The organism is Lentibacillus salinarum (assembly GCF_042679865.1).
GTDB lineage: Bacteria > Bacillota > Bacilli > Bacillales > Amphibacillaceae > Lentibacillus > Lentibacillus salinarum.
Window position 1 is genome coordinate 1 of record NZ_JBHTNH010000025.1, and the last position, 57671, is coordinate 57671.

At 41.4% G+C, this 57671-nt stretch carries 59 protein-coding genes and 1 pseudogene (1 of these 60 running past the window's edge); 22 read left to right on the forward strand and 38 right to left on the reverse strand.

Annotation, left to right across the window (positions count from 1 at the left end; genetic code table 11):
• Positions 1-527: 527 nt before the first annotated feature.
• The gene (locus ACFQ4A_RS11540; protein ID WP_382400735.1) at positions 528-1019 is read left to right on the forward strand and encodes a competence protein ComK; all 492 of its coding nucleotides are present in this window, start codon (positions 528-530) and stop codon (positions 1017-1019) included.
• 50 nt (positions 1020-1069) lie between these two features.
• On the opposite strand, the gene ACFQ4A_RS11545 is transcribed toward ACFQ4A_RS11540, so the two are convergent.
• Both ACFQ4A_RS11545 and ACFQ4A_RS11550 read right to left on the reverse strand, forming a co-directional pair.
• A complete protein-coding gene (locus ACFQ4A_RS11545) occupies positions 1070-1822 on the reverse strand; it encodes an HIRAN domain-containing protein (RefSeq protein WP_382400737.1) in 753 nt (250 codons plus the stop codon).
• Positions 1823-1834: 12 nt separating this feature from the next.
• Positions 1835-2560, reverse strand: a complete 726-nt coding sequence (locus tag ACFQ4A_RS11550) for a HipA domain-containing protein (protein WP_382400739.1) — start codon at positions 2558-2560, stop codon at positions 1835-1837.
• A gap of 339 nt (positions 2561-2899) precedes the next feature.
• Between ACFQ4A_RS11550 and ACFQ4A_RS11555 the strand changes: the two are divergent.
• A pseudogene (locus ACFQ4A_RS11555) lies at positions 2900-3202 on the forward strand (competence protein ComK); the annotation flags it as partial.
• 376 nt (positions 3203-3578) lie between these two features.
• On the opposite strand, the gene ACFQ4A_RS11560 reads toward ACFQ4A_RS11555, so the two are convergent.
• Complete coding sequence (locus ACFQ4A_RS11560; RefSeq protein ID WP_382400741.1) at positions 3579-4151, reverse strand: sigma-70 family RNA polymerase sigma factor; 573 nt, start codon at positions 4149-4151, stop codon at positions 3579-3581.
• 618 nt (positions 4152-4769) lie between these two features.
• Here ACFQ4A_RS11560 and ACFQ4A_RS11565 point away from each other — a divergent pair.
• Positions 4770-5420 carry a restriction endonuclease gene (locus ACFQ4A_RS11565; protein ID WP_382400743.1) on the forward strand — a complete coding sequence of 217 codons (651 nt, stop codon included), beginning with the start codon at positions 4770-4772 and terminating at the stop codon, positions 5418-5420.
• 80 nt (positions 5421-5500) lie between these two features.
• Here the strand turns inward: ACFQ4A_RS11565 and ACFQ4A_RS11570 are convergent, their stop codons facing one another.
• Positions 5501-5716 (reverse strand): hypothetical protein, encoded by a 216-nt coding sequence (locus ACFQ4A_RS11570; RefSeq protein ID WP_382400745.1) that lies wholly within the window; start codon positions 5714-5716, stop codon positions 5501-5503.
• A 333-nt stretch (positions 5717-6049) separates the two neighbouring features.
• Between ACFQ4A_RS11570 and ACFQ4A_RS11575 the strand changes: the two genes are divergently transcribed.
• Together ACFQ4A_RS11575 and ACFQ4A_RS11580 are read left to right on the forward strand one after the other, a co-directional pair.
• Positions 6050-6367, forward strand: coding sequence for a helix-turn-helix domain-containing protein (locus ACFQ4A_RS11575; RefSeq protein ID WP_382400747.1), 318 nt, complete (start codon positions 6050-6052; stop codon positions 6365-6367).
• A gap of 17 nt (positions 6368-6384) precedes the next feature.
• Positions 6385-6555: a helix-turn-helix domain-containing protein gene (locus ACFQ4A_RS11580; RefSeq protein ID WP_382400887.1), complete on the forward strand. Its 171-nt coding sequence runs from the start codon at positions 6385-6387 to the stop codon at positions 6553-6555.
• A 496-nt stretch (positions 6556-7051) separates the two neighbouring features.
• Here ACFQ4A_RS11580 and ACFQ4A_RS11585 read toward each other — a convergent pair whose 3' ends face one another.
• From ACFQ4A_RS11585 to ACFQ4A_RS11680, 20 genes are all read right to left on the reverse strand, one after another.
• On the reverse strand, positions 7052-8110 hold the full coding sequence (locus ACFQ4A_RS11585) for a RelA/SpoT domain-containing protein (protein WP_382400749.1): 1059 nt from the start codon (positions 8108-8110) through the stop codon (positions 7052-7054).
• Between the two features lie 52 nt (positions 8111-8162).
• The gene (locus ACFQ4A_RS11590; protein WP_382400751.1) at positions 8163-10367 is read right to left on the reverse strand and encodes an AAA family ATPase; all 2205 of its coding nucleotides are present in this window, start codon (positions 10365-10367) and stop codon (positions 8163-8165) included.
• A gap of 143 nt (positions 10368-10510) precedes the next feature.
• Positions 10511-10849, reverse strand: a complete 339-nt coding sequence (locus ACFQ4A_RS11595; RefSeq protein ID WP_382400753.1) for a DUF2321 domain-containing protein — start codon at positions 10847-10849, stop codon at positions 10511-10513.
• Positions 10850-11112: 263 nt separating this feature from the next.
• Positions 11113-12144: an SDR family NAD(P)-dependent oxidoreductase gene (locus tag ACFQ4A_RS11600; protein ID WP_382400755.1), complete on the reverse strand. Its 1032-nt coding sequence runs from the start codon at positions 12142-12144 to the stop codon at positions 11113-11115.
• A 27-nt stretch (positions 12145-12171) separates the two neighbouring features.
• Complete coding sequence (locus tag ACFQ4A_RS11605) at positions 12172-13218, reverse strand: sugar-transfer associated ATP-grasp domain-containing protein (protein ID WP_382400757.1); 1047 nt, start codon at positions 13216-13218, stop codon at positions 12172-12174.
• Between the two features lie 40 nt (positions 13219-13258).
• Entirely contained in the window at positions 13259-14173 is a 915-nt protein-coding gene (locus tag ACFQ4A_RS11610; RefSeq protein ID WP_382400759.1) for an ATP-grasp fold amidoligase family protein, read from the reverse strand.
• A 99-nt stretch (positions 14174-14272) separates the two neighbouring features.
• Complete coding sequence (locus tag ACFQ4A_RS11615) at positions 14273-15577, reverse strand: lipopolysaccharide biosynthesis protein (protein WP_382400761.1); 1305 nt, start codon at positions 15575-15577, stop codon at positions 14273-14275.
• A 109-nt stretch (positions 15578-15686) separates the two neighbouring features.
• Entirely contained in the window at positions 15687-16880 is a 1194-nt protein-coding gene (locus ACFQ4A_RS11620; protein WP_382400763.1) for an O-antigen ligase family protein, read from the reverse strand.
• A 182-nt stretch (positions 16881-17062) separates the two neighbouring features.
• The gene (locus ACFQ4A_RS11625; RefSeq protein WP_382400765.1) at positions 17063-18127 is read right to left on the reverse strand and encodes a glycosyltransferase; all 1065 of its coding nucleotides are present in this window, start codon (positions 18125-18127) and stop codon (positions 17063-17065) included.
• 31 nt (positions 18128-18158) lie between these two features.
• Positions 18159-19343, reverse strand: coding sequence for a glycosyltransferase family 4 protein (locus tag ACFQ4A_RS11630; protein ID WP_382400768.1), 1185 nt, complete (start codon positions 19341-19343; stop codon positions 18159-18161).
• Positions 19336-20628, reverse strand: a complete 1293-nt coding sequence (locus tag ACFQ4A_RS11635; protein WP_382400770.1) for a hypothetical protein — start codon at positions 20626-20628, stop codon at positions 19336-19338. The genes ACFQ4A_RS11630 and ACFQ4A_RS11635 overlap by 8 nt, the downstream gene beginning before the upstream one ends.
• A 7-nt stretch (positions 20629-20635) precedes the next feature.
• Positions 20636-21481 (reverse strand): glycosyltransferase, encoded by an 846-nt coding sequence (locus ACFQ4A_RS11640; protein WP_382400772.1) that lies wholly within the window; start codon positions 21479-21481, stop codon positions 20636-20638.
• A gap of 28 nt (positions 21482-21509) precedes the next feature.
• Complete coding sequence (gene galU, locus ACFQ4A_RS11645; protein ID WP_382400774.1) at positions 21510-22391, reverse strand: UTP--glucose-1-phosphate uridylyltransferase GalU; 882 nt, start codon at positions 22389-22391, stop codon at positions 21510-21512.
• Positions 22392-22445: 54 nt separating this feature from the next.
• The gene (gene galE / locus ACFQ4A_RS11650; RefSeq protein ID WP_382400776.1) at positions 22446-23456 is read right to left on the reverse strand and encodes a UDP-glucose 4-epimerase GalE; all 1011 of its coding nucleotides are present in this window, start codon (positions 23454-23456) and stop codon (positions 22446-22448) included.
• Between the two features lie 59 nt (positions 23457-23515).
• A complete protein-coding gene (locus ACFQ4A_RS11655) occupies positions 23516-24178 on the reverse strand; it encodes a sugar transferase (protein ID WP_382400778.1) in 663 nt (220 codons plus the stop codon).
• Positions 24179-24415: 237 nt separating this feature from the next.
• A complete protein-coding gene (locus tag ACFQ4A_RS11660) occupies positions 24416-25072 on the reverse strand; it encodes a response regulator transcription factor (RefSeq protein WP_382400889.1) in 657 nt (218 codons plus the stop codon).
• Positions 25073-25327: 255 nt separating this feature from the next.
• Complete coding sequence (locus ACFQ4A_RS11665; protein ID WP_382400780.1) at positions 25328-26092, reverse strand: tyrosine-protein phosphatase; 765 nt, start codon at positions 26090-26092, stop codon at positions 25328-25330.
• Positions 26093-26166: 74 nt separating this feature from the next.
• On the reverse strand, positions 26167-26916 hold the full coding sequence (locus tag ACFQ4A_RS11670; protein ID WP_382400782.1) for a tyrosine-protein phosphatase: 750 nt from the start codon (positions 26914-26916) through the stop codon (positions 26167-26169).
• Positions 26917-27040: 124 nt separating this feature from the next.
• Entirely contained in the window at positions 27041-27742 is a 702-nt protein-coding gene (locus tag ACFQ4A_RS11675) for a CpsD/CapB family tyrosine-protein kinase (RefSeq protein ID WP_382400784.1), read from the reverse strand.
• Complete coding sequence (locus ACFQ4A_RS11680; RefSeq protein ID WP_382400786.1) at positions 27711-28481, reverse strand: YveK family protein; 771 nt, start codon at positions 28479-28481, stop codon at positions 27711-27713. Before ACFQ4A_RS11680 ends, ACFQ4A_RS11675 begins: the two co-directional genes overlap by 32 nt.
• Before the next feature lie 101 nt (positions 28482-28582).
• Here ACFQ4A_RS11680 and ACFQ4A_RS11685 point away from each other — a divergent pair, with 101 nt between their 5' ends.
• From ACFQ4A_RS11685 to ACFQ4A_RS11700, 4 genes are all read left to right on the forward strand, one after another.
• Positions 28583-28936 carry a hypothetical protein gene (locus ACFQ4A_RS11685; protein ID WP_382400788.1) on the forward strand — a complete coding sequence of 118 codons (354 nt, stop codon included), beginning with the start codon at positions 28583-28585 and terminating at the stop codon, positions 28934-28936.
• Positions 28937-29261: 325 nt separating this feature from the next.
• On the forward strand, positions 29262-30386 hold the full coding sequence (locus ACFQ4A_RS11690) for a C40 family peptidase (protein ID WP_382400790.1): 1125 nt from the start codon (positions 29262-29264) through the stop codon (positions 30384-30386).
• Between the two features lie 144 nt (positions 30387-30530).
• Complete coding sequence (locus ACFQ4A_RS11695; protein WP_382400792.1) at positions 30531-30704, forward strand: hypothetical protein; 174 nt, start codon at positions 30531-30533, stop codon at positions 30702-30704.
• The gene (locus ACFQ4A_RS11700; RefSeq protein ID WP_382400794.1) at positions 30622-30894 is read left to right on the forward strand and encodes a hypothetical protein; all 273 of its coding nucleotides are present in this window, start codon (positions 30622-30624) and stop codon (positions 30892-30894) included. Before ACFQ4A_RS11695 ends, ACFQ4A_RS11700 begins: the two co-directional genes overlap by 83 nt.
• Before the next feature lie 41 nt (positions 30895-30935).
• On the opposite strand, the gene ACFQ4A_RS11705 is transcribed toward ACFQ4A_RS11700, so the two are convergent.
• Positions 30936-31886: a nuclease-related domain-containing protein gene (locus ACFQ4A_RS11705; RefSeq protein ID WP_382400796.1), complete on the reverse strand. Its 951-nt coding sequence runs from the start codon at positions 31884-31886 to the stop codon at positions 30936-30938.
• Between the two features lie 107 nt (positions 31887-31993).
• On the opposite strand from ACFQ4A_RS11705, the gene ACFQ4A_RS11710 reads away from it, so the two are divergent.
• Positions 31994-32395, forward strand: a complete 402-nt coding sequence (locus ACFQ4A_RS11710) for a hypothetical protein (protein ID WP_382400798.1) — start codon at positions 31994-31996, stop codon at positions 32393-32395.
• On the opposite strand, the gene ACFQ4A_RS11715 is transcribed toward ACFQ4A_RS11710, so the two are convergent.
• The 3 genes from ACFQ4A_RS11715 to ACFQ4A_RS11725 all read right to left on the reverse strand — a co-directional run bounded on the left by ACFQ4A_RS11715 (position 32343) and on the right by ACFQ4A_RS11725 (position 35080).
• A complete protein-coding gene (locus ACFQ4A_RS11715; protein WP_382400800.1) occupies positions 32343-32864 on the reverse strand; it encodes a TetR/AcrR family transcriptional regulator in 522 nt (173 codons plus the stop codon). The two genes, ACFQ4A_RS11710 and ACFQ4A_RS11715, sit on opposite strands and share 53 nt — an antisense overlap.
• A 463-nt stretch (positions 32865-33327) precedes the next feature.
• On the reverse strand, positions 33328-34101 hold the full coding sequence (locus ACFQ4A_RS11720; protein WP_382400802.1) for an SDR family NAD(P)-dependent oxidoreductase: 774 nt from the start codon (positions 34099-34101) through the stop codon (positions 33328-33330).
• Positions 34102-34168: 67 nt separating this feature from the next.
• The gene (locus ACFQ4A_RS11725) at positions 34169-35080 is read right to left on the reverse strand and encodes a glycine betaine ABC transporter substrate-binding protein (protein ID WP_382400804.1); all 912 of its coding nucleotides are present in this window, start codon (positions 35078-35080) and stop codon (positions 34169-34171) included.
• Positions 35081-35789: 709 nt separating this feature from the next.
• On the opposite strand from ACFQ4A_RS11725, the gene ACFQ4A_RS11730 reads away from it, so the two are divergent.
• The 4 genes from ACFQ4A_RS11730 (at position 35790) to ACFQ4A_RS11745 (ending at position 42549) form a co-directional block, all read left to right on the forward strand.
• Positions 35790-37232: a BCCT family transporter gene (locus tag ACFQ4A_RS11730; RefSeq protein WP_382400806.1), complete on the forward strand. Its 1443-nt coding sequence runs from the start codon at positions 35790-35792 to the stop codon at positions 37230-37232.
• A 388-nt stretch (positions 37233-37620) separates the two neighbouring features.
• Positions 37621-39792 carry a hydantoinase/oxoprolinase family protein gene (locus tag ACFQ4A_RS11735; RefSeq protein ID WP_382400808.1) on the forward strand — a complete coding sequence of 724 codons (2172 nt, stop codon included), beginning with the start codon at positions 37621-37623 and terminating at the stop codon, positions 39790-39792.
• Positions 39793-39825: 33 nt separating this feature from the next.
• Positions 39826-42018: a hydantoinase B/oxoprolinase family protein gene (locus tag ACFQ4A_RS11740; RefSeq protein ID WP_382400810.1), complete on the forward strand. Its 2193-nt coding sequence runs from the start codon at positions 39826-39828 to the stop codon at positions 42016-42018.
• Positions 42019-42030: 12 nt separating this feature from the next.
• On the forward strand, positions 42031-42549 hold the full coding sequence (locus tag ACFQ4A_RS11745; RefSeq protein ID WP_382400812.1) for an acetone carboxylase subunit gamma: 519 nt from the start codon (positions 42031-42033) through the stop codon (positions 42547-42549).
• Positions 42550-42676: 127 nt separating this feature from the next.
• Here the strand turns inward: ACFQ4A_RS11745 and ACFQ4A_RS11750 are convergent, their stop codons facing one another.
• The 4 genes from ACFQ4A_RS11750 to ACFQ4A_RS11765 all read right to left on the reverse strand — a co-directional run bounded on the left by ACFQ4A_RS11750 (position 42677) and on the right by ACFQ4A_RS11765 (position 44080).
• Positions 42677-42844 carry a GH-E family nuclease gene (locus ACFQ4A_RS11750; protein WP_382400814.1) on the reverse strand — a complete coding sequence of 56 codons (168 nt, stop codon included), beginning with the start codon at positions 42842-42844 and terminating at the stop codon, positions 42677-42679.
• 202 nt (positions 42845-43046) lie between these two features.
• Complete coding sequence (locus tag ACFQ4A_RS11755) at positions 43047-43262, reverse strand: HAD hydrolase family protein (protein WP_382400891.1); 216 nt, start codon at positions 43260-43262, stop codon at positions 43047-43049.
• The gene (locus ACFQ4A_RS11760; protein WP_382400817.1) at positions 43259-43522 is read right to left on the reverse strand and encodes a hypothetical protein; all 264 of its coding nucleotides are present in this window, start codon (positions 43520-43522) and stop codon (positions 43259-43261) included. Before ACFQ4A_RS11760 ends, ACFQ4A_RS11755 begins: the two co-directional genes overlap by 4 nt.
• A 150-nt stretch (positions 43523-43672) precedes the next feature.
• Complete coding sequence (locus ACFQ4A_RS11765) at positions 43673-44080, reverse strand: hypothetical protein (RefSeq protein WP_382400819.1); 408 nt, start codon at positions 44078-44080, stop codon at positions 43673-43675.
• Between the two features lie 198 nt (positions 44081-44278).
• Here ACFQ4A_RS11765 and ACFQ4A_RS11770 point away from each other — a divergent pair, with 198 nt between their 5' ends.
• Entirely contained in the window at positions 44279-44419 is a 141-nt protein-coding gene (locus ACFQ4A_RS11770; RefSeq protein WP_382400821.1) for a hypothetical protein, read from the forward strand.
• 73 nt (positions 44420-44492) lie between these two features.
• On the opposite strand, the gene ACFQ4A_RS11775 is transcribed toward ACFQ4A_RS11770, so the two are convergent.
• The gene (locus ACFQ4A_RS11775) at positions 44493-44735 is read right to left on the reverse strand and encodes a hypothetical protein (RefSeq protein ID WP_382400823.1); all 243 of its coding nucleotides are present in this window, start codon (positions 44733-44735) and stop codon (positions 44493-44495) included.
• Positions 44736-44777: 42 nt separating this feature from the next.
• Positions 44778-45467: a plasmid pRiA4b ORF-3 family protein gene (locus tag ACFQ4A_RS11780; RefSeq protein WP_382400825.1), complete on the reverse strand. Its 690-nt coding sequence runs from the start codon at positions 45465-45467 to the stop codon at positions 44778-44780.
• A gap of 159 nt (positions 45468-45626) precedes the next feature.
• On the opposite strand from ACFQ4A_RS11780, the gene ACFQ4A_RS11785 reads away from it, so the two are divergent.
• Positions 45627-45824, forward strand: a complete 198-nt coding sequence (locus ACFQ4A_RS11785; RefSeq protein ID WP_382400827.1) for a hypothetical protein — start codon at positions 45627-45629, stop codon at positions 45822-45824.
• Between the two features lie 889 nt (positions 45825-46713).
• Positions 46714-47538, forward strand: a complete 825-nt coding sequence (locus tag ACFQ4A_RS11790; RefSeq protein WP_382400829.1) for a hypothetical protein — start codon at positions 46714-46716, stop codon at positions 47536-47538.
• Positions 47539-47574: 36 nt separating this feature from the next.
• Here ACFQ4A_RS11790 and ACFQ4A_RS11795 read toward each other — a convergent pair whose 3' ends face one another.
• Both ACFQ4A_RS11795 and ACFQ4A_RS11800 read right to left on the reverse strand, forming a co-directional pair.
• Positions 47575-48126, reverse strand: a complete 552-nt coding sequence (locus ACFQ4A_RS11795) for an NADPH-dependent FMN reductase (RefSeq protein WP_382400831.1) — start codon at positions 48124-48126, stop codon at positions 47575-47577.
• A 520-nt stretch (positions 48127-48646) separates the two neighbouring features.
• Positions 48647-49435 (reverse strand): Cof-type HAD-IIB family hydrolase, encoded by a 789-nt coding sequence (locus tag ACFQ4A_RS11800; protein ID WP_382400833.1) that lies wholly within the window; start codon positions 49433-49435, stop codon positions 48647-48649.
• 218 nt (positions 49436-49653) lie between these two features.
• On the opposite strand from ACFQ4A_RS11800, the gene ACFQ4A_RS11805 reads away from it, so the two are divergent.
• From ACFQ4A_RS11805 to ACFQ4A_RS11825, 5 genes are all read left to right on the forward strand, one after another.
• Positions 49654-51402 (forward strand): hypothetical protein, encoded by a 1749-nt coding sequence (locus ACFQ4A_RS11805; protein WP_382400835.1) that lies wholly within the window; start codon positions 49654-49656, stop codon positions 51400-51402.
• 800 nt (positions 51403-52202) lie between these two features.
• Positions 52203-53753 (forward strand): TcaA NTF2-like domain-containing protein, encoded by a 1551-nt coding sequence (locus tag ACFQ4A_RS11810; RefSeq protein ID WP_382400837.1) that lies wholly within the window; start codon positions 52203-52205, stop codon positions 53751-53753.
• A 26-nt stretch (positions 53754-53779) separates the two neighbouring features.
• Positions 53780-54619, forward strand: a complete 840-nt coding sequence (locus ACFQ4A_RS11815; RefSeq protein ID WP_382400839.1) for a hypothetical protein — start codon at positions 53780-53782, stop codon at positions 54617-54619.
• A gap of 212 nt (positions 54620-54831) precedes the next feature.
• Positions 54832-55230 carry a hypothetical protein gene (locus tag ACFQ4A_RS11820; RefSeq protein ID WP_382400841.1) on the forward strand — a complete coding sequence of 133 codons (399 nt, stop codon included), beginning with the start codon at positions 54832-54834 and terminating at the stop codon, positions 55228-55230.
• A gap of 23 nt (positions 55231-55253) precedes the next feature.
• Complete coding sequence (locus ACFQ4A_RS11825) at positions 55254-55856, forward strand: Uma2 family endonuclease (protein WP_382400843.1); 603 nt, start codon at positions 55254-55256, stop codon at positions 55854-55856.
• A 105-nt stretch (positions 55857-55961) separates the two neighbouring features.
• Here the strand turns inward: ACFQ4A_RS11825 and ACFQ4A_RS11830 are convergent, their stop codons facing one another.
• Positions 55962-56411: a hypothetical protein gene (locus ACFQ4A_RS11830; RefSeq protein WP_382400845.1), complete on the reverse strand. Its 450-nt coding sequence runs from the start codon at positions 56409-56411 to the stop codon at positions 55962-55964.
• Between the two features lie 351 nt (positions 56412-56762).
• A protein-coding gene (locus ACFQ4A_RS11835) for a glycoside hydrolase family 1 protein (RefSeq protein WP_382400847.1) crosses the window boundary here: on the reverse strand, positions 56763-57671 show its 3' portion. 552 nt of this gene lie beyond the right edge of the window; the window shows 909 of its 1461 coding nt (coding positions 553-1461); its start codon lies off the right edge, out of view; it ends in the stop codon at positions 56763-56765.

Here is a 57671-nt window from a genome sequence, read left to right on the forward strand (position 1 = left end):
CATGGGCTATCATAACGCCCGTGCCTTTTATATTGGTGGTAAATTACTTCGCAAACACTGGTAGACTCTTGTGCAAAGTGTGGTAAAAAGAACCGCAAGGCTGGTAAAAACTGACCGCAATACTCATTCTGGTTTAAAGCCGACTGCCTGATAGATAAATTAGTTGATGCATAGGTTGCCGGGAAATCGCCGGACTTGATTGGTTCATAGAGTTCTTGGTCGATGCGTACAGTAAAACAGAGTTGTCCAAAATCCGTCTCGTACAATAACCACATGAACTGGACATGTTCTGTCCCAGGCCTTACTTCAGCCGGGCATGTCTTACTTGAAATATTATTCGACAAAATTCGGGAAGTGACAGGCACCTAAAACTTAATGTAACCCTTGACATAATGGACGAGTTGAAATAGAATCGGCCTGATTGAAAAGTGGCTTCATGTCCTCCAGTGTTCCCGTACCTACTTCCTTCCAGTCAGGTGATAATCCCATACCACTTTCACAATCCTCATCCAAAGGGGCAGCCTTTCATGACAACCATCCTACCCAGCTATGAGATTAATGGGGCCACCATGGCACTCCTGCCAGCAGCGCACATAGACTATGAGACGACTGTCATCGAAAGGAATCAGGAGCTATTCATCCGGAAAACGCCGCACCAGCTAATCAGCAGTGCCTGTCTGGAAAACTGCTCGACATATGAAGGAAGAAGAGAAACGGTCATGCATCATTTCGGATTTAAGCGAAAAGTCCCTATCCCGATTAACCCTAGGAAAAACCTCTTCGCCTTCCCAACTCACAGTCCATCTGATTTTACATGCTGCTGGATCTTCTATAAGCACATCCAAGCAATCCTGCCGCCATCCGCTTCGTCCAAAAACACACCCAACCAAACAATTCTTCTCTTTAAAAATGCCCTGCAGCTGCCGGTGGACGTATCACATTATGTACTGGAAAAACAACTGGAGCGGACCGGAATGTGTATGTGGCGGTTTGGAGCTATTCCGACTAGATTAGGGTAGTGATAGGCACAAAACAAAAAAGCCTCCCACATTTAACGTGAAAGGCTAGTTCAAACCATCTCAAACCGCTCCATAATATCAAATCCTGCACCTTGATATTCCGTAATATCACTTTCTCCAACAACTGAGATATTCACCTTTTGTTGAGGCTTTGCATCTGGATGAACACTTTCTACTTTCGCACTGTATGTCCCATTATTTTTCATAACGTCATGCATAAAACCACTATAAAAGGCAGGCACATATCCTAACTTATAACCGGACTGGGTAGTCAAGACAACAACGGCCTTCTTATCTTTGGGATTCATTTCATCAAGTTCAAATGTTACATCGTCTCCCACTTTTAACGCATTTAAGGCGTTTTCTCCTTCATAATACCTCCAACCAGCTACATAAAAATCGAAATCAAAGTGATTATCATAACGATAAATTGGCGCAACAAATTCATATGGGTCTGTAGCCAATCTTCCACCCGTAGCACGTAATAAATCCATTTCTGTATAATTATTTGATAATCCATATGATTGAAGGAGTTCCTTAAAATCTGGCCTCCGCTTATCTGGTAGCCTCCTTGCAAAGGCATCAAACAAACGATTAGACTTATACACTTTATGAATATCTCGAAAAGCAAGGTGTGGCCGATAGCCATTTTTCATCGCTTCTAACAAAGTACGTCTTTTTCCGCTCAACTCATAAGCAAACGTAAATTCTCCATCTAGGCTTGATAAATTCCCAATATGATATCGTTGACGCGTTTCGGTATTTTGCCAAATTAGCCATAAAACAAATGGTCGCTTCGTCATTATTCACTCACCTCATTTTGCCATTCCAGAATCCAATCTTTCCGGTAGTAACAGTTTTACTACCCACTCTTTGTATATGTCACTCATAACAACTGTAGGTATCGTATTTAAAATCCCAATAATATTATTCTTATTCAAAACAGCTAATCGATTTACAGCATCATCACTTTCTTTTGGATACTGATCTCGATTGCCCGACAGTAATTCCAAGTATTTTGGTTTCTTTTTTCCATCAATTCCAATTAACGAGTAACTTCTATTACTAAATGCCTTGAACATATTGAAGTCTTTAAACATCAATTTTATTCGCTCTTCTTTTAATTGAAACCCTAACGATGCACCATTATCATAAATGGGAGCTAATCGATAACCCGACCTTGTTGCGATAACTCCCCAATTATCACAGTGTCTATCTTGATTCCCGATTAACGCATCAAACACAGGAATAACAATAAAGTCTTTATCCAACTCAAAATCCGATAAGGCCATAGCTATATGATGAAATGTGTAATTATCCAGTTTATAACGATCAAAATCTTCTACAATCGCTGGAAATAAGTCGCCGCCCTCATAGAACTCTTCCGTTCCCGAAGTGAATTTCCTCGCTATAATCCCATGAGTATTCTGTCTAACAGCTAAGTGCACATCCATCATATTTAATTCAAGTAAGTTACCTATTTCAGAAGAAACCTTTTCAGCCCATGCCTCACCAGTATCTTCCTTTGGTATCTTAAACATGAAATGCTAAGCTGTTTCAGGTTCTATTACCCAAAACTTTGCTCTAGTCCCTGAAATTTGCCTATTAACGTCCTCTTCCCATTGACTCACATCCAGAATTCTCATGAAATCGTCCCTTATTCATATCAGTAACCTTTATTATATCATGTGATAAGAATTCCATCGTATTATATGCCCTAAACCACTACAACCATTGCACATTTTGTATATCATTATCTCATAATAAAAATAATAACTGAAGTATTTTATTGGAGATATTTCGAACAATTCGTGAAATCACACTACTAGAGAAAATGGACCGGGGGAGGATTCAATGGAAAAGGTGGAAAGCGAAAAGTCCCCATCCCGATTAACCCGAGCCAAAAACTCTTTACCTTCCCAACCCACAGCCCAACGGATTTCAAGTGCAGCTGGATTTTCTACAACCACGTTTTGACAATTCTACCAGCCCCTGCTTCAACCGAAAACGTATCCGCCCGAACAACCGTCGTCTTTACCAATGGGCAAAGCTACCAGTCAGCGCGTCACATTATGTGTTGGAAAAGCAGATGGAACGGACCGGGATGTGTATGTGGCGGTTTGGGACTACTTATGCTTTTCATTATAACAGACAAAAAAGCTATCTTCCGAATCCAAGCATGAATACCTTATATTTTCATCCCCTTCGACTAATCCCCCACACTCTCCGTAAAAAAGGGATAAATCTTCAATATTCTCCCATAAGTCCCGGAATCCTTAATTGGGAAGCAAGTCTTTCTGTTAACACAACGAGAATGTGTAATCGTATTCAAAATATCCAAGACGACAAGATCTTTTTTGCGAAAATAGGATTGGCATACTGGGCATCTAATTAGATTCATGATTAGTCAGTCCCTTCATAGCAGTCTAATTGTTTTAGATTTCTCCACTAATATCTACTGGACTCTTATTATACATGATGAAGTAGACTGTGAACTACGATTTCCAATGCTTGTTCCAATCCCGTATGAACGAACCCACACAAAAAAATCACCATCTATTAATTAAACTCCAACTTCTCTTCAGCTACTACCCCACGCAATTTCCGCCTTGCCGCCTTACCCCAGCCCTTTACCGTCTCCACCGAAACACCCTCCTGCTCAGCAATCTCCTGAACAGACATGTCCTCGATAATGAAATACGTCACCCATTTCCACTGCTTCTCTGATAAGTTACCCTTCACCTCCGCCCAAACATCGGTACGATACATCCCCATATCTTCAGCAGCCTGTGCCATGCTATGACGATTAGCCGTGCTGCCGCTCCGATAGTAATTCCCATCTTCCTGCTCCAGCCGACGTTTCTGCAAAATCATCGTTTGCTTTTCCTTCTCTCCCGTCTCTTTACGTATCAAGTCTATCAAGCGGTTGCGGATCATATAATTGAAGTAAGTTGCCATTGGCCCTTTATCCGGCTCATATTTCCGGTAAGCATTCCACATGGCCACTAAACCTTCCTGGTAATACACCTGGTGCGGATCGCTCATCTGTAATTGGTGAAGGTGATAATGAATCCGCCGCTTATTCTGGTTGAAAATGTCTTCAAACGTGTCGTTAACCCTCTTTTTCTCCATTAGTTAGCTCCCCTTCCGTCTAATAAACTGCACGCTTCAGAACATCACTTTTTCACTTTTAATTACTACAGATCGTGTGCGAGTATGCTCACATGAAAGGGGAAATGCCTATAACTTAACCATTTTCATGCAGCTTTCTTGGAGGTCGTTCGACAATAGTAATTACTTATATAATAGAACAATTGTTCGCATAATTAAAGTATTGTGTGAAAAAATTTAGTGCTGATTTCGCACATTTGTATTGAAGAGGAGCTAAAAATAATCGGCAAAACCCACGACAATCAACAGTCATTTTTTCTATGCTCTATGCGTATCAACCAAATGGTGCCGGCATTGCTGCTTTGAATTGTGAGGTGGGTGTACCAATTTAAGAATAATAAAAAGCCAAGGGGCAAACCACTGGGGCTGAAATTACCTGCTGTCTTTCTACTCCAAATATGATCGATGCACGAATACGAGTTTTTGCGCTTCATGTGTGACTATAATCGAAGTAAATGAACAAATGGGGGCATGAATTGGGAAAATATTTTTCGCCGGAAAATGCCCCCTTTTCCGTATTCGTTTCGATTGTAGGGATGAGAAGCGATTTCCCGGGCATACTAATCTATAGGTGATGACATGGCCAGAAGAAAAAAAGTTTCAATCGATAACCTGTTTGTGTTCGGATTGATGGGTTTGGTCGTTTTTCTATTCTTGCTCAACCGCGTCATTAGCTGGTTAACAAGCCTGCCAACGATTGCTTGGTTTGTGATAATAGGATTCATTATCACAGCAATACTTGCCAAACGACATATCAATCACTTGAGGAAATTAAAAGAAGCAGAACAGCGTCGATTGAGACTTGAAAGAAAAAGAAACCTGGATGATTTAAAAAAGATGCTGCCCTCGACTTTTGAACATTATACATGTGACTTGTTCAGGCAATTTGGGTATGATGCACATGTAACACCCGTCTCTGGTGATAGCGGCAAAGACATTATGATTTACAAACAAAATATGTTCGCCATTGCCGAATGCAAACGTTATGATAAAACCAAGGTGACACGTCCAGATATTCAAAAGTTTCATAGCGCTTTAATTGATTGTAAAGCTGATAAAGGTTACTTTGTCACGACTGGTGATTTTACCAGTCAAGCAAAATCCTATGTTCTTGATAAACCGATTGAAATGATAAACGGCGCTAAACTGGTCCATTTAATTGTGGAAGTCACTAAAGACGAACAGGCTAACAAACAACTTGATGCAATGCTTACTCAATTTAACGGATAGGGATTTGTCATTGATGACGGGAATCTCCAGAATCATACCCATTTGTACTTGCAATCCCTATCCGGCATCATTCACAAGCACTAATTCTTTACATCATCCGGATGAATCTTCTTCTCTTCCAATTCAATTAATGCGACAACTTCCAGCAAAACATAGGCGGCATCTTTTCTGGTATATACCTCATCATCGATTAAATGGCAAGCGGTCTGGATAATTTTGCTTTTCATGTCGGTCAATAGCCATTTGGTTTGTAGTTCATCCAGACAGGTTTGGCTTGCCACTGCTTCTTTTTCCATATTATCGCTCACCTCCCAGTGCGGTTTTGACATTAACCAAGCTTTTCTTTGCCTTGTGTTTAAACTTCAATCTTTGATTCTTTGGATTTTGAATGACATTAAACATGATCTTTAGTCTAAGTTATCTGCCTAATTCTTCTCTCATTAGGTATTTAAGAAAAATCATCTACTCATCGTATAAAAGAATTAGTTGCTTGGAATATTTCTATTAGTATCCATTATATCGTTCATAAAGATATTTTCAATAATTTAATCGTTATTTACGATTAAATTTTGATTTTTTTCGGATCTATCGCTCGTTATAAATACTATAATAGGGATAGGAGGTGCAGAATGGATATAGGAAAACGCATAAGAAACTTAAGGACGGCAAAAAATTATAGTGTGACAGAACTGGCAAATAAAGCCTATATATCACAATCCTATTTAAGCGATATAGAAAAAGGCAGAACTGCTCCTTCTATTGACAAACTAAAAGTTATCTGTGATTCATTGGATATTTCATTAAGTGAATTTTTCGGCACTGTTCCCGAGCTACCTACAGAGTTAATCCGGTTAGTGGAGAACGCTCGAAAATTAACGGATGATGAAATAAGATTACTATCCAACTTTTTAGAAGCATTAACAGAACGAAATAAACGGAATGACTAAAATTATATGGTAGGGACATTTCCTTGCGAGAACTGTCCCGGTTATCAGATATTCGCCATGCTGCACTAAGTGAGTTATCTAATCAAAAGCGTGAGAGTATCAATTTCAGACATGTAGAGAAAATAGCAGAAGCCCTTGAAATTGAGGATATTAGGGAAATAATTGACTTGGAAGATAAACCAGATTAAAAGTCACCCATAAATAATGGACGATTATTATAGGAATGATAATATTTCATGCATTAAAGACCAAATTAAGGCACTAGGAGTGCTATTGATTGTTGGGCATTCCTTTCATAATCTCTATTATATGCTCCTGATGCTCAGCACACATATTCGATCCGCACAATAGCGCAATCTATTGTATATGGCAAATCGTAGTAGGAGTAACTACAATGATTATTTTCCACCAGTCTCAGACAGTACTTATAAATATCATTAAACTTCAAGGATAGTCACGCGAACCAGTAGCCCCTTTCCTAAGTAGGTCATCTAATCAGGCGATGTGACTAAAATCGCTATAATATATTTATATCCCCCGAAATTAAGCGTTGTACAGTACCGTCATGTATTACTCTCTTATTACTTTAATAGTTAAGGGTGATTGAGTTCCATTACGGAATCAATAAATGATAGGTGATAGTTCAATTCGATGTTGATCGTAATAACCGACACTAAGAATATTCTATTTATCATTTTTTTCATTAACATCAATTTTCCATTGACCTATTTCATCCTGAATATAACTATCCGTTGAGACACTTACAACGGTGTCGTCAATATTATTTTCATGCTTATTATCCTCTAAATTAAAAATACTATTTGCTACTTCTAAATCTATGTCCTTATTAAATAACTCGGCCTTCGTTAGTATTCCTTCACGATTTGGTCCTATTTTACCACTAATAATATCTATTCCTTTATTTATTTTTTCTTTTTGTTTTGCATCTATTTCAAGAGTTTCTACTTGTTTTTTTAAATCATCTATTTGTTTGTCTTTTTCTTCTATTTCTTTCTTGTGTTCTTCATGGAGACTTTGAATATTCATTTTTAACATTTTCAGGAATGAACCCATCTCATCTGCATTTCCAGCAAGCCTATTAAAAATTTGTAAGTAATTATTTATTATGGGATCTTCTAAATATCCAGGATACCGAACATCGTGGTCTATTTCACTCCAAGCCTCTTCAAAGATAGTTCTCACCTGAACTTCTGCAATATATTCCTTATTCATGGGTTTTGTTTTAACTAAATAATGAACAGAACGATAACCGGCTTTATGCTCTTTAACATCGCAGCCACTTTGTTCATATCTTTCTCTAATCTCTTTCGAATCTCCACTCCTAATGTTTGCCTTTGGTTTCTCATGAAGATTCCAATTTTCATTAATAGATTGATGGATATGTTCCCGGTCTTCTTTATACAAATGAAGAACGCGGATTCCTATCAAATCAGTTAACAATTCTGTATAGTTACCAACATTAATATCTAAATTTGGGGCTTCCAGCTTTTTTCTAATAATTTTATCAAGTAGATGGATATCATCCTTTATCCGAAAATGAATTATATGTGCTTTATCCATTTCCTTTAATTTATTTGATAACATTTGGGCTGTTAAAAATAAGTCGTTTTTCAAGTTTTTATAATTATTAGAAATATATTCCAGTTGTCCCCATTCAATACCTGATTCTTTTATTTTCTCCTCTGTCAACCTGGATTGCTGCAGATATGTTTTCATTTTCATGAATATATCTCCTTTGTCCCATTACAAAAAGACGTTTATTATAACTGTTTTATTATTCCACCACTAGTTGATCCGATTCTTCTTCCATCATCATATAATAATGCTGTTCTTGACCAGTAGCCATAAAAATCTTTTTAAATACTTCTTGGTATTTATATACTAACTCTTCATCTGGCGTTACATATAAATCATCATTTATGGAGTGTGAGCCGTCATTAATCCATGACAACAAATTACGACAGTATACTTTATCCTTGCCATCAAAATATTCTTCAATACTATGTAAGTTTTTTAGGTTACCAAATTGAGTAAAATACGTTTCCAAAACCCTCCTCATTATATTCTGGATAGTTTGCAAGTTATCCTTATTTATATTCCTTATTTCACTCCAAAGCAGCCCATATGATGATTGAATAGGATTGTGTTCGTACTTCTGGATAGTCGATAAACTTTTATCATTTTTACGGATAATCCAAAAAGTTTCATCTTTAAATGTTTGGTTTTGAAAATTAAAGGTTACTTCCTTATGAAAGTATATATTGTGTGTAAATAGCAGTAACTGGGTTACATATCCTTCTTCTCTGATTTCTGAAATTAACTCACGGATTAAATGGCCGACAATAAACATAACATTACTATCCAAACTGGAAACAGGATCATCAATAACGACAACTTTCTTATCCTGCACCTCTTCCTGGTTCGAGGTTCCTGTTATAAGATGATAAAAATATAAGAATGAAATAAATGTTTTTTCACCTTCACTTAGGGTATTTTTAGCATCTTCACCATTTTCTCTGACTATTTTATACTTTTGTTCTTCTCTATTTACTGTTTCAATTTTGAAATTCTTGAAACCGTATAAATCCAACGTATCATTGATTCGCTGCTCCGTATGGTGAATACCGGTAAGCTCTAACTGTATTTCTTTTAATTCGTTTATCGCATCATCAATAAATTCATCCTTTTGTTTTATAGATTTTCTCATCCCTTTTATCGCATTATTAATAGGTGTAATCTCGTTATTGAATTCATTATGAATGTCTTTGATCTGCTCACAGAAAAAACGCCACATTTGCTTTCTAAGTTCCTCTTGCTCTTGAGGTAATTTTTCTAATCGTTCATTTTGCTTTTCGATTTCAGCGTTAACCCTATGAATTTCTTTGTTTATTTCTTCTATATAATGAACAATTGATTGTATTTCAGTTGGCAGACTTGGTTCCTTAACTTTTTGATTGATATACTCTTTATTCCGTTGGTATAGAGCTTTAATATTCTGTAGACTGCTGGAAATTAAAGTCGTATCTATTCCAAAATTCTTATATTTTTCCGCATTAGTTAAAATAATTTCGATTGCACTTATAATTTTGCCTAACTCTAAATCATACTGTTTATAAGAAGAATCTAATTCTTTGATATTCCTATCATATGTATCGTCAAAGAGTTTTTCCAATTGTGACATTAGGTCATCAGGAGCAGGTTGTTGGCAAAATGGACAAATTTCTTTTGTTTGTTCTAAATAACTTTTTCCTACTCTAACCCAGTCACTCATATCTAACTTATTAATTAATTGTTCTAATTCTATATCTCCGGATCCAACAATCTTTTTATTAAATATTTCCATTTCTTCAACTTCATTATTATAGTTAATAATATCAATCTTACTATATGGATTATCCGGTTGTTGAAATAACAGTCGTTCCTCCTTTTCAATTTCCTCAAAACTCTTTAGATCCGAATCCACATCAAATTCTTCTAAGCACTTATAAGCAAATTTTTCAGAATTTCCCCTGGCACCTTTAAATGTATGGTGGAGAGTGACATCGTATTTCACCTTTTGAGTCCAACATTCATTTTTGAATCTATTAAATATGGTGTCCCAGTGCAACTGCTTTTTACGTAAATTCATTTCTATTTGTTCTTTTTTCTGTTTATTATCTTCAAGCTCCTTTTCACATTCCACCTTTCTTTTATGCAATTCAGTGCTGTCTTCACCCAAAATGAAAATACCATTTAATTCGTCAGTATAGGTAAAGTTCTCCTCCACAAAATTTCGGTTATAAACCAATACATTTTGAGATTCTGTTTTCCATGTAACTTTACAATCTCCAGGGTCACTTAAGTTTCTCAAAAGTTCCGAAATAGTAGTTTTACCTGAACCATTACTACCATAGATATAATTCACTTTTTTTAATTCGCTAAAGTGCTCTGGTTGCTCTCCAAACGTCGCAACATTTTGCATCGTGATAGTTTCAAACACAAAATTCTCCTTTCATACAAGAAAGCTATAAATAGGACTTCACTAATCAAAAAGCTCTTCTTTAGTTTAAATGCGCTTATATTTTAAACATCGAAACAAGTTGGATAAACTTTCAAATTTGTATATAAGAAACCCTTTTAAATTTATATGCACGGATTAACCCCTATTATTTCTTTATCATCATTGTCTAAATACTCATCCAATGCTACTATTTCTACAGCATTATCTAACAAAGTTTGGGTCCATGGATACGGTTGACCACACTCATGGCATAAATTTGGCAATTCGTATTTATATCCTGCAGTTATAATATTCGGAATATTATACTTTCCTCTTATTGCTGCATTACAACTAAGACATTGAGTTATTGTTTCTTTTCCACACTTCCTACAATGTTTAGCTTGAAGCGGGGAACCTAATTCATAATTATACGTAATTGTGTGTCCATCTAAGCATATTTGTGTCCCTCCATATTCCCCCATTTTTTTACCCCCTCTCCTCCTCAATAAATTGAGATTTCCGGAACTTCTTCGTTTTTCCATGGCTTAATTTAATTTGCTGATAATAAACGCGGATGTAGCTAGGAAGTAAACTGAATACGTTCACATATAAATAAGTGAAAAAATTTCTATCTTACGAATTCGATACATATCTACAAAATCCTTCATAATAAAATGATTTATATAAGCTAAATATACTCAGCACCCCTCTAGGGGTGCCGTAATTCTACCGCAAAATCTCTGCCTTACTTAACACCATAATAATCCACATACCAATCAGCGAACTTCTGCAAGCCGTCTTCTATGGATGTCTGTGGTTTAAATCCGACTGCCCGATAGAGTAAATCAGTTGATGCATAGGTTGCCGGGACATCGCCTGGCTTAATTGGTTCATAGATTTTGTTGAATTCCACATCACAGCCCAATGCATTGCTCAACGCTTTTTCCAGGGCGCCGATGAACGTCATGAGCTTCTCCGGGCTGTTGTTGCCGATGTTAAAGACACGGTGCGGCGCGCCCTCTTTCGCTTCAGGCGGATTGGCCATCAACCGTTCCATGCCCATGACGATATCGTCAATGTATGTAAAATCACGATACAAATCATTATCAAAATCGCCATTGTTAAAGATCTTAATTGGTTCGCCTGCAAAATACTTATTCGTGAAACCGAAGTAAGCCATATCCGGACGCCCCATTGGCCCGTAAACCGTAAAGAAACGAAGACCGGTCGCCGGAATGTTATACAGGTGGCTATACGTATGCGCCATTAATTCATTGGACTTCTTCGTTGATGCATACAAGGATACCGGATTATCGACAAAATCTGATTCCTCAAACGGCACTTTTTTATTCGCGCCATACACCGAACTGGACGACGCATAGACCAGATGATCAACCGGATAGTGTCTGCAGGCTTCCAGGATGTTGTAGAAACCAATGAGATTGCTCTGGATATAGACATCCGGGTTTTCAATCGAATAACGGACACCTGCCTGTGCAGCTAGATTCACCACAATATCAGGCTTATATTCCTCAAACGTCTCCATGATCTTGGTTTTATCTGCAATATCCCCTTTAATAAAGGTGAATGTCTCATAAGGCTGCAGCTGATCTAAACGTGTTTGTTTTAAATTAACGTCATAGTAATCATTAAGGTTATCGATGCCAATGACCTTGCAGCCCTGGTCCAGCAGTTTTTTGGAAAAATAGAATCCGATGAAACCGGCTGCTCCGGTAACTAGGTAGGTTTTGTTTGTGTTTATTGTATTGGTACCCATTTTAAATAGCTCCTTACGAAATTACCTTTAAATTATTCCATAGTATTTATAAAATTTCCTTACTCTTTCATCTTTCAACAAGGGTTGATGAATTTGTAAGATGTTAACATCACTATAATTGTTACCCTCAATAATCTTCATCCCAGTATCAGTAACAACAACATCCCAGCCAACATATCTCAAGTTATCCTCTGATTTTGCAACCTCTATCACCTTATTTTTCACATGTTCCCAATTAGGTATCACAGTTCCCTCTATCTTCACATTGGTATCTGGATGAGTTTGTACCCATTCAATTTTACTATTATTTTCTTGGTGGTAAGCTGCCTTACCTAATCTCCCCTTTTCTAAGTCAACTAGAGCAGTCATACCACCTTTCCAGACATTATCAACCGGTTTGGTTTTTTCACTACCAAATTTATGTACTGCAACAGGTATAAAAACCTTATCAGTTTCCGGATCGCGCATGGTGATGATTCTAATACTATTTATAGTTCCTGAGTATATTTTATTTGAATAAGCGGCCTGAGATAAATGTTCTACAATTAGATGGTTAGGTAATGTTCTAACAAATTCTTTTAGTGTGTCTGAGGTTATTGAATTGTAATCTAAATAAAAATTATCATTTTCATAAGTTAATCTATAAATGCCTTTTCCCCCTCCCCCACTAAACTTTTTAATAATCAATTTCTTTTGCTCTACAACAAAGCCACAAAATTCATCTAAAGTACAACTTCGATTGTTTAATATAATTTTCCCATTTTTTACTTTTCCATATGTTTCTGCTGTTACATTATGCTCAAGAAAAATTTTACTAAATAAGTTTTTATCATTAATTATTAATGAATAAGGACCATTGATTTTTGCAGTTTTACGCCTTTTAAAATCTGACAAATATAACTTATAATTATTCTTTTCAAAATTATACAATCCATATTTGTCACTGCTAAATCCTTGTATTAAACACCAAGCTTTTTTTCCTAAATTGGGATTCGAATTATTATTTTTTTCTTGTTCTAGAAGATATCTTAATGCAATAAGATTACATCGAGCATTCTTTAATAACTTTATCATTCGTCTCATCTATTAGTTTCACTCCGTAAATTTATTTATACTAGTTTTTTGGTAATTCTAATAGATTTCCTATCTTCCTATTCCACTCTGGTGGATAGAATTGCCCCATACCACTAGTTGGAAAGAAGGTTAATTCACCAAAATATATTTTATTATTTACATAATAAAAGTCCACTCTTACAAATGGAAAGTCTTGGGATAATTTTCGAGCTAATAGAATCATTTCTTCATAGTTCTTAGGTTGTTCTATCTTTTCCTTTGAATTAGCCAAGGGGCGCATTCCAGTAAAAGGCATATGTTCCCAATTCATATTGAAAAAATCAATAGTTTCATTGTTATCCCTTCCCTTAATAACTTGGCAATAGTAAGGAATACCGTTAAAACAATAAAATTTATAGTCATGTAAACTTGTAGAATTTAACATGTCATCACTTAGAAATGCCTCACAAATAATCCTAGGCTTAATATCCCTGTAAACCCACTCCCTTTTTGACCAATAATAATTATATCGTAGCCATCGTTTCATCTTTTTGAATTCTTTTTTCCAATCCATCTTATTTTTGTCTTTACAAACAATGTTAAATCCTGAACCGTGAGTACCCTTTAGTACAAATGATTTAGGCAATTCATCTATACCAATTTCATCTACTGATTCATAAACTCCTAATAATTCATTAAGATACTTGTCACCTACTGTTTCTTTAATAAATCCTCTAACTTCATATTTATCTGCACATTTTGTTGCTAGCGGATCATCCCAGTACAATTTCAACCATTGCAGTTTATCATTAAATTTTACAGGGTTTTCTAAATTAACTTCTCTACCTAATCTTTGTTTAAATCTTTTATTTAATAACTTTTCATCCGAAATAAAATATCTTAGATAAAACTCTTTAAATTTATCAACTAAAAGCACAATTAAATCATTATTTTTAATGGACTTTTTAATTGGCATTTTTTCACCTACTTTTTAGCTCCATTCATATAATAAAAACAATATCTAATCCCATAATTACAGCTATAAAAGGTTACTAGCAACATATCTCTTAACGTCTTATCCCTTAACATTCTCCATATCGAACTTCTTACTAATGAGGAGAGTTAACATAATTAAACCTAAACTTAGAAGGCCTGCTACAATAGAAAAAAAGGCAAGAGCAATAAGGTCATCAGAAAAGAAATAATAACCTGTTACAAATGCTAAAAAACGAATCACTAATGTGAAAGTAGCGTACTTTAATTGAAAAGCCTGAGCAAACATAGCAGGTAAAGCTTTTGTACTAGGCCTATTTAAAAACATACAGAATACCCAAAAAGCCATCCAACGTGCATATTCACCTGCTGTAGACCAATCAGAGCCAAAAACTAAACTGAAAATCGAAGGTCCAAATGCCATAATTATCCCATAAGGAATAATTCCAACTATAAACAAAGCAACAGTCGCCTTAATTATTGGCTTTGTTATGTGCTCCTTTTTATTGATCGCTTCCGAAATCCGAGGATAAAATACATCCCCAATTGATTTTCCAATTAATTGCGATGGAACGTTTAATACTGTTCTGCCAATAGCGAAAAAGCCTGCTGAGGCTGGGCCGAAAAAAAATGTTAATAGCAAGACAGGCATATTTTGAGATAGAGCGCTGATAAAGACATGCGGTGATCTATATATTGGAAAATTTTTATATTTTTTAGCCAAACTTTTTAATGGGGACTTATTGTAATCAGAATCATTTAATTTATAAGTTGATTTTCTTATATGTAGTCTCATCATTAAAGCTCTGAAACCATTCTCCACTGCGGTTAGAGATATCAGCACGGCAGCTACTGGGTAATAAAAACCAATACCTACTCTACCTCCATTTATAAATAGCGATCGATAAAACATGGTTTTGGCAGTGATTCTGAATTGCTTAGTCCGTATTAACCATTGTTCATTCACTTGCATTAATCCCGAAAACAAAATAACTAACGGGAATAAAAACGTGTATGGTGCAATTTCTTCTATATTAAATAATTCTACAATAGGCTTGTTAAAAATTAACAGCAGCAATAAAGATAATACAGATAGTGCTATAGATATATAGATTGATAAACGCATAATGCCCTTTGCATCTTGATCACTTTTAGGTAATACAATCGCTACAGGGTAGGTTAGTGCAGCTATTGGAACAATAATTTGAGCAGTGGATTGGAACACCCCCATCATTCCATATACTTCCGGCCCATATAATCGAGTAATTATAGGAGATGCAGCCACTGCAATCAGTTGTGCGGCTGCTGTACCAGATGTCATTATTACTACGTTACGAACAAATGGTTTTTTGCTAAATTGACATATTATAGTTTTCATTTGGTGCATTCAAAACAAGCCGCCTTTGAGGATCTACAAAATTAACTCAATAGTACATCGGGCTATTCTTTAATAACTGCATTAATATCAAAACTATTTATTCATTCATAAGCTTTTTTTACATAGATTTTATTTTTTTCCTTTTATCATAAGTAGTGCTCTTATGAAGATAAATTAGCTTAGCTGTAATTATCAATAATATATAATATTCTTCACTATAGTATTGAACCTGACCATACCCAAATACAAAAATACAGGACAGTAAAATAATCATTACTTTCGATAAATAATCTCGTACTAAACCATACTTTATAAATTGGTAGAAAATATAAAAATATAAAAAATAGAACAGTATTAGTCCTAGCAACCCATTGTTGACACCTAGTTCAATAAAATTATTATGAGAATAAGTCTCTCTGCCAACTACTGCTTCACTTGCAAAGATTTCTCTATATTGCCCAACCCCATGCCCTATTAAAGGTTTTTCACTTATATACTCAATACCATACTTGGTCATAATGTTTCTTTCATTTAATGAACCATCTGACACATTCTTACTAGTTATAGAATTCACTAGATTATTCATTCTATTATAGGTAGGTTCAAGCATTTCAACATTTGTTATAGTTTGGTGGAATCCTAATAACAGTAAAACAAATAGGATACCAGTTTTTATTATCCTTTTTGGATTTTCAATGTTTTCTAATATTGCCATTAACACTATTGATATTATAATTCCGAAGATTACTTTCCTTGACCCACCAAATAAAATAAATGTTATATAGAATGGCCATAACACAAAATATAAGTATCGCTTTTTCTTAAATATAAAATAAAATGATATACAGAATGCGATAAATACTAATATAGAAATATGATTTGGATTACCAGCAATATCAAAACGCCTCAGCCCAAATTTTGAGTAGTCAAACATAATTAATGCATATGAAGATATTAAAAGAGCGTTAATAACAAAATAAAAAAGAATTCTTTCTATTTTTCTCGTTTCATCAATGTAATTGTAAAGAAACACAGAAAAAATAAATATAGAAATAACAATTCGAATTATAGAAAATGCTTCGCTTTGGTCTATAGACCAAAAATAAGAAAACACGAACAAAAGAATATTAGCGAATAAGAGGACTAGGAAAAAATTTATTTTAATAGGTCTTTTTTTGAGAAAAATGTCTAATATTATTATAAACGAAAATAAGAGGCCGATACCATTTAATATAAAAAATGAATAATCAATAATATAATAGAAATAAATAATAAAAACGTAGCTAAATAACAATAACTCTTTAATGTTCATTATATGTCCTCCAAAAGAATCCAAAAGAATTGAATATTTGCATATTAAATTTATTCTTTTTAAAGTTACTAACTAACCCCAAATATCTCAACCTTTTATTAAGTATAAACACCGCACCATTGGATTCTTTTCAAACCAACTTAGATATTAAACCCACTAGAAAAGTCCTCTCTTATAAATTGTTAGACTTCACTTAATAACTTTTCATATTCATTAATTACAACTAATAAACCAAAATGGTTGTTAAATGACTCTTTTTTAACATCTAATGTATTAAACCAAGATTTGTCCCAGTTTAATTCAACAATCCTATCAGGGCAATCAATAATTTCCATTATCTCATTAGTTCCACCAGGGTGATCCGTTGTCACAACTGGACAACCACAACACAAAGCCTCTAAAAGAACATTAGGTAAACCTTCGTATCTTGAAGGCAAGATAAGCAGGTCAGCGTAATTCATCCACTTGAATGGATTATTCTGGCGACCGACAAAATGAACACTATCATCAATACCTAAAGAAGCAGCAAGTAATTCATATTTAGTCTGCTCTTTTCCCTCTCCTAATAGCCATAGATTAACATCTCTTGTTCTTTCTCGATAATTAGCAAATGACTTTAATAATAAGTCAATACCTTTTTGCTCTGTCATTTTTCCAATCGCGATAACATTTTTTTTATTATTATTTGGAAAGGGGGAAGATCCTTTTTTACTTTCCTTTTCAATCATTTGTATATCGACAGGGTTATATATTTTAACTAAATTATTCCCGGTATAATTAAACTCATGCCTAAAATCATTTACCATAAAATCTGATTGACATACAATTTTATTAGCGTATTTGAATATTGTTTTGTAGATAATTCTCCATAACCAGGGAAACCTACTCTGTTTGATTGAAACACTTGGTGTATTATTCTCGCGAAACACTAATTTTGTTGTCGATGGAAAAAACACCTTTAAGAGGGCTAGCAAAACAGATATACTGCGCATAGACGAAAATAAAATCTCCGGTTTTATTTTGCGAACAATTTTAACTAATTGCACAGAATTACCAATTATATTTCTCTTTGATAATTCCTCAACATTCACTTCTTTGGGAATGCTTTCCTGATAGTCCCCATTCGTATTAAACAGAATTAAATAGCATTTAAATTCATTTTTATTAATATGACGTATAATAGTAGATACTACCCTTTCAGCGCCACCACCACTAAGTTTCGGCATAATAAATGCAATCTTTTTCAAATTCAAACCTCCAGTTAACAATGGACTAGAACTATTTAGCTGTCTCAAGAATCAAGTTTTGAAAATTATTAACATATTTTTCCATTTTAAATTTCTCTTCTATTTTCTTTCTTGCATCAATTCCCATTACACGCAACCTTGTTTTATCACTAAGCATATGATCGAGTGCTTCCGCAAGGCTGCCAACATCACCTGGTGGAACCAGAATACCATTTGTCTCATGATCAACAATTTCGCCAGTCCCTGCCACGTCAGTAGAAATTACTGGACAACTACAGGCTAGTGACTCAAGGACAGTCCGTGGCAAACCTTCACTGTAAGAGGGAAGAACTACTAGGTCCAATTGTTTCATAATATTTAGTATGTCTTTTCTCCAACCTAAAAAATAAAAATAATCATCTAAATTGTTATTCTTGATTATTTGTTTAATTTCTTCTAAATACTCTTTTTCTGAAGGGCTTAATGTATCTCCTACTATCAAGAATTTAGTATTTTCCAACACATCGCTATTATCTTTACTTAACTTAACTATTGAATTTATCAAATCTTTTTGACCTTTCCTAGGTTGTATCGATGCAATCGTACCCACTAACCTAACATCAGATTCCATATTAAGTTCGTCTCTTAATAAATCGTCTGATTTAACACTATCTACATGAGCAAGATCAATACCAGTATAAACTGTACTAAATTTGTTTTTTGAACCAAAAATATATTTATCATTGAATATATTTTTTATACTGTCAGCAATAACTACAATATGATTAGCTATATTCGCCCCTATGTGATTGAATATGCCAAGGTTTTTATCTATCCTTACATACCATAAAACAGGAATACCTGAGAGTTTTGCTGCTAAACCACAAGTAAGAATCGAACGAATATCATTACAGTAAACTAAATCAATATTTTTGCTCCTAAAATATGAAATACACTTTTTTATATACTTAATAAAGCCCATAAGTGTACGAAATTTAGAAATAACGCCGCCATTTCTAATCTGTCCCCCGGTTTTATCCAGTTCTTGTGGATACTCGACAGTTTCAACTTTGATGGATTTTTCTTCTAACTTCTCAGTGAATAGTCCTCTCCCCGGACTAAGAGCAATCGTATCTATTTCATCTTGATCCGCATTGATTAAAAAATTATATAGAGACTGTTGTGCTCCATAAAATATATTATATCCTGATTCACAAAATACTACCTTTTTATTCATTATTAATGCTTCCCCTTGCCTTATATTTGTTATCTGAAATGTTTGAAACATAGATATTCACTAAATACAAACCTCTTTTACCTTCAAAAACCGAATCCACACAAATTTTATCGCCTAGTCTATTCCACCTCGGATGAAGATCACATCTAACATCATTATCATACTTAAAGGGAGCAAACACTTTCGCTACAATATTAATTTGATTCCGATTTATATAGTACACTCTGGATATCCTATATCTATCAGGGTAAGTATCCGTTACGACCATACTTCCATCGGGGGAATAACTTGGATGACCGTCCGATGTTAGTTCAAGAAACTTCTTTTCATATTGTGGTGTTTTATCTTTCATTAAATAATAACCATTGCCTTCAGACTTCTTGTGAGCAAATGCCAGTATTTCATGCTCATTTTTCCAACAACAATGTGATGTCATATTGTCATCATTCAAATTATACATATCTGTACCGTCACTATTTATAGTTACAAGTCGAGTATATTTGTTTGTTCCGTTAATCCATCTGTGGAGGACCATAAAACGGTTACCAGACGGATTCAGCATAATATGATTAACCTTATGTTCTGCACCCAACATTTCCTCTCTTTGCTGAAAGTTTACAAAGTCTGTATACTTTAAAATAGGTGTTATATCACCAGTTTCCAAATTGACATGCCAGATACAAGGTCTATCGGGGCATTTCTCATCTTTATATAAATCCGGTAAGTTAGAATATCCATAGCCCGGCCTCAACCGATGTAACCTTGAAAAATCAAGTGTAAGAGCAAACTTACCGTCATTTCCTACACTGTATACCGCCATTGAAATTACTCTTTCCTGATTTGTGTTGATATTTAAGATTACCGAACAGAGTTCACCATCTCGAAAATCATTATAAATAATTTTTTCTTTATAATCAGGACCTAACCACTGCAGCATACAGCCTTGCTGCACATTCCAGGTATGAGTTTTCCCCAAAACTTTATAGGAGTTGTTATCTTGAGTATCAAAAAGAATAATTTCAGCTGGTTCATTTGGGGCTACTGATGAATAAGTGTCTTTTGCCCTTAAACATAACATATATCTATCTGTTGCATCCCAAGGTGATTTATCGTAATAGCCAAAAAAGTATTCCATTCCATCGTCTGGAGATATTTTTGAAATGTTGCCTTCCGATTTTATTTTAGGAGAGATTGTATACATCCCTAGTTGATACAACCTTTTAGTAACTTTTTTAACAGCTGGCATCCTGCTTAAAAAAGCATTTATTTTATTTTCAATTCCCATATGATCATCAACTCTCTTGATTATTAGGGGTTTTCCTTAAGAATGTATTTGATAACCAATTAAAAAACCATAAAGGGGAGATATAAACCACTAATTGACTGACTGATACTATCAATAAATCAATTAAACTTGAGTACCCTTTTTTCCAGAAGGTATGCATTAACTTGATGTTACTTTTGCATTTAACCCAACTTTTCCTTCTCTCGGAATTATTTTGATTGGCACGAAATAAGACTAATGCTTTATCAACATTTTCTGCAATAAATCCGCTATTCAACATACGGACAAATAAATCGAAGTCTTGGTTTCGTCTATAATCTCCATAACCACCACAACGTAAAACAGCAGACTTTTTATACATAACTGTAGGGTGATTAAATGGGTTTCTTCTTCTTGAAAACTTTAATATATCTTGATGAGTTATAGGTACGACTCGGGAAGATAAAATATTTTCCGGGTCGTCATAAAATTCATCAATAAATGATCCAACAATACTTAAATTGTCGTTTTTAACAAATTTATTAATTTGCAGTTCACATCTATCACGGACAGAAATATCGTCAGTGTCCATTCTTGCAACTAACTCATTTTTACAGTTTTCCAATCCATAATTAAGTGCCTTTCCTAAGCCAACATTATGTTGCAAGGGAACGACAGTAAATAAGTTAGGATAAGACGTTTGATACCTATTAATTACTTCATCTAGTTCCTCAGTAAGCTCCCCGTCTTTCACAATTACAATCTCATTAGGAGGCAACGTTTGATTAATCATACTCTCAATACTTGTAATAAAGTATTCAGGGGTTTCCTTTTGATAAACAGACATAAGTACACTATAGTTTTTATTTGTCATAAAATCCCTGCTCCGTCCTAAAAAATCCTCAAACTTTCAGCTCGCCTTTGCCGATTTTATCAAAAAGATAGGCATATAGTTCGTCTTTAATATCTTCATTTTCCAAAGCCAAATCAATTGTTGTTTTCACAAAACCTAATTTTTCCCCAACGTCATACCGTTTGCCTTCAAAATCGTAGGCAAAAACTTTCTGCAGTTTATTCAAATGCTCGATGGCATCTGTCAGTTGGATTTCTCCCCCAGCACCTATTTCATGTCGATCCAGATAGGAGAATATCTCCGGTGTAAACACATATCGTCCCATAATTGCCAGATTTGATGGCGCTGTTCCTTTTTCCGGTTTCTCAACAAAGCCATTTACCTGATAGCGGCGTCCTTCAATCGTACTTGGGTCAACAATGCCATAACGATGTGTCTCATCATGAGGTACTTGCTGCACGCCGACAACGGAACTTTGCGTCTCTTCATATTGCTGGATAAGCTGTCTTAACCCGGGTGTTTCGGATTGAACGATGTCATCACCTAATAATACAGCAAACGGTTCATCACCGATGAACTTGCGGGCACACCAAACAGCATGACCAAGCCCCTTTGGGTCCTTTTGACGAATATAGTGAAGGTCGACGTTTGATGCATAATTAACTTTCTCAAGCATCTCAAATTTTTCTTTTTTCATAAGATTGTCTTCAAGTTCAAAGTTGTGGTCGAAATGATCTTCAATTGCACGCTTTCCTTTGCCTGTCACAATAATAATATCTTCAATCCCAGATTCAATCGCTTCTTCTACTATATATTGAATGGTGGGTTTGTCAACAATCGGCAGCATTTCTTTCGGCATCGCTTTGGTAGCTGGCAAGAATCTCGTTCCTAGGCCAGCCGCTGGAATAATCGCCTTTTTAACAGTCTTCATTAAAATAACCTCCAAATAAAATACTTGAATAGCTTAGTATTAACTCATTTCAATTTAATGAGCAGTTGCTACACGTTTTCGTGACTCCCACTTCCAAGCATCCTTACACATATCATTAAGATCCTTTTCTGATTTCCAACATAATTGCTTATGCGCTTTAGTCGGATCAGCATAGCAAGTAGCTGTATCACCCGGTCTCCGTTCCACAATTTCATAAGGAATCGTAACACCTGAAGCTTTTTCGAATGATTGTACCACTTCCAGTACACTATAGCCTCGTCCAGTGCCTAAATTAAAACTCTCTACACCGTCACAAAAATGTATGTGTTCCAAAGCCTTTAAATGACCCTTGGCAAGGTCAACAACGTGAATATAATCTCTTACACCCGTTCCATCTCCTGTCGGATAGTCCCCGCCGAATACATTCAATGAATCGAGTTCGCCAACCGCAACTTTTGTAATATAAGGCATTAAGTTATTTGGTATTCCATTCGGATTTTCTCCAATCAATCCACTTGGGTGTGCCCCAACCGGATTAAAGTACCGTAAGTTAGCAATCTTCCATTTATCATTCGCGCGAGATAGATCTGTTAATATTTCTTCTATCATCAATTTCGTACGTCCATATGGGTTTAATGCATTGGTGGAACAGTCTTCTGTCAGTGGCAGCTTTTCAGGAATTCCGTAGACTGTAGCAGAGGAACTGAAGATTAAGTTTTGCACCCCATATTGATCCATAACCTCACACAAATTCAGTGTGCTCAACAGGTTGTTTTGATAATATTTCAAAGGCTTTTCAACTGATTCACCAACCGCTTTAAAGCCGGCAAAGTGAATGACAGCATCAATGCTGTGGTTTTCGAAGACGACTTCAAGTGCTTCTTTATCCAACAAGTCAATCGTAAAAAAGGTCACACTTTTTCCTGTGATTTTTTCAATTCTATTAATCACATCTTCTGAACTGTTGTTCATATCCACAACAATAACATCATAGCCTTGCTCCAACAGCTCTACAGTTGTATGACTTCCTATATAGCCAGCTCCACCTGTTACTAAAATACTCATAATTATCACCTTCATTCAGGGTTGCATTATGTTTACTATATTCCATAAATGGTTATAGTCTATCGAGCACCATCACTTGTAAACACAACTTTAATCGTCTTTAGCACAATCTTTAAATCCAGAGGAAAACTTTTATTATCTATGTAATATAAATCAAGTTTCAGTTTTTCCTTGGGTGTAATTTCATAACCACCGTTAATTTGTGCCCACCCCGTTAAACCGGGCTTTACGGATAGGCGATTTGTAAATCCGGGGATTTGTTCGTTGAATTCCGCCGTGAACATTGGCCTTTCAGGTCTCGGGCCTATTAAGCTCATGTCACCTTTTAAGATATTAAATAGCTGCGGAAGTTCATCAATTCTAGTTTTTCTTATGAATTTGCCCACTCTTGTTACCCGGGGGTCATTCTGAGACGCCCATTTAGCACCGTTTTTTTCCGCATCAATACCCATTGATCGTAGTTTGATAACACTAAAGTACTTTCCATTCAGGCCGACACGTTCCTGCAAAAAAAACATTGGACCAGGTGTCTCCAGTTTGATAATAATTCCAAAAACAACGATAAATATGAGCGCACACGGCAGGCATATGACGGAGAAAATAATGTCAAAGATCCTTTTAAAAGCAGCGTAATAATCGGCTTGCTTTTCACTCGCTTTTTTCACTTCTGCTGTTGAAGCATACTCTTCATAAAAATTATTTGGATTTGTGTCAGTCTGCATGCAGATCCCCCTTCCAACTACATTATTACTATTAAAATAGCAAGTATTATTAGATTATTAACGAATAGTCTCCACAGTCCTGCTGTTGGATGGGTTTTTATTTTCCTGGACAGTTAATCCCATTTTTATATTCTGAGATGACTCTTATCTCTGTTAAAACAATTATACGACATTTTAAATCATACTAAAGTCACAGTCACATTTTTAGTGATAACATAAGAAAAAAGTCATGGATTCCTAATTTCTGTAAGTTTTCTGTAAATAATCAATCGCCTGTTCACGGTTGTGAATGCCGAGCTTTTGATAAATTTCGCTGATGTAATTCTTGATGGTACCCGGCCCGAGATGGATCTTGTCGGCGATTTGTCTGTTCGTATAGTGATCCATAAGGAGCCGGGCGATTTCCTGTTCCCGTCCGGTCAAATGGATGCCGCGATTTTCCAGACGTTTGCCGAGGATGCCTTTTCTGTCCATCGTCAGTTCGCGTATCTTTCTGGCCAGAATCGACGCCACCTCACCTGAGATAACCGTTTGCCCGCGATAGGCGTCGCGGATTGTCTGATACAGGGTGTCCGGGTACAGCTCTTTGATGAGAAAGCCGTCCGCTCCGACACTAATGCCCCGGATGGCGAGTTCTTCATCGATATCGGTGGTCAGCATGATGACTTTTACCCCGGGATAGGTCTCCTTGATGCGGGCGGTTGCTGTAATGCCATCCAGTTCGGGCATGTGAATGTCCATCAGCACGATATCCGGCTGTCGTTCGCTGACGCGTTTCAGTGCCTCTTCACCATTTGTGGCAATGCCGACGATTGTCATATCATCCTGTGTGTCCAGCAGTGCCTTGATACCCTCGACGAATAACCGTTGATCCTCCACCAGCAGAAGTTTCATCAACGCGCAAAACCCCTTTGCTATTTGTCCCGGATGTAACGGACTCTAATCCCCCAAAATACGGGGGATAATTGTCCGTAAATCCCCGATTCTGCTTAACTAACCATCAGTGGGATGAGAAAGGGACCCCACTGATGGAAGTTTCGCTTTATCCATACCTCCAGTATACAGTATGGCCTATACAGAGATATGTACACCCCGGGACTGAACAAGAAAAAACCGGATACAGTGACAATCTACATCCGGCACATCTGCTTAAAACAACCCAAGGAACTTTTTCTTTTTGATTGGCTGGGGTTCATCTTTATTGACGTTCATGCCGTCAATCAACAGCTGTGCATTTTCCATGAATAAGTAAGTCATCTCGTGGCCGTGCTGTTCGCTCAGTTCCTGGTAGGCTTCATCCATCGCAAATCCTCGAGTCGTGGTGTTATGCGCGTCAGATGCGAGAAAATGAGTCAGATTGGCCTCAATCAGCTGGTGTGAGAACTTCTGGATGTTTTTGCCGAACTTTCCGGCCAAGCTTGCGGCCGTCACTTGGGTGAGCGCTCCTTTTTGCACGAATTCATGCAGTATGGACGGATGCTGGATGATGGCCGAATTCCGTTCGGGATGCACAATCACCGGTATGTGACCGGCCACTTGAATATCAAACAGCATTTGCTTGGCATAGCGTGGCACGTGATTGGACGCAAACTCGACAAACAGATATTTCGTATCATTGAGCGATGCCAGTTCATCCGCTTCAATGTCGCGGGTCATATCCCCATTAATCCGCGTTTCCTGTCCGGGTAAGATCGTTACAGGTATGTCCGCTTCTTTTAAATGCTCATTTAAATCATGGGTATATTGGATGATGTCTGTTTTCATATTTTCATATTTTCCATTCCGGTGATGCGGTGTGGCGACAATCGTGTGAATACCTTGCTGTGCGGCGTCCTCGGCCATCGCTAGACTATCGGTAATCGTTTTGGCACCGTCATCAATGCCGGGCAGAATATGACAATGAATATCTATCAATTGCATCACGTCCTGTCCATTTTAGCATGAGATGGTTGTATTATAACAAATTTCGAGGGCTTTTTACAGGCTAATTAAAAAAACTTGCGAAAGCGCGATTTACTGATGCGCTCTGGAATATCTTTGGCAATCGGCTTATCAAGCAGCAGCCACTCGCTGTTTTCCTGTAATTGCTCTGATGTTGCCGGGTCCAGCACTTCGTATGCTTCGGTTAACCGAACTGTTTTCGCTGTATGGGCATTCGTCGCCATCAGGTGCACCATGTTCGCATTGAGCATTTGCTGGGTTCGTTTTTTCACTTTTTTCCCGTTGACGCCGATGACACTGGCGGCATCAACCTGGACTAAAGCCCCGTTTTTCACCAGGTCGTATAAGATATCGGGATTGTTCGTGATGATCGCGTTCTTTTCCGGATGGGCGATGACAGGAATATAGCCGGCCATCTGCAAATCAAACACAATCCGGGTTGTCTCGGCCGGAAAATGGTTCGCCGGCAATTCGATCAGCACGTATTTGGTTGCTTGATTGAGCGGCAATAGGCGGCCCTGCTCCAGGTCGTGGACGATATCCTGATACAGATGAATCTCCTGACCTGGCACGATATCCAATGGAATGCCGAGTTGTTGGATTTGGGCATTGACAAAATCCGCCGCCCCGAGAATGTCCTGCCGCTCGTTGATATATTTGCCATTGTTATGATGCGGCGTCGCGATTATTGTATCGATCCCCTGTTCCGCAGCCGCTTTGGCCATCGCGACGGTTTCTTTTAACAGTTTAGGCCCGTCATCTAGTCCCGGCAATATATGGCAATGCATATCAATCATGTACACCACTCCCTGCTACGATATACCCTATTCTAGAATGTTCGGATATATGTAGGACGATCAGACTATTTCCGAAATATAACAAAACTCCTCACAATCCAGCAAGGAGTCTTGTTGTCGCGCTTTACGTGCCGTAGTAGTAATAATAGTTGACTTTCTTTTTCTCGACATCGTTCAGCACGGTTCCGAGAAATTTAGCGGTTGACGACTGCAGGATATCGACTGATTTTTCGGCTGCGTCGTATTCCGTCTGTTTACTGCGGACGATGAGCAATGAGCCGTCACACATATTGGCGAGGATTTGCCCATCGGTAACAGCCATGACCGGTGGTGTATCAAACAAAATGACGTCATACGACATTTTCGCTTCTTTGATGAGCTGTTCCATTTTTCGTGAGCCAAGCAGTTCGGACGGATTGGGTGGAATTGGGCCACACGAGATGATATCAAGATTTTCGACATCTGTGAACGTGACCGCTTCCTGCAGGGTTGTATCACCGACCAGGATATTGCTTAGCCCGTTCAGATTGTCGAGCCTGAATGTGTAATGAACAGTCGGCTTGCGCATGTCCGCATCAACGAGCAGCACTTTTTTGCCTTGCTGGGCATAGACGACGGCAAGGTTGGCGGCACTGGATGACTTTCCTTCAGACGGCCCGGATGATGTGACCACGATGGTTTTCAGTTCATGATCTGCCGAAGAAAACTGCAGATTGGTGCGGACCGTTCGAAATTGTTCGGCGACAGGTGATCTGGGATTCAGTTTCGTGACTAGCTGCCGGATTTTACTGTTTTTAGATTGATTTTTTTTGCGTCTGCGCGCCACTGTGAACACCCCGTTTCATTCTGTTGACTGCCGGCTGAATGTCACCCGAACGAACATCCGAATCGTCAATATGACTGATCACGCCCAGAACAGGTACACCCAATTTTTCTTCAATATCGGATTCCGTTCTGATGGTGTTATCCAGATATTCAAGCAGAAATGCCAGACCAACACCGATCATGCCGCCAAGCACCATGGCAATCGCGATATTTAGCATCGGTTGCGGACTGACCGGTGATGGCTCGGGTTTCAGTTCCGCTTCAGACAGAATGCTGACGTTATCGACGTTCATAATGTCCGGAATTTCGGACTGAAAGGTTGTGACGGTCGTGTTGGCAATATCCCGCGCCTGATTCGGATCAGGGTCGGTTGCGGTCACGGTAACGACCTGGGAATTCTCGGCACTTTCCACGCTGATTTTGTCCGACAGCTGGGACGTGCTAAGGTTCAGGTTGAGTTCTTCAGCTACCTGTTCCAGAATCGCCGGGCTTTTAATAATGACATTATAGGTGTTAATGAGTTCCACGTTTGTCTGGACATCCAAATCATTCGTTGGCACTTCTGTTTCCTGCTGGCTCTGGTTGACTAAGAATTGTGAACTTGACTCATATTGTGGTGTTAATAGAAAAAATGTAATGATTGCGCTGACTAATGCTGTTCCCACAATGAATGAGATAATGAGCAGAATGCGTTTTTTCAGAACCTCAAATATCTCTTTGAGGGATATCGTCTCTTCCATTCCAGTACCTCCAATGAAGCTATTTTGCTAGTTGTTTGGTTGCTTGTTTTGTTTGACATTTTCGACACTACAATCGGCATTATAACATAGATTAGGAATTTGTGAGGATTTTTTTGTGGGAAATTTTTTGTGGGGGGTGTGGTGCTGGGGCGAGGTGGGGAGCGTCGTGGTGTGGTGGTGCTGTATATGTTGGGGCTGATCTGGCTTTGTGCTATGCGGCGGCTGGGTGTGGGGGGCAGGAAGCGACCGGGGGGCGGCGCTTGTGTGCGGACGGTGTTCTGGCAGGAAGCGAGCGGGTGGGTGCGGTGGCGCTGTACGGGGGCAGGAGTGCCTCGATTATGGTGGGTGCGGCGGCTGGGGGTGGTGCGGCTGGCTTGGGTTGTGCTGTGTATGTTGGGGACTCCGGCTTTGTGCGGTGGAGCGTGCCGGCTGGGCGTGGTGCTCGGGCGGGGTAGGGAGCGTCGTGGTGTGGTGCGGCCGGGAGTGCAGCGGCGGTAGCGAGCGAGTGCGGGGCGCGCGATTGGGCGGGGGCGTATGTTTGGCTGTGGCAGCCGTATGCGGTGCGTTTTTGGTTGGGATGCAGGGTGCTCGGCCGATGGTTGCGGTGTTCTGGCCCGTAGTTGCTGCGCTCCATGTTACAGCTGCACCATACAAAGAAACGAAGCCCTCCCGAAAGCACACTATATTACAAATAGATTACAAATCGACTAACTCTATTAATTTCGACATTTTACATGGTATAATGGTAGAAATTTCATCACGAAAGCGAGGGAGTTATCATTGGCCAATAAAAAGATTTTCATGTCGGTAACGGCGAGTGCTGTGATTGCTGCGGCGATTTATGGTGCGGAGGATGCTGAAGCCGCATCATACAAGGTTGAGAGCGGTGATTCATTATGGAAGGTCGCACAGCAGTATGATACGAGCGTCGCGCAGTTACGATCGTTGAATGACCTATCGGGCGATCTTATTTTTCCGAATCAAGTATTGGAAACACCAGGTTCAAGCAGCTCATCCGATTCGGGCGGTTCGGATAATTCCAGTAGCTCGGGATCAAGTAGCTCGGATGGGCAGGCTACATACACCGTTAAGAGCGGCGATACATTGAGCGGTATCGCGGCCAGACATAATGTTTCCGTGTCAGATTTGATGGACTGGAATAATTTGGATTCAACACTCATCCATCCGGGGAATGCGTTTGTTGTCTCGAAGGATGGTGCGAGTAGCTCTAGTGGATCGAGCAGTTCCGGTAGCTCCAGCTCGGGAAGTTCCAGTTCGGGAAGTTCCAATTCAGGAAGCGACAGCTCGGATGTTGGATCATCTCAAGTCTATACTGTCAAATCCGGTGATACGCTATCAGGCGTCGCCAGCCAGCAGAACGTATCCGTCCGTCAGCTGAAAAATTGGAACAACTTATCATCTGATTTGATTTTAATCGGGCAAAAGCTGAATATTGGCTCGACGTCATCGTCCGATTCAGGATCATCAAGTTCGGATTCGAGCTCGAGCAACAGCTCCGGCAATAGCGATGCGGATTATAATGTTGATAAATTGATCAGCACGGCCAAAAGCCTGCAGGGTACGCCTTACGTGTGGGGCGGCTCCACACCAAGCGGTTTCGACTGCAGCGGCTTCATTCAACATACGTTCAACAAAGCCGGAAAGGATATTAGCCGTCTTTCCAGCGCGGGCTACTACAACCGCTCCCAATATGTAAACAACCCGCAAGTCGGCGACCTCGTCTTCTTTGAAAATACGTACGAAGGTGCCAACGGTATTTCGCATATGGGGATTTATCTTGGCGGCGGCGACTTCATCCATGCCGGCTCGAGCGGCGTGACCATATCGAATGTGAACAGCTCATACTGGCAAAAATATTTTGATGGCTATAAGCGGTTTTATTAATATTTCGAAGGTAGCTCCCGGCTCGTGCCGGGAGCTTTTTGTATAGATAGATGGACGATTTTCGGCCGGGGCCGAAAATCAGCATTCTAGGGGGGGTGTGCTCGTTTAGTTGGTGCGGCGGTTCTGGCTCGTGTGGGGGTGCTCTTGCTCGAGTTGGTGTTGCTCTCGCTCGAGTTGAGGCGCTTCTCGCTCGAGTTGGGGCTGCTCCCGCTCGAGTTGGCGCTGCTCGCTCGAGTTGGCGCTGCTCTCGCTCGAGTTGGCGCTGCTCTCGCTCGAGTTGGCGATGCTCTCGCTCGAGTTGGCGCTGCTCTCGCTTGAGTTGGCGCTGCGCTCGCTCGAGTTGCGGCTGCTCTCGCTCGAGTTGGCGCTGCTCCCGCTCGAGTTGAGGCGCTTCCTGCTCGAGTTGGGGCTGCGCTCGCTCGAGTTGATGAATCGCTCGTCCAATTCAAATCATTTTATTGGCGATTTTTGGTGTGAACCAAAAATCCTCTATTGCAAAAAACAGTAAGGAAGGTTTTCGACTGCCGTCGAAAACCACTCAAATGTAAATCATTCTTTTCGCCAGCATCGATGCTGCTTATCATATAGCAGTCCGCTTGTTTTAAGTATTCTTGTGGTCGTTCCTCTAGTGATTTTGCCGAGAAACCACGCACAGTCCTTATTCGTGATTGAATCTTTCACCAGCAGAAGATAATCCGCTATAGCTTTCATATGTGCATTTTTCGAAAAACACTTACATTTCTTGCAACCCCACCCATTATAGACTCTTTCCATCCCCCGCAGCCCGCAATTAGGACAAATCACACCCGGCAAAATATCCGTTGGCCGCACGCCATATCGCTTGAACATATCAATATCAAACTCGCCGCACTCGCGCAATATCATTTTACCAATTTGGTAGTCTTGCAGCTTTTTTGCGCCTTTCCTGCCCGCCTCATGATCTTTATCCGTGATCATTTGCGGGACAGCAGCACCGTGCATGACAACTTTTGCTATTTCCTCCTCATCCCCATCCACTTTTACGATGGTTGACGGATCAGCAATCGCGACATAAGCCTTCACTGGGATATGTTCCAAGTTGTGCCGGGCGAGCCAGTTCTGCAGATGGAATTTTTGATTTTCAACTTGGGTGGGCGGGTATTCGAAGCCTGCTTCAATCTTGCCGTCGTCCCGGGTTAGCTGTTTAAGGGTCGTGTTGAACGTAATCGTGCCTTTGTAATTTTTCGAGTCAATAATGAAAATAGAATGATTGGCAATTAATCCAGTGTCAATTTGGAAGTTTTTACTGTTATCTTGGAGGTAAACATCACGGAGAATCGTGTACATCGAGGCGAGATTATCGAGAAAGTAATCAACCTTTCGTTCGCCGGAATAGCCTTGCTGCTGCTTTTTGGCATCCTCTTTCATCTTGGGAAGACTTCGAAACTGAGGTGGCAATCGCGGAATCGCTGCATCAAGCTTTTGTAGCGGAAGGGGTTTTACGCGGTTTTGTAGTATCATTGTTTAGCTCCTTTATTTAATTTTGGGGGTTGATATTAATATAGCATATTATTGGGAGAGAATATATATTTTTTTAAGAAAATTATCTATTTAGTTATGCTGTACTGTTGCACGAGTTGGCGCCACTCCCGCTCGAGTTACGGCCACTCCCGCTCGAGTTACGGCTGCTCCCGCTCGAGTTGCGGCGCCTCCCGCTCGAGTTGCGACTGCTCCCGCTCGAGTTGAGGCGTCTCTCGCTCGAGTTACGGCTGCTCTCGCTCGAGTTGGGGCTGCTCCCGCTCGAGTTACGGCTGTTCTCGCTCGAGTTGGCGCTGTTCTCGCTCGAGTTGCGGCGCTTCTCGCTCGAGTTGAGGCTGCTCCCGCTCGAGTTGCGACTGCTCCCACTCGAGTTGACCGCGCCTCCCGCTCGAGTTGCGGCGCTTCTCGCTCGAGTTACGGCCGCTCCCGCTCGAGTTGTTATTGTTCCGCTTGTGTTAAATCAAACAGCTTTTCCAACAAATCCTCTCTAAGTTCTTTTTCTGGTGGAGCCAATCCAAACAATTCACAAAACCACAACCCATCAATGGTAAGTCTAATAATCGTCGCTAAAGCTGGATCCAACCCATCTTCTTCAATTTTTTTTTGCCAACTCTGGTAGTAATTTTGTATAGGTTTTAGTAGCTCTGGATCTGTAGCGGTTGCTGCCAAAAGGCCTGAAGTCAGCTGCTGTGGATTATTAAGCGATACTTCAGCATAGCTTCTTAAGAAATGCCCAGTGCCAGTATCTTTGGTATTGAGGTTTTCCATTTCTTCCGAATAACGTTCCAACACCGCGTTAATCCCGCCTTGAATTAACGCATTCTTATTTGGAAAGTGATGAAGCAGTCCCCCTTTACTTATACCTGCTTCCTTTGCGATATTTTCTAATGTTAGATGCGTTACGCCTTTCGAGTTGATAATACGTTGTGCTGCCTCAAATAGCTCCATTTTTTTATCCAAGTGCCCATACCTCCTTCACGACATGCTTGTAAAACGTTGCGAATTTAATCCTATCATAACATTAACCGTCTATTCGGTTTGTTGTCAATGCAAAGTATATAAATTTATAGAAAGGTTAACTATTATTCCAAAATATTCATACAAGGTACTTATATCGCTTCAAATCCCTATCATACCAACGTGCTCAGAGGGATGGGGGCTTTGCTTTACCCATTGGGTGAAAAAAAAGAAAAGAAACCAACCTATGATAAAGTGTCAATGCACTCAAGGAAGGATCTTTTCATCGCAATTGGTCCTACAAACCGTCAAACTTATTCGGAGACCACAACAAAACGAGGGCTACGCAGCATCTCCGGTTTTGTCGTCCCCATTTTTTTAAATACCAGGGGCACCTATCCAAGTTGAAAAGGCGATAGATGCCCTGGCCCAAACCCTTGACTATTATTTTACACCGATACCGTCATCAATGTTTTGCACCGATGCCGCCATCAATGCGATACTGGCTACCGCTGATAAAACTGCTATCATCGGTAGCAAGAAAGAGGACAAGATTGGATATATCATGTGTTTCCCCATAGCGTCCCAACGGTATTTCATTCATGAGGGCTTCCTTTGCCTTCGAGTCATCTTCAGGGTTTACGCCCGATTCTATGGAGCGCATCATTCGTGTATTCACAGAGGTGGGATGAATCGAGTTTACACGAACATTGTCATGCGCCACTTCTAAAGCGGCTGTTTTCGTGAGTCCTACAACGGCATGTTTTGATGCTGCATAAGGGCCGATCCCAGGATCTCCCGACAATCCAGCATCAGAGGATGTGTTGATAATGCTACCACTTCTTTGCTTACTCATGACAGGAAGTACATGTTTCAGTCCCAGAAAAACCCCATGTACATTCACTTTAAATACTTTATCAAAATCGTCTATTTCCTGATCAACAATAGGAGCAACCTTTCCTTCAATACCCGCATTGTTAAAAAAGATGTCAATGCGCCCAAATTTCTCAATTGTCTCATTGATATAGTTTTTTACTTCATCCTCATTAGAAACATCAGCTTTAATCGCGATGACTTCCCCATAATGTTTAAGATTTGATTTTGCCTTATCAAGTGAATCTCTATTCATATCTACAAGAACAACCTTGGCCCCTTCTTTCAAAAAATTCTCGCCTGTTTTTTGGCCAATTGCCCCTGCTCCTCCTGTAACAATGGCTACCTTTCCTTCCAATTTTCCCATGTTTGTTTCTCCTTCCATTACTTAAATTTGTTTACTTACTGTCGAGGGTTGAATAAATGGCATGTAATCATTGATGACCCTTCATTTCGTCAATCGTGTCTTGATTATTATCAATCCACGTCTGTGCAACATCTTCAGGATTTTTTCCTTCGTCAATTTTGACGAGCATATCTTCCATATCATCAATTGGTAAACGCCAATTGCTTAAAAATTCATATGCCTCAGGTGCCTTCTCTTTCAATTCCTTATTAGCAACAACGCTAACGGTAGCGCTCGGAAAAAGCTCTGGAGCTTTATTATTTGTTAATAATTTTATATCGAGTAGATTAAACATCGTATGCGGACGCCATCCAAACAGCGCAACTGGTTCTTTCTCGTCTATTTTCTCTTTAGCTGCAGCTAACATTGCCGCCTCTGAGGAATTCGTCATTTCCATATCTAAATCATATTCATCAATGGCCTTTGGAATATCTTGCACTGCTGGATCACTTTCTACTATTGCCAATACTTCATTATTTACGGTGTCTTCCTTACCTTTTAAATCCCCGACATCATTAACATCCTCCATATATTTAGGAACCGCTATTCCCCAATCTGCATCTTCATAACTTGTAGATACAATCTCTACCGAATCGGAATATTCTTCTAGATATTGTTTGTGTTGTGGTTCCCAGTAATCCATAAAGATGTTAACATCATCAGCTGACAAGCCCGTAAAGACAACCCCAAGTTCGCCTTGTTTTTCTTCTACTTTATAGCCCATCTCCTCCAAAACCTTTTTAGCTATTTCTGTTGGTGGAACAGTGCTTGTCCATGGTGTTTTGCCAAACGTTAATGTTGGTTTTTCCTCGTTGTTATTACCTGTATCATTTGATGCACCACTGCTATTGCCAGCACCTTCTGATTCACCACTTGATGTGCAACCGTACATAACGATTGATAATAAGATGGTTAGCAAAATAACAAGTGTCTTCTTCATGTTAAATCTCTCCTATAAATCGGATATCTTTTGCTATGACTTGCCACATGCATACCTCCTCGATCAAATTGACGCTAGCATAACATAAGTTAGAAAAGTTCCATAAGTGAGGATTTTCGAGCATTTTCGGGATATATCCAGATATTCTAAAAGAAATACCGACATAATGTTATACAGAAATATTTTTACAAACTAAACAGATAATACAGAGTGTACAAACATTTTGTACAAAATTTAATTTACGATATAGTTAAAAAGGTGACTTTTGCTCGATGGATTCCTTAATTATGGGATGCCATAAGTAAAGTAAATGATTTTCCGGGGGTGCTGAATATGAAAAGTCAAGAAACGATGTAGGGGAAAAAGAGTCATCTTGAATCCGATTCGACTTATATTTCGATTTCCAAGAAGATTTCGGGTCCTTCTCACGGATTCAGGGTGTTATTTATGAGCGCGGAATCTGGGTTACTTTTTGAGGGTAACGTTATTCATGATCACTTTTTAGAATATTATATTTAAGAGGATGTGACATACTTGAATATTGAACACAAAGTGCTCTGGCCAGTTCTAGTCATTTTATTGTTCGTATTAGTGCCTATTGGGCTAAATCCTTCGATTGCGGCAAATATTGTAGGCACCATATTAGGTTTCATCACTGGCAATTTTGGATGGATTTTCGTCATGTTTCCATTCATGATACTTATCTTTTTTGCGTGGCTTGTTTTTGGCAAAATTTGGTCAAATCAAATTAGGAGACCCTGACGATAAGCCGGAATTTTCAAATTTCAGTTGGTTCGCTATGATTTTTACGACGGGAATAGGCGGGGAAATTATGTATCAATCGGTTATCGAACCGATCACTTTTTTTAATGACCCCCCCTTTGGCGTAGAATCAGGAACATTAAGTGCAGCGGAGTGGGCTATCCCCCATAATTTTTTTTACTGGGGAATACTCGCATGGGCTATTTATGCGCTTCCCAGTATACCCATGGCATATGCTTTATATGTTAAAAAAATACCTCATTTGAGACTTAGTGCTGCTTGTAGACCTCTATTAGGTAAACATTCCGACGGTTTACTGGGTAAAATCGTCGATATTGCCATGATGTTTGGTTTGATCGGGGTAGTGGGAACAAGCATAGGCTTAGTAGCTCCCATGGTAGCACGTTTTTTGGGTGAAATGTTTAATATCCCTGTTACTTTTGGGTTATTGGTCATTGTGATCGCTCTTTGGGTGATTTTATTTGGTGTAAGTGTGTATTTGGGTCTTGAAAAGGGACTTAAAAGATTGTCAAATTTTAATATCATTATCGTTGCAGCAATAACTGCCTTCGTGTTCCTTGTGGGCCCAACAGTCTTTATGCTGGATAATACCATACAATCCATAGGTGTCATGTTTAATGATTTCTTTAAAATGAGTTTAAATCTGGGAGCCACTAATAATGAAAGTTTCGCCCAAGATTGGACTGTTTTTTATTGGGCATGGTGGATTGGTTATGCGTCATTAATAGGTTTGTTTACTGCCAGGATTTCCAAGGGGCGTACGATAAGACAAATGATCATTACCCAATGCTTAATAGGTCCAGTGGGTTGTTGGGTATTTTTAGGTGTTTTTGGAAATTACGCATTGAACCTTGAATTATCCAATTTGGTTCCAGTTAATTCAATAATGGTTAATAGTGGACAAACGGAAGGTATAATGGCAGTTATCAATACGTTACCTTTTAGTGCGATTCTAATACCACTATTCGTAATAGCCTATCTCGTATTCTCAGCAACAACGTTTGATACCGCTTCGTTGATTTTATCATCTGTTGCTAGTAAGAAACTGGATAGAACTGGTCAACCGCCTCGTATCCATAGATTATTTTGGGCGTTAATTCTTGGATCAGTCGGTATCATTGTATTGGCTATAGGTGGGTTGGAGGCAATTCAATTGTCTTCAGTTATTGTAGGTGTCCCTATGATTTTGGTTTTTGCTTTGATGACCATTTCGTTTATTAAATCTGTCAAAGAAGATTTTAGGCAGAAAGATACAGGATCAACTTTAATAAGATATCCCGTACATCCTATATCGGAAACTAATCAAGATCAGGTATCTGAGCAACGAGAAGACGTTTTTGCCGGAAAGGAAAGCAACATAGGGAAGTAAAAAGTTTATTTATTAATCACCGATATGTGCGTTATCACACGTATGACGGCTTGAACGGTCTTCCTCTGGATCCCCTGATAACTCTGAATAAAATAATAGGTTCAGTATTAAATGATCATTAAGAACAATTCTGCTTCAAAGGATTTTGCAATCAAAAGAATCAGGCTTTAACAACATGAAAGACAATTTTGAATAAAACCTTATTTCTTAGTGTTGACAACAAACCGTCTGGACGGTTAACCTATTGATAGGAGGTGGAACTGCGATAAAAGATGGATAAAAAGTTAACTGAAGCAATCCAAGGGTCACAGGATTCGAATCAATGGATCTTAAGTTCCCTTGAAACAAGATTGAACCAACTAAAAACCAACGAAGGAGGATATGCGACATGAAACAGACTAAACCACTTGTACTCGGCATCGATGCTGGTGGCACGATGACCGACACGATCCTCGTGGACAAACAAGGCAACTTCGCTGTCGGTAAGGCACCGACTACACCTAATTACGAATCGGAAGGATTTATTGAATCAGCGCGTGACGCTACGAGTCTCTGGAACCTGGATGTCAACAAAACCTTTGAAGAATTGGCGGTAGTCCTTTATTCAGGTACGGGTATGCTGAATACGTTGTTATCAAGGAGCGGAAAGCGCATTGGTCTGATTGTGACACGGGGCATGGAAGATGCCATACTTATGGGAAGAGGCCTTCAGTCATGGGCGGGTTATTCATATGAAGACCGCTTGCATGCCGTCACCCACGCTTCTCCCGAGCCTCTTGTGCCCCTCAGTCGGGTGCGTGGTGTGACCGAGCGTGTCGACCAGTTCGGTCAGGTTGTCATTCCAGCTTATGACCACGAGGCAATCAGCGGTGTGGAAGAGCTTTTGGAGCAGGACATCGAGGCATTATGCATCTGTTGCATATATTCACACGTCAATCCTGAACACGAATTACAAATTGGCGAAGCAGCCAAGAAGGTACTGGCTGAGCATGACGTCGACATCCCGATTTACTTTAGTCATCAGGTTCGTCCGATCATTCGCGAGCAGTCCCGGTTAAACAGCACGCTCATCGAGGCATATGCAACAGCTAGAGGCCGTGAGCAGCTGCTGGGCGTTGAAGCGGCTGCTAAGGAACATGGTTTCCCACACAGCATGCAAACGATGCTTTCATACGGAGGGCTCGCGGACGTACGCTATCCTCGTTTGCACGAGACGATGATCTCGGGGCCAGTCGGAGGGCTTTTGGGCGCCAAACATGTCGGCGAGTTGGTTGGTACGGATTCAGTAATTGTCAGTGATATGGGTGGAACAAGCTTTGATATCGGGGCAATCACCCGCGGCAAAGTACCTATTGAAGATGAGCCGACATTGGCCCGGTTTAAACTGAATTTGCCGACACTAGCGATGGATACCATCGGTGCCGGCGGCGGTACTATTGTTAAGGTGGACCCACACACAGGTAAGGTTAGTCTAGGTCCGGAAAGCGCTGGCTCGGTACCGGGTCCGGTGGCTATGGATATGGGCGGCACAGAGCCAACGATTGCTGACTGTGATGCGGTAATGGGGCGTTTGAACCCGGACAACTTTCTCGGTGGCAAGGTCAAACTTAATATCGAGAAGGCAACGCAGGTTCTGAAAGAGAAAGTTGCCGATCCATTGGGAGTTGACGTTTATGAAGCGGCTGAAGGGATGGTGAATATGCTGGAGATGGAAGCTAAGTCTTCCATTGAATCCATTATTTCGACGCGTGGTGTCGATCCAGGTGAGTACCACTTGATGGCTTACGGCGGATCTGGACCGCTTCACATGGCTGAGTACAGCCGCAGCCTAGGTTTTAAAGGTGTCATGACATTCCCGTTTGCGGCAGCATTTTCAGCCTTTGGTTGCACTACGGCGGATTACTTGCACAGGCACAGCCAATCCGTCCATATTATGACCGGATCCGATTCTTCGGATAAGGACAGGGAAGAAGCGCGACGTCAGATTAATGAAATCTGGAGCGAACTCGATACCCAAGCCCGCTCTGAGTTGGTCTCTGAAGGTCATGAAGCAGACGCAGTCGTTTGTGAGCCATTCGCCATGATGCGCTACACTGGCCAACTGGAAGATGTCGAAGTTGCAGCACCAGTGACCAAATTAGAGTCAGATGAAGATTTAGATAAGCTTACACAAGCTTTTGAAGACCTGTACGAACAGATTAATCGCAGTGTGTCCGGTTATGGGACAGCCGGTTATACAATTATGGAACTCGGCTTAAATGCTCGTGTGGAAAAAGTGAAGCCAGAGCTGAGTCGCCGTCCTTTGGGGTCCAAAAATCCTGATCCCGAGGCCGCCAAAGGGAAGCGGTCTATGTATTACAATCGTGCGTGGCATGAGGCACAGCTTTGGGAAATGGACATGCTGAAGCCCGGCAACGTGCTTGAGGGCCCTGCCATTGTCGAGCACCCTGCTACGACCTTGGTCATTCCAGCGGGGGACCGGGTCCGTGTAGATGAATGGACTATTCTGCACTACGAACACGGCGAGGACACGCAAAATTCAGTTGGAAACGTATTGTAGACCGAGGTTCAATCTCAAAAAAGGAGGATCCTTATGAATGACGCAGTAGAATACAAAGCCATGGGGCTTAAGGAGCAATTACTTGAGAACGATCGTAAATTCCAAGAAACAGGTTGTTATGCTGGCATAACGGAATTAAAATACCGTGAGGAAGATCCTCTGCGCTACGAAAGCTTGCACACAAAGCTGCGATCAATGTCGATAGCATCGCGCGAGATGGCCAGAAGCATTTCAGCTTCTCCCGGTGTGCGAGAGGTAGGGGAAATGGTTGTAGCGTTATACACCCCTGAAGGTGACGCGATTAGCCTTTCCACAGGAATTATGGTTCACGTGCATACGATGAGCCGGTTTATCAAATGGATGATTCAAAATGGTTACGAGGACTCGCCTGGTATTTGTCCTGGTGATGTGTTCGCCAACAATGACGCTTTTATCGGTACGGTACAAGTACCAGACGTAATGGTTGTTATACCGATTTTCCATAATGACGAGCTTGTCGGCTGGGCCGGCACAGTCGCTCACGAATTGGAGGTCGGCGGCATCACACCAGGTGGTGACGTATACTTGGCCCAAGAACGTTTTACTGAAGGCTTGTTCGTTTGTGCCGAAAAAGTGGGCGAGAAAGACGAGCTGCGCCGGGACTATCTGATTCGATTAGAACGGAACCTCCGTATGCCTATCTATTGGATGTTTGACGATAAAGCAAAATTAGCAGCTAACCTGGAATTGCGGGATCAGGTGAAAGAGCTTATCGATGATGTCGGTTTGGACTACTACAAGCGGGCTACCCGTGAATTCATTGAAGAAGGTCGCCGCGCGCAGCTTTCGAAGGTTCAACAACTTATGGTGCCCGGTCGCTACAGGGGACACACGTTTTATGGCCACCTCACTGAGGGTAAACCTGGAATTTTGCCTTTAGGTGATGAAAACTTGCTGTATTCCATCCCGCTTGAATTGGATGTGGGCGGCGATGGCCACATGCATTTGGATTTTGAAGGCACCGGTTCTTGGGGTTATCACTCGATGAATTGTACGCCAGCTGGTATGGACGGTGGATTATTTGTTACCCTAACTCAGTCTATGAACTTTGAAGGTAAGGTGAACGACGGCGCCTGGCTGGCTACAGATATGAATTTACCGTCGGGGACCTGGACCAACCCAAACCGCCATACCGTAGCGACGGCCACGTCTTGGGCACTTCTGTTACCGGCCTTTGGCATTTTTCAGCGGTTGCTCAGCCGTGGCTTTGTGAGCCGGGGATTCAAAGAAGAAGCGTTTGTCGGTCAGGTAAACAGTCCAATGGTAGAAATGGGTGGTCAAAGTCAGTACGGCAGCCAGTTTGGTATGGCTATGTTTGAGTGCTCCGCAGCCGGAAGTGGCGCCCTTGGTATAAAAGACGGGATCGATAATGGCTATGTTGGTTGGAATCCCGAATCTGACATGGGCAATATGGAAGTTTGGGAGCAGGGCATACCGATGCTCTACTTAGGGCGAAGCATCGCGGCTGATTCGGGCGGACCCGGCAGCAACCGCGGCGGTACAGCCTTCACTTCACTTTGGCTCGTGCACAATACAGATGAAGTGACGATAGCTACGTCCGAACATTCAAGTCGTGTGTATGACAACGCCGGCATGTGCGGTGGCTATCCAGCGCCGACAGCCCACAGGCACTTCACTGTGCGAGATAGCAATATTCAGCAGTTGATTGAAGAACAGAAACCATTACCTCACTCGTTGGGGAAAGACCCATACACGACCGACTTGGACCGGTTGGTTGAAGGCGAGAAGAAAGAGGTTGAAGGCCCGCATATTGACAAACCGTTGCAAGCCGGGGATCTGTTTGCACACTCATACAATGGTGGAGGCGGCTATGGCGATCCCATCGAGCGGGACCCGCTGGATGTTGTCCGGGATGTTGAGAACGGCTATGTGACGCCGGAAATTGCCCAAAGAACTCATGCTGTAGTGCTTGAGCATGACGAGGAGCGTAACGCATGGCGTGTCAACTCAGAAGCAACCGAAGCTCGACGCAAAGAAGTCCGAAACTCCCGGTTAAATAAGGCTGTGCCTGTTAAGGATTGGATTGCATCCGAGCGCGAGCGCGTGTTGGAAAGGGACTTTGTTACCGAAGTGCATAAAATGTATCAGGACACAATGGGCATTTCCAGCCAATTTGCCAAAGAGTTCCGTGAATTCTGGCAGCTGCCGGAAAACTTTACAATGTAAGGAGTGATAACGATGGCAAGCTATGATAAGGAAATAATTCGTGACTTAATTGACGGTACGCTGCCTTGGCAGTCGACGAAATCAATTATGAGTCAGTATAAAGACGACGACCGGTTTTTCAAGTACATCGATATTCTTCAAGAACGGGTGAAATTTAACGACCAGATCTTGTTGCCGATTGGCGAGCATTTGTATATTGTTGCTAAGAAAAGTGAACCTCAAGGCGAGCGAGTTGTCAAATGTGGCTGCGGTTATGAGTTTGGTCATTACACTAACAACTGGAAGTTAAACGCTGTAATTAATGTTCGGGATGAAGAAGAAGAGATTGCTGAAATCTATCCTGGACGTCATAGCTATGATCCGGGCTGGATGGAAATCCGCGAGTTTATTTGTCCGGGCTGTGCCACGCTGTTGGAAGTAGAGGCAGCTGCGCCGGGATACCCGATCGTATTTGATTTCTTGCCGTACTTAGAGACTTTTTATCGCGATTGGCTTGGTCGAGAGCTACCAGCTGAGACCAGTGGTGAATAACCTTAAAATGACTCAAAATATGGTAATTGGGCCGTGTTATCCGGCCCTTTTATCTTCTTCAATTATGCATGCACTTTCAATTTATTGTATTTTATGAAATAGTAGGCCCTCACTTGAATTTGCATTTTTATAAGATATTCATTTGCAAAATACATTTCGGGTGATGGTGGTCTGGGTTTTTATGTCCGTCGAGAAGTTCCTTCCTAGTGATACCTCTTTCCATAGCGATTTTTGGGTGTTTCCAAAATTCAAAACCTAATTTATGCCCCATATCCCATGGCTCATCTTCGGTCATGATACGCTCGACTGATTTTCTCCCGATCTCAATTTGAGCGTGCGCTCGAGCGATTCCGAGCCGATCCCGATCGATCACAACCCGCTTAATATAGTGCTTTAAATGTTAAAACCGTTATAATCAATCATGACGCTTTTTTTACGAAGAAGCATTCCAAAGCCAAAAAAATGGAGATTTTCGGCTATTCACCGAAAAATCCCCATTATTCCAGTAATCCTACCATTTTCAATCCATACCAGATCCCATCATCATTGACATCTTTCGTTACACTAGCGGCTGCTTTTTTGACGATATCTGGAGCATTTCCCATCGCGACGCTGTTTTGAACTGACTGAAGCATTTCAATATCGTTTAAACTATCGCCGAATGCATAAATATCTTGAGCTGGAATTTGCAGTCGCTGTATTAATCGGGCTATTCCTTTGGCTTTGGTACCCCCGGTTGGCGTGACAGTGTATCAATAAATTGTTCATTGGTTACGCCGCCGCTTAAATAAATGAATGGCAGCCAGCTTTTTTCTGAGCATGTGCGATAAAAATCTTCAGCTTCCTTTTTGCTGAATACAGGTTCATAATTATCGTATTGGTCATAGCCTTCAATATTGTAAATGGATACCGGCACTTCAACTTTCAGCAGGTCAATGCCGTATTTCGCTTTGGAGAATTCTTCAAATTTCATTATCACACTTGGCAACGAGGGAAGTATCGCCAAGCTAAATAACAAACTATACAAAGTGGAGATACCAACCATCAAAGCCAAAAATCCATTGCTGATCCAAATAGGTCAAAAAATTCAAATTCATTTATTTTTACGAGCCACGGTTCAGCTTTAATTCCTTCTTCGAGGTAATCGATCGTTTTGCTTGCATTCATCACCGACACGCTTGATGAATGCTTTTTTAATCGTATTATATTTTTCTTCTTCTTTGTGATCATAATATATGAGCAGCTTCAGCGCACTGGCACCTTTATCGACTAAATCTTGTACAGCATAGTCATCAACTAAATTTGGTAGGCGGCCTTTTTCGGAAGTGTCATACCCAGTTTTTTCATATGCCATAATTAATCCGATTTCATCATTCAATTTACTTGCAGCACTCCACCCATACTCGGGATCAAGCAACAGGGAAGATGACTGATTTCCGAGCACTTCACTGATGCCTTCCTTAAATTGGCTCACCCCATCTTCATAAGAAATGTCATCATTGAATGACTTAATCATTTTGCATTTTGCCAAAGAAGCCGGCGCCAAATTCAGTGGATGTCTTTGCGGCCGCGCTATCTGGAAAGACGGCGTGCAGCCAACCAAGGAAACAGCAACGCCGTGGAGCGAATTTGTTGAGTAGGACGGTAATGAAGAAACCAAGTTCAGAATTCTGAACTTGGTTTCTTAATGGTAATGTGAAATATTGATCAGCTTTGATTTAGGGACTTTATGGATGAACGACAGGCTGTGCTGGTGTCGCACGAGTTGGTGCTGCTCTCGCTCAAGTTGGTGCTGCTCTCGCTCGAGTTAACACTCGTCCAATCCAAACCTATGAATATTTTTGGCTCAAGCCAAAATTCCCCACTGTAAAGTATTATAAGGCTTCGGTAACTGACTTTCTGCTGATGTCATATCAAAAAGGCAACGCCTCATCTGGGATATGCTAGTTCTCGCTGTGTGATGGTTTTGGTTTTTGATTACTAAGCACTTGGCCAAACTTCTTTTCATACAAGTCACGCACCCAGATTTTCACGGGTGCTTTCCATGGCTGACTAGGTGAAGGGATATTTTTTATCAGGCTTTTCGGTTTCAGTCCGAGCTCCTTCGCCATTTGGATATCAGCCTGATTCATGCGGCAGCGCTTTTTAGCCTCTGCCCAGGTGGCATTCTTTTTATTTTTTCCCACGATTTCAGTCCTTTCTTACTAAATATCTCATAATGGTTTCCTTTATTTTAACTGATCCCATTCGGTTTTTTTATAATGAATAGACTTAAGCATGCGATTAATAAAATCCGGATTATATTCTCTAAACAATTGCTCCTCAGCCCATTCTTTCATAGTCGCATGCTCCGGGTGGTTCGCGTCATGATAAATCTGCAAAAATTGATAATACCCAGGCAGACCGCCCACATCCTCCGGCGGCGCTGTTTCAGCACCGTCGATAAGCGTCGGATAGCCGTAGTGATAATCCTCCACCGTTTTCTCCAACGTCACAAGAAACTGCCAATCATCACCATAATCATAGATGTAGTTAAGGTTACCATACTTTTCCAAATATGTATCAATCTTTATCCCCGCTGGCTTGCGGATCACTTTCTGCAACTCTTGCAGCCAGGCCTCCTCGAACGCAGCAAACTTCGGCGGAACATCTTGCATTTTCGCATCAATTGCTTTTCGATTTTTCTTAAAGTGCAAGTGCTCCTGATATGCCTCTTCATCATTGGTCACTTTAATATTGTCATCAGGTAAATCAAATTCAAATAGATGATACGAGCCCGGATAACCACCTAGAAAATTCGTCACGTTCTGTATCACATCATGCAGCCTGTTAAATGTTGCCCCAGCCGGCATGATGACTCGCCGCCAGATTAAAGGTTCTGAACCGGTCAATTCAATTTTGATTTGATAAGCTTTCATGTGATCAGCTCCATTTTGATATATACAAAAATCTTAACAGAAAATGTCGGTTGAAAGAACAGCTTCCAAAAAGATTTTATAAAATCGCTACCATCCATGCTCAAATTTGAATCGATCCATCCATAATTTAATGGAATTGGCCGGCTTGGCCGTATTTAATTGTTCTGTATTAATGCAATCACAAAACCGATTTTCTTTGTCAGCGAAGAACTGGAAAAAGAACGGCCAAGATATTACGATAGGCTTAATGGCGTTAGAGGTAACAACCCTCAGTGGGGAGAATGGATATTGTTTTTCTTAAAAGCCTATGACCGGGTGGCCAACCGTATCAATGATAAACTGGAGACCGCAGAGTAACTTGCTAAACAAGGACTGGCACAATACGATACGGAATCAGAGAAAAAAGGGTGGTTCTATACGTTTTCAAATCCTTTTACGAATGCGGTGAAGGTAGCCGACAAGATTGAAGTTTCGGAAAATACAGCCGGAATGCGTTGAATGCTTTGCTGCGGAAAGACCTGCTGTTTGCTGACAGCGAATTAAAAAGGCATAAAAAATACCGGAATTATGATTTGATGAGGATACTGCGGGGCTGACCTGAAATAAATTCAAATATCTACCTTTCTTGATTTCCCTTTTAAAAGTTGCTAAAATGGCGAATCATAAGGTATAGTATAGGTAGATAATTCATATTATAAAAAAGAGACGGAGTGCTCCAACACTCCGACTCTTACAGCATACCCGCAGAGGTACGGCCACTGTGGGATATAAGGTACAAATCCACCCAACATCGTTCACAGTTAGAGATGGGTGGATTTACTTTTTGTTGTTCAGTTTGTCTACTAATATGACCACAAGATTGACCAGAGCTACGATGAATATTCCTGTTGTAAGTGCAACTTTTATCTCAGACATACGGCCACCCCCACTCTCCACAGGGAAATAGCCGCTCCACCCACTATATGCTGCTGGTTATTATTATAACATAGCCACATTGTTTTGACCCCAAAATTCTAAGCAATCTTTGTAATATTCTTATTTTGAAACCCTTTTACAAAGGCGGTAAAGATAGCTAACAGGTTGGGGTTTCGAAAAATACAGCCCGGAATGCGTTGAATTCTTTGGTGCGAAAGACTTGCTGTTTGTTGACAGCGAGTTAAAAAGGAATGAAAAATACCGGAATTATGGTTTGGTGAGGATACTGCGGGGCTGACCTGACGGGTTTAATGCCTCTTACGATATACATGTGAAGGCATATTGGTTAAATCGGACAATTGAGATGGGAGATGCCGTCCCTTGTCCGATGGAATTCAATCCCATTGAAGTGAAGGTGCTCTCGCTCGAGTTGCGGCTGCTCTCGCTCGAGTTGAAGCTGCTCTCGCTCGAGTTGGGGCGCCTCCCGCTCGAGTGGCGGCCGTTCTCGCTCGAGTTCGAGCACCTCCCGATCGAATGGTGGCTGCTCTCGCTCGAGTTGCGGCCGTTCTCGCTCGAGTTCGAGCACCTCCCGATCGAGTTGCGGCCGTTCTCGCTCGAGTTCGAGCACCTCCCGATCGAGTTGCGGCCGTTCTCGCTCGAGTTCGAGCACCTCCCGATCGAATGGTGGCTGCTCTCGCTCGAGTTTGCGCGTCTCCCGCTCGAGTTGGGGCGCCTCCCGATCGAGTTGACCGCGCTCTCGCTCGAATTGGGGCACCTCCCGCTCGAGTTGGCGCTGCTCTCGCTCGAGTCGACCGCGTTCCCGCTCGAGTCGGAGCCCCTCTCGCTCGAGTCGACCGCGCTCCCGCTCGAGTTGACCGTGCTCTTGCTCGAGTTCGCGCGTCTCCCGCTCGAGTGGCGGCTGTTCTCGCTCGAGTTCGAGCACCTCCCGCTCGAGTGGCGGCTGTTCTCGCTCGAGTTCGAGCACCTCCCGCTCGAGTGGCGGCTGTTCTCGCTCGAGTTTTTCGTCTTCCCTCGACCGCTTCAAAATCATTTTATAATGAGATTTTTGGCGCATGCCAAAAATTACCCCATTAAATCAAAAATAAGGGTGGTTTTCGGCAACAGCCGAAAGTCACCCTTCTCAACATCAAACTAAAAGTTAGGATTTATTTTGCCGGATTGACCCGTGGCTTTATCGGTTCATCCGCTTATTGATACTCTGCTGCAGAAACAACATCTCCTCGGCAAGACTTCGCAGTCGCTTTGCAACCAAGTCATCGATAATTTCTTCACTTTCCAAACTGAAAGAATCATTCTGAACAAAAACATTCCCTGTAGGCACCAGCCCTTTAAAATATGAAAGAACGGGTTTCAACTGATATTCGGTTACAAGAAAATGCTTCTCCGACAAGCCTGTTGCGACAATGCCAGTAACCTTATTTTTAAAAGCATATTCCGGAAAATGATCCAGCAGATTTTTCAATACCCCGGAGATAGAAGCTTGATAGATCGGTGTACCAAACACCAAACAATCGGCAGACATGATTTTGTCAGCCACCGGCCATGTGTCATCGTCAAAATAAGCAAGCGGGGATCCGTCAGCGAATGACAGATCATAATCCCTTAAATCAATCAGCTCTGTCTTCAATGATGTGTCCATCAGCTTGGCGGCTGCCAGCACATCATAAACAGCCTTAGATGTCTTATTCCCAGCCAATGTTCCTGATACACCAACTAACTTCAACATGACGCCTCCTCACAGTTCCAGCATTTTTTATCTCGCGCATGAAGTATGCAGCCTTTCCGTAACCCACCACACTACCGATGGGGAGTGCCTCGCTGCTCGATTTGTGGTGCGCCTCGCACGCGTTGATGCCGTTCTCGCTCGAGTTGACCGTGCTCTTGCTCGAGTTCGCGCGTCTCCCGCTCGAGTGGCGGCTGTTCTCGCTTGAGTCGACCGCGCTCCCGCTCGAGTTACGGCTGCTCTCGCTCGAGTCGACCGCGTTCCCGCTCGAGTTCGAGCACCTCCCGCTCGAGTCGGAGCCCCTCTCGCTCGAGTTGACCGTGCTCCCGCTCGAGTTCGCGCGTCTCCCGCTCGAGTTGCGGCCGCTCCCGCTCGAGTTACGGCCACTCTCGCTCGAGTTGGCGCTGCTCTCGCTCGAGTTGAGCGCGTTCCCGCTCGAGTTCACGCGCCTCTCGCTCGAGTTGACCGCGTGCTCGCTCGAGTCAACCGCGCTCTCACACGATTCGAGCACGCCCTTTCCTCACGACGTCTCCTTCAATAGCCCCACTAGCTTCAATCCGTGCCAGATCCCATCGTCATTCACATCTTTCGTCACAGTGCTGGCTGCCTGCTTGACGGCATCCGGTGCATTGCCCATGGCGACGCTGTTTTCAATCGATTGAAGCATTTCGATATCGTTCAGGCCGTCGCCAAACGCATACACGTCGTGGGCTGGGATCTGCAGCTCCCGGATGAGTTGGCTGATGCCGGCTGCTTTGGATCCGCCGGCCGGCATGACGTCCACAGAATAGTCATGCCAGCGGACGAAATGAAATTGATCAAACGTTTGATCATATCCCGTCTCGCTTTCTTCCGTGCAGAACAGCAACGTCTGATACACCTCACCCTGCTGATAAAAGCTTGGATTATAGGTGATCTGCTTATCAATTTTAAGCGAATTAACCGCCGCTTCAATGTGCGGATGATGCTGCACGTTGGCATACCAGTTATCATGATTCAGGTGGACAAGAGGGTGCTGCCGCTCTTTTGCGTATTTTTCCAACGCCGCAAGTGCATCCGGCTGGAGCGGGTGTTTATAAATTGCCTCGCCGTTGTGTACGACATACTGGCCATTAATGCTGACATAGCTGCTAATCCCGAGTTCAGTAAGCAGCGATTTAAATGCGAATGGCGCTCGGCCTGTTGCGATTGCCACATAATGCCCAGCCGCCTGCAGGTCCGCAATCGCCTGTTTAGTTGAATCCGGCAGCCGCTTCTCGTCATCAAGCAGTGTGCCGTCAATATCGAAAAAGATCAGTTTTTGTGTCATGTATTTTCCTCGTTTCATGGAGTAATCGTTACTATAATTCTATCATAAATGAAGAAGAATTCCTTTTATCCCGGTTCCTTTTTTAAGCAGTGAATATGGCTATTGTAAAAGATTAGCGCGATATAGTACGATAGTTTTAGTTTGTTATAATTTTTCCATATCTTTTTAGGAGCAAATCCGATTTTGTCTTCATACGCGATTTTAAAGGAGAGGATAGTTTGTCATTTCATTATGGATCCGATGCACCCGAAATCAACAATCCATTTAAGCAGGAGGGGCTTCTCTACTTACTCAGTGGTATTGTTATTTCAATTATTGGCGTTTTATCATTATTGACTTTGCGCGGGCAGATCGTTGAAAGTGGACTGGCTGCTGGGTGGCTTGGACTCGGGATTACCTTAATTTTATTAGCTGGTGGGGTTCATTTCATCACACAAGGCTTGTTCAAAATTTCCCGTTTTTATGTTGGGAGGGGCGTCCCCGCGAGCCTGTCCAAAAACAGGGCGCAGAGCGAGAAGGCGACCAACGAACCGGGTGTTTATTACAAAACGAACGCCATTGCGCAAATGATGATGGGGCGGAAAAACCTGACATTCCAAGAACCAGTTACGCTATTCGACCGCCTGCTATACAGCATTTTTCCGAATTTCATTTTTCTCCCGATTTCAATGCGGAATTATTTACATATTCTCGTTCGGAATACCGGCTATGCACTCATCGCACTATTTGTTTATTTTCTGGCACTCCTATCAGGTACGATTGGCTTGACCTTACTGACACAGTCATCGTTTTCTGAATGGCTGGGCATGGCGGTCTGCCTTTTCTTATTTGCTTTGTGGCTGGGAAGCCCAATATCGGTTAAAAAAATACGGACAAATCAATTATATGCCGGTCAAAAATCACACCTTATCTGGGTGATTGTGTTGGCGATTCTTATCCCGGCTATCGGCGAAATGGTGTTAAGACAAGGCGTCACCATCCCCGAGGCACCTTTTAATCCGGCTTTGGCGCTGGTTGTTTTCTATATACTCACCATAATTGTTTGTACAGCCGGCATAACACTTGCGAAATTAAGGTCCGAGTTGACGAAGCCTTTGACAGAGGTGTCTGAATCCATTGATCATTGGCAGGAAAATGTTCACCCCAAAGACTTCTTCCGGGCGCTTGATCTGGAAATGGCCGATTTACGATATAAAGAAATTCCCAACCGGGTTTACCGGGAATTGAACCCGAATCTAAATATGGAAGGCAGTATGGATAAGGGGAGCTTTGAAGGTGATACCATTCAGGAAACCCAGCCGATCTATCAAGAAATCAATTATCCGGAAAGTTTGAAAAAAATTCGCTTTGGTGTGGCTATCAGCGGTCATGCTTTAATCATCAAAGCAGCTTTTCTCCTATTTACGCTTAATCAAGGCGGGATTGGATCACTTAGCATTAATAGTCTGTTTTCGGGGATTTTCTTCCCGGGGATTTGTTTGGCAGCGGGGATAGCACTGCTGACCTTTGCCCATTTGTATTGGGGTGAAATGCAGTTCAAAAGCTATCTTGTTCAGTTTCAGGGAGAAGGCACTTATACCGAATCCAAGTTGTCTGTCGGAATGGCGATAACCGACTCCACCCGAAGCGAAAACACTGTTGTCCGAACATCGTTCAGCACCTGGTTTCTGGTGACGGAAATCATAACTAGCACGCAAGCACGTTCAGGACGAAATACCCTTGATGGCGCCCGTTATATTCTGAGCATGTATAAATCTGATGAGCTGTTAAAACATTTGGTCGGCCAAGTCAACCATTTTCTGGAGGACAGGCAGTTAATTGCGGTATCCGCTTCAGAAAAGGACTACGAGGCCGTGAAAGCCTTATATGCCACAAATGATGCGGCGCCGGGACTCGGCAACATAAAAGCTCCCCAACAGCCTGAACTGGCGGGAAGTTACCGGCAGCAAGAGGAAGGGGATTATTAACAGGACAATACGATGTAAAAACCGCCCCAACTTTATTGGCTGGGGCGGTTTTTCTCTTCAAAATGAAATGACCTCTTAAAATTATGTATTGATCCATCTGACTTGTAAGATGCCATTTCCATTTTAACTTCTTGGAGTGATTTATACAGTTTAATATCCTTATATAAAGCAGATGTTGCAAAAATAAAACCGAAATATGTAAAACATTATGTAAGATTATGTAGGATATGTCGTTATTTGTTCCTCGAATTTCGCTAAAATACGTTGAATGATAAAGCACGAGTCATAATTATTCACTCTTACCCGTCTAACTATTTGCGTATAATTTAGTGAATGACATCATCTAATTCTCCGGGAAGAAGATAATATTTTCATCGACTGTTGACGTTAAGAGGTTGTTCAAAAAGTCCGGTAAAAATGACACGTCGAATTTCTTCGTTGGCTTGTTTTTCCGCTGCTCATGTATCTAGGGGAAGTTCTGCTAAAACCGTCCACGTCCTGTGGACAACGCAGAACTCACCACATCCTGTGGAAGCCCGCTGCTCGAAACGGCACCGCCTCGAACTTCTCGGTCCTTTTTATCCTCCTTTTTGAACACGCACTTTAACCAAAATTTTGAAGAAGGCCTTTAACTTTTAAAATAGCTTGCCGATATATAAATTAACAGTGATCTAGCAACCTTCTATGTGTCTGCCAAAAATTTACTTAAACCGTCTTTAAAATTTGTCAATTTTTGCTACAATATTAGAATATAGGTCTTTTGCATTATTTCTAAATACTAAAATGAAGGGAGCGGAACCATGAACTACTGCACAGAATGCGGCCATCCTCTGGAACAACAGCATCATTTTTGTATTAACTGCGGCGCGGAACAGGCGCCGGTCGATGGCACACCGGCTGACGGGGGATCAGCACATGATGAAGGGCACCCAACCGGTCAGGAAGCTGATATGCCTTCTGCTGATCATTCACCACCTAAAGCGATGCCAGAGGGGCAATCCCAGGATGGTCATCAAGCGGATGAACAGCCGACTGGCCAGCCGCCGGAGCAGCAATCAACACGGTCTTCGGTCAAGCAAACGGCTGCCGGACCGCCGCGCAAACCGATGAAAAAGCGTACTAAAATCCTGATAGCGGCTGCTGTCGTATTCGTTGGGGTTCTTTTTGGTACACATAAGGCTTTATCATCCTATTTTGACCCGATGAAGGATTTGCAGGCGATGGATCAGGCTGTCGCGGGCGATGACGCGGAGGCGTTTGTAAGTTACATAGACGTTGCCAATGAAAGTTTGCTGGATGAACAGGCATACATGCAGTACATCAAAGAATACGAATGGGAAGCTGTCAAAGCGCAATATAGCGACATCATCCAAGCAGATGATTCCTTAACAAGTACAATCACGAATATCGATGGCGAGCCGCTGTTTACGGCACAGCCGGAGGGTCGTTTATTAGGCTTGTACACGACGTATTCACTAAAGGCTGAACCGACTATGCTCGCGGTGCACACAACAATGGAAGATACAGAAATTAGCATCGGTGATGAGTCGGCCACCATCAATCCGGATGAGCCTAAGGAATGGTCACTATATCCGGGATCATATGCCATCACCGGAACTGCCGGCAATATGTTTGGCGAATTTACCTATGACGATTCGGTGGAAATCCTGACTCAGAAAACGACAGAAATGACCCTTGAATTCTCCGGCAGCACACATTCATTCAGCACGAACCAGCCGGAAGCCACATTATTTGTGGAAGGGGAAGATACCGGCACGACACTCGGGGAGATTGATACACTTGGTCCTATCCCCGAAGACAACGAAATCAGCATGCACGCGGAATGGACCTCACCTGACGGGGACGTTGTCAAATCCGAAACCGTGACACAAAATGACGCACAATTCATCGGCGGTATTCCCTTTTCGTTTGATAAGTCAGAAATGGAAGAAGCGGATACCGAAGAAGCCGCTGCTGACATTTCCGGTGACGATGCCGGCGATACCGTGCTGGACTTCCGTGATGCGTATGAGAAAGCAGTCAACACCAAGGATTACAGCCTGATTGAATCTTTTATACTCGAGGGCAGTGAAGCAGAAGATGAGCTCCAGGAATATATCGGCGACCTGAAAGAGACCGATTATGATTATGACTTCACATCCAATGAGGTGCTGGATGTCGAGGAAGTTGATGATGAGACGGTTAACGTGACAACCAATGAAGTATTTGTCTTTACGAACCATCGTGATGAACAGACAGATTATGACAGGGTCAAAACATATACCGTGAAGCTGGAAGATGGCGATTATAAGATCAGCTTAATCGAATATGACGAGACAAATCGGGATTAACAACCGTGATTGAGAGGAGTTTTTTCATGTTAGAATGTCCAAAATGCAACACTCAGCAGGAATCGGGAAAATTTTGCGGTGTGTGTGGTAGTGCGCTTGAACCCGCGACAGGTGATGCCAATGAGGGCACAGCTACTGCCCAGGAAGGATCAGTTAGTGCCGACGGTTATCAGCAAGCAGCCGCTGATGCGCACGGAAGCGTTCAACATCAGGCACAGGCCAACCAAACAGCCGACACGATTAAAAATGGTCTGAGTCAATATTGGCATTATGTCTTAAATCTATTAAGAAATCCGACGATGGCCTTTCATACAAGTAGCGGGCATATTCTTAACGCCGTGATAACCCTAGTGATTTTTGCCTTGGCATCATCATTAAGCGTTTACTTTCTAGCAAATGCTATGGCAAGTTCGATGTTTGGTGGCATGATGGAAAGTTCAGTGCCATTCTTTTCGCTGACATTTCAGCTTTTGTTTATCGCTGTTGTCTTTTTGGCGTTAGCATTTGCCAGTGCCTTAATGATGACAAAAGCCGCCAAAAATCAGGACTCAGCGAAAACACTACTGACACAATTCGGCAGTCTGGCCGTTCCGTTTGTCGCACTTAACGTTGTAGCCATTGTGGCGGGAATCGCAGGATCCACTGTTTTCACCATGTTATTGCTGGGTGTATCCTATTCGCTACTTTTATATTTTGTCCCTGTTTTATTCGTCTATGAAAAAGCAAATCTGGTTAGCAACACAGGGCAGAAAGTCTACCTCAGTCTCTCTGCTGCACTGATTATGGCCGTGTTAACCTTTTTAACCTCAGGGATGATACTTTCGGATATGATTGACAAAATTGGGAGATCGCTGTCATTCCTTTAATATGACAGCCCCAAGAGAGCCCTGTTTTAGATAGGGCTTTTTTTTAATGTCTGTTTAATGGTTGGTCTGGAGAAATTGATCAAACAGGATAGACATCGTGAAGAATGGTATATATTTAGGCGAGATTGTCTAATTTTAAAACAGAGATTTTCGGCTACCGCCGAAAATATCCACCCTTTCTTTATCTAAATGTCGATTTGTCATAGGAGATGTTGGCATTATTTAATAATGGGTGCGTGCTGTACGATTTGGGGCGCGCGTCGCACGATTTGGGGCGTGTGCTGCTCGAGTTGAGGCGCGTGTCGCTCGAGTTGAGGGTGCTCCCGCTCGAGTTGGGGGTGCGCTCGCTCGAGTTGCGGCGCGTGTCGCTCGAGTTGGGGCTGCTCCCGCTCGAGTTGAGGGTGCTCCCGCTCGAGTTGGGGCTGCGCTCGCTCGAGTTGGGCCGCTTCTCGCTCGAGTTGACCGCGCTCCCGCTCGGGTTGGGGGTGCTCTCGCTCGAGTTGACGCCGCGCTCCCGCTCGAGTTGGGGCTGCTCTCGCTCGAGCAACGCCCCCTTTTTCAAAAGGTGCCTTATATTGGCGCGGGATAGACCCTATGGTATACTATCATAAACGAATAAATGGGAGGTATGGTGATGAGTGATGAAAAGGATCGTAAAAATAAGAACGCCTATACTGAACTCATAAAAGAAAGCAACCTCACCTATGATGACTATGCTTCCATTGATGACGGGAATCGCTATGAACTAGTGGCCGGGCAATTAGAATTGATGAGCCCAGCACCATCTGTTACCCATCAGATGATCAGCTCTCAAATGCAAAAAAATATTACTAAAAGCTGTGAATCAGACTATGTTATTTTAAATGCTCCTATTGATGTCATATTAGCTAATAATGAAGTAAGGCAGCCAGATCTCTTACTTATCCACCGGGAGCGAATGACTATTTTAAGCAATCGCGGTGTAATCGGACCTCCAGACCTTGTTGTCGAGATCCTTTCCACGTCTACATTAAAACGGGATAAAATTGATAAACTAAACACGTATGCAAATTTCCGTATTCCCGAATATTGGATAGTCGAACCCAAGACAGGTATTTTAGAGCAATATTCGCTGCACGAGGACCAGTATGACCTTATAAATATTTTCCAAGAAGACGAGCCAATCACCTCTCCCGGCATCCCGTGTATATCTTTCACGATGGCCGAGATTATGGAGGGTATTCCTAGTTTGGATTGACGTCCAGGGTAGGGAACGCCTGTTACTTCCCGGATCACCTATACTCAAACAGTAATAAAACAGGTCCATCCCAACCCCGGACTGAACCTGTTTTCTCTGCAAGAATTACAGCTTTGCTTTGATGTCTTCCATTTCCTCTTCCGTAAGGCCAGTTACTTTGAGAATATCTTCCGTTTTAAATTCCTTACGAAGCATCGCCAACGCTATTTCCTTTGAATTTTCCTTTCTCGCTTTTTCCCTGAGTTCATCAAAAATTGGCTTGAACGTCGGTGCGTTTGATAATCCTGTGCCGGCCATATGGTTCCCCTCCTTTTCTATCATTGGTTTGATATCTTCCTGCAACTCCTCGTCCATCCCATCAGGCACCTCCATCAAATAATCGATGAAATATAATAACGAATCAACATAGTCACGATTCTTTACCTTTTTACCCTTTAGCAGCAATTCAAACAAACGACGTTTAAACTGATATCGCTTGCTGGCATTATTCCTGCTTTTCAGCATATACAAACCCGCTAATACAGCATATGCAAATGGATTGTCTGACAGCAGCAATTTCTGCTCATCCTGATCAAGTATTTTGTAAGTGTTGTATGTATAGGTTAGCTCTGTCCCATAAAATTGATTCGCATAGGTGTCGGGTTTAAAGGTATAGATCAGGGGTAAAGAAAAGGACAAATGGCTCAAACAGTTCCGTGATAACCTTTTTCCAAAGCCCGTCCTTATCAGAGTATGGGGCTGTTTGTTGACTCACTTGCCCAAGGTCTGGTCGGACTGGGGGCAAATGCTAGGTGTAATTTTAACTGGGTATTTACAGAAACATCTTTATTGTAAACTCAACAACCACTCCTGCTATACTAAAAAGGTAACCCCATGTCAAAATGGAATTACCTTCTATAACATATTCTAGAACTTCTTATTTATTTGACTTAACTCTACCGGTCCATTATTTTTAATAACTTCCTTGTACCAATAATAACTTTTCTTTTTAATTCTGCGTAAATCCTTTTCATCATACTCATCACGGTTTACATACACAAAACCATAACGTTTTTGATAACCATTTAACCAGCTGAGAACGTCGGAAAATGCCCATGTACAATAACCAATTACATTAACCCCATCCGTTATTGCCTCTTGGATAGCCTTTATATGATTATTGATATATTCAATTCGATAGTCATCATTTACTACATCATTCGCCTCAAGTTTATCATACTCACCTAAGCCATTCTCTGTAATGAGTATCGGCAAATTATAACGACTGCTGATTCTTCTCATTGCTATCCTTAGTCCTTCAGGGTCGATCTCCCAATCCCAATTCGTCGCATCAAGATATGGGTTATCCTTCGTTTTATATAATCCCGGAACTCCAGATTCAGCCGTTGTTCCTTTTTCACCTGAAAAATTCATAGCACCTAAGCCGATACCATCAAGTGGGTTGAATTCCACCGTACCAGATTTATAGAAATTAACCCCCATAAAATCAGGTTTAGCCTGCGATAGCAATTCATAGTCCCCTTCTTCAATTGTAGGAGCAATTCCTTCTCTTTCATAAAAGTTCCATATTGTCGTTGGATACTTTCCATATACATATACATCCATCCACCAGTAGCTGCGTTCTTCCTCTGCATTTTCAAATGCCATAACATTATTCGGATCACTATCAAATGGATAAGATGGCATATAAGCAAAACTTGGACCAATTTTCCCGTTAGGCACATGTTTTCTAAATGATTGAATGGCTTTAGCATTTGCCAGATTTGCAATATGGTTGGCATTCAGCATTCTTTTTTTATCTTTCACTCCTGGTGG

Excerpts from the sequence above, each read along its gene's own strand:
- ACFQ4A_RS11540 (WP_382400735.1), top strand. The coding sequence starts at position 528 with ATGACAACCATCCTACCCAGCTATGAGATTAATGGGGCCACCATGGCA.
- ACFQ4A_RS11545 (WP_382400737.1), bottom strand. The coding sequence starts at position 1,822 with ATGACGAAGCGACCATTTGTTTTATGGCTAATTTGGCAAAATACCGAA.
- ACFQ4A_RS11550 (WP_382400739.1), bottom strand. The coding sequence starts at position 2,560 with ATGTTTAAGATACCAAAGGAAGATACTGGTGAGGCATGGGCTGAAAAG.
- ACFQ4A_RS11560 (WP_382400741.1), bottom strand. The coding sequence starts at position 4,151 with ATGGAGAAAAAGAGGGTTAACGACACGTTTGAAGACATTTTCAACCAG.
- ACFQ4A_RS11565 (WP_382400743.1), top strand. The coding sequence starts at position 4,770 with ATGGCCAGAAGAAAAAAAGTTTCAATCGATAACCTGTTTGTGTTCGGA.
- ACFQ4A_RS11570 (WP_382400745.1), bottom strand. The coding sequence starts at position 5,716 with ATGGAAAAAGAAGCAGTGGCAAGCCAAACCTGTCTGGATGAACTACAA.
- ACFQ4A_RS11575 (WP_382400747.1), top strand. The coding sequence starts at position 6,050 with ATGGATATAGGAAAACGCATAAGAAACTTAAGGACGGCAAAAAATTAT.
- ACFQ4A_RS11585 (WP_382400749.1), bottom strand. The coding sequence starts at position 8,110 with ATGAAAATGAAAACATATCTGCAGCAATCCAGGTTGACAGAGGAGAAA.
- ACFQ4A_RS11595 (WP_382400753.1), bottom strand. The coding sequence starts at position 10,849 with ATGGGGGAATATGGAGGGACACAAATATGCTTAGATGGACACACAATT.
- ACFQ4A_RS11600 (WP_382400755.1), bottom strand. The coding sequence starts at position 12,144 with ATGGGTACCAATACAATAAACACAAACAAAACCTACCTAGTTACCGGA.
- ACFQ4A_RS11605 (WP_382400757.1), bottom strand. The coding sequence starts at position 13,218 with ATGATAAAGTTATTAAAGAATGCTCGATGTAATCTTATTGCATTAAGA.
- ACFQ4A_RS11610 (WP_382400759.1), bottom strand. The coding sequence starts at position 14,173 with ATGCCAATTAAAAAGTCCATTAAAAATAATGATTTAATTGTGCTTTTA.
- ACFQ4A_RS11615 (WP_382400761.1), bottom strand. The coding sequence starts at position 15,577 with ATGCACCAAATGAAAACTATAATATGTCAATTTAGCAAAAAACCATTT.
- ACFQ4A_RS11620 (WP_382400763.1), bottom strand. The coding sequence starts at position 16,880 with ATGAACATTAAAGAGTTATTGTTATTTAGCTACGTTTTTATTATTTAT.
- ACFQ4A_RS11630 (WP_382400768.1), bottom strand. The coding sequence starts at position 19,343 with ATGAATAAAAAGGTAGTATTTTGTGAATCAGGATATAATATATTTTAT.
- ACFQ4A_RS11635 (WP_382400770.1), bottom strand. The coding sequence starts at position 20,628 with ATGGGAATTGAAAATAAAATAAATGCTTTTTTAAGCAGGATGCCAGCT.
- ACFQ4A_RS11640 (WP_382400772.1), bottom strand. The coding sequence starts at position 21,481 with ATGACAAATAAAAACTATAGTGTACTTATGTCTGTTTATCAAAAGGAA.
- galU (WP_382400774.1), bottom strand. The coding sequence starts at position 22,391 with ATGAAGACTGTTAAAAAGGCGATTATTCCAGCGGCTGGCCTAGGAACG.
- galE (WP_382400776.1), bottom strand. The coding sequence starts at position 23,456 with ATGAGTATTTTAGTAACAGGTGGAGCTGGCTATATAGGAAGTCATACA.
- ACFQ4A_RS11655 (WP_382400778.1), bottom strand. The coding sequence starts at position 24,178 with ATGCAGACTGACACAAATCCAAATAATTTTTATGAAGAGTATGCTTCA.
- ACFQ4A_RS11660 (WP_382400889.1), bottom strand. The coding sequence starts at position 25,072 with ATGAAACTTCTGCTGGTGGAGGATCAACGGTTATTCGTCGAGGGTATC.
- ACFQ4A_RS11670 (WP_382400782.1), bottom strand. The coding sequence starts at position 26,916 with ATGATTGATATGCATTGCCATATATTGCCGGGACTAGATGACGGGCCT.
- ACFQ4A_RS11680 (WP_382400786.1), bottom strand. The coding sequence starts at position 28,481 with ATGGAAGAGACGATATCCCTCAAAGAGATATTTGAGGTTCTGAAAAAA.
- ACFQ4A_RS11705 (WP_382400796.1), bottom strand. The coding sequence starts at position 31,886 with ATGATACTACAAAACCGCGTAAAACCCCTTCCGCTACAAAAGCTTGAT.
- ACFQ4A_RS11720 (WP_382400802.1), bottom strand. The coding sequence starts at position 34,101 with ATGGGAAAATTGGAAGGAAAGGTAGCCATTGTTACAGGAGGAGCAGGG.
- ACFQ4A_RS11725 (WP_382400804.1), bottom strand. The coding sequence starts at position 35,080 with ATGAAGAAGACACTTGTTATTTTGCTAACCATCTTATTATCAATCGTT.
- ACFQ4A_RS11735 (WP_382400808.1), top strand. The coding sequence starts at position 37,621 with ATGAAACAGACTAAACCACTTGTACTCGGCATCGATGCTGGTGGCACG.
- ACFQ4A_RS11740 (WP_382400810.1), top strand. The coding sequence starts at position 39,826 with ATGAATGACGCAGTAGAATACAAAGCCATGGGGCTTAAGGAGCAATTA.
- ACFQ4A_RS11745 (WP_382400812.1), top strand. The coding sequence starts at position 42,031 with ATGGCAAGCTATGATAAGGAAATAATTCGTGACTTAATTGACGGTACG.
- ACFQ4A_RS11750 (WP_382400814.1), bottom strand. The coding sequence starts at position 42,844 with ATGACCGAAGATGAGCCATGGGATATGGGGCATAAATTAGGTTTTGAA.
- ACFQ4A_RS11760 (WP_382400817.1), bottom strand. The coding sequence starts at position 43,522 with ATGAAATTTGAAGAATTCTCCAAAGCGAAATACGGCATTGACCTGCTG.
- ACFQ4A_RS11770 (WP_382400821.1), top strand. The coding sequence starts at position 44,279 with ATGGATGAACGACAGGCTGTGCTGGTGTCGCACGAGTTGGTGCTGCTC.
- ACFQ4A_RS11780 (WP_382400825.1), bottom strand. The coding sequence starts at position 45,467 with ATGAAAGCTTATCAAATCAAAATTGAATTGACCGGTTCAGAACCTTTA.
- ACFQ4A_RS11800 (WP_382400833.1), bottom strand. The coding sequence starts at position 49,435 with ATGACACAAAAACTGATCTTTTTCGATATTGACGGCACACTGCTTGAT.
- ACFQ4A_RS11810 (WP_382400837.1), top strand. The coding sequence starts at position 52,203 with ATGAACTACTGCACAGAATGCGGCCATCCTCTGGAACAACAGCATCAT.
- ACFQ4A_RS11815 (WP_382400839.1), top strand. The coding sequence starts at position 53,780 with ATGTTAGAATGTCCAAAATGCAACACTCAGCAGGAATCGGGAAAATTT.
- ACFQ4A_RS11825 (WP_382400843.1), top strand. The coding sequence starts at position 55,254 with ATGAGTGATGAAAAGGATCGTAAAAATAAGAACGCCTATACTGAACTC.